Here is a 57671-nt window from a genome sequence, read left to right on the forward strand (position 1 = left end):
CTGCGTCACCATGCCGGTATTGCCAGCAACATCCGTGACGGAGACCGTCACGGTGTGCCCGCCCTCGACGAGAGCCGCGGCCGTCACCGACCAAGTACCACCCGCAACAACGGTGGCGGTCAGCGTTTGACCCGCAACCACCACAGTGATCAACGTACCGACAGGGGCATCCGTCGTACCCGAAATCGTCGGCGTGCCATCCGCGGTCGTCAGCGACGAACCACCGGCGATGGCCACCGTCGGCGCTGTCGTGTCGAGAGTGATGGTCTGGCTCGCCGTTCCGGTCGCGCCGGTGACGGTGATGGTAACGACGGCCGCGTAGGAACCATCGGCACCGAGGTTGGTCACGGGCACCGAGAATGCACCCTCTGTAACGGTCGACGTGGCGGTAACGCCGTCGATCAGCACGGATACCGCGCTTCCGTCGGGCGCATCGGTTGTGCCGGAGATCGTCGGTGTCGAGTCGTTGGTGAGGAGAATGGCCCCGCCGGTGATCATCACGGTCGGGACGCTCACGTCCTCGGTGGAAAAGGACTTTGTAATACGAATATTGCCAACGATCGTGGCGGTGATCGACCAGGAGTAGCTGGCCGAGTCAGTTCGCGTTCCCGCCACCGTTCCGGTGACGGGATCCAGGGAGATCCCGGGTGGTAGTTGGCCCGCTGTCACTGCCCAGGCCACGTCCTCAGCGCCGACCGATCTATTGTCGGACGACACGACCGAGAGACGGTCGGAGTAGGAGACTCCGTCTGTCATAGCTCCGAGGGTCTGATCGAGCCAATTCGTGGTGGCCGTGCCAGAGGGGGCATCGTTGATGATTCGTGCCGCCGCGCTGAGGGTGATCGCTGTTCCCGTCGTGAGCAGCTGACCGTGCAGCACGGAGCCCGCCGAGAGGGTACCGGCCGTGCCGCCGATGACCCGACCGCTGAATTGGGCGTTAGCCGCAATGGTGAAGGCCGCGCCGATGAACCAGTAGACGTTTCCGGCCTGCGCACCGTTGGCCAGAACCACTTCGGCATTCGCTGCGGTGTCGAATGCGCCGTGCGGCACCATGATGAAGATGGCATCGGGGTCGCCGCCCGCGTCAAGAGTGACATTGCCGGTCAGCGTGACATTGCTGTCAGCGGTGTGAATCCCCGGCAGAAGGGTCTTTCCAGCCAACTCTCCCGAAAGAATGTAGTTCCCGATCAAGGCCAGTGCGGCGGTGTGCGCTGTGGTGAGATCAGACTGCGCGCGCTGCGCCGCTGCGTTCCGCAGGTTGATGGCACCCACGCCCGAGAGCGTTCCCGTATTGGTGTAGACCCGGTTGGACTGGACACACCCAGGTCGGAGCCGAAGGTGCCCTGGACGCTCCCCGCGTCGCTGATCGTGACGGCCGAGTTGCCCAGAACGACATACGAGTTCGTACGCCATCCCCCGGTGGAGTTTCTCGGAGAGCAACGAGTCGTCGGACTACCGAAGTTCCAGCCTGACGTACGTGTGGGTATTACCCCGGCGATGGAGCCACCCACTACGAGGGGAGAATACCCGTCTACGCCCCAGCCGGGTGACTCACCACGTATACAAGCCCTCAGAGTCAGGCCCTGGTGCGTCCCAGCCGGCGGTGACAACCCCCGGGACACCGCCGCGGCAGCGATCTATAATTGAAGGCTATGACTATGCACCGGGTTCGATGACTCCCTCAACCGACGACCCCGCCCACGTTCACTGGGCTCAGGAAGGCATTCCGGCCTCAGCACTCTGGCGTTCGGCCAATGGCGCACCAGCCCCCTCGAGCGTCGTGCCCGTTGACGACACCATCACAGCGGATGCCGCGTACCGGCTGGCTTCGCAGGGCGTTGCCATGCTCTGGAGCGGGGACTTTCAGAACGCCCGCCAGATTCTGACGGCGCTGGAGCACCGCACTCGGCCACGTCCCGACAAATCCCAGCGCACGACCGGCGAGTTGTTCTACCGGTATCGGCAGAATCGTTCGCATCGGGCCCGGATCCTCGGCCTGCTCCTCGTTCCGATGCAGGCCGGCAACATCATCGGGTTGCGGCGCGCTCCCGACGTGGTCGCGGCCACGGTCGACGCTTATGGGAGCATCTCGGAGGCATCCGTTGTGTCGCTGCACGAGGTGCTCGGCACAATCGGAGCGCACCAGTGGCGCACCAAGGGCATTCCGGTTGCCGCGCTGAACGCGTCGATCTATCCCCACTACGGCACGTTCTTTCCGGTGCGTAGTGAATACGTCGACCTCGTCGCGACGGCTCCGCTCGCCGCGCCGAACCTCGCCTTCGACATCGGCACCGGAACCGGGGTGCTCGCGGCTGTGCTGGCGACCCGGGGCGTGCCGCGGGTGATCGCGACGGATATCGAGCCGCGAGCCGTCGCATCCGCTCGCGAAACGATGGCGCAACTCGGGCTCTCTAAACGTGTTGAGGTGCAGTTGGGCGATCTCTTTCCCGAGGGGCGTGCCGACCTCATCGTGTGCAACCCACCGTGGATTCCGGCGACCGCGCACTCACTGCTCGACGCGGCGGTCTACGACCCCGGTTCGCGCATGCTCAAGGGTTTTCTGGCCGGTGTGCGTGACCATTTGCAGCCCGGCGGCGAGGTGTGGCTCGTGCTCTCCGATTTTGCCGAACTGGTGGGGCTGCGCTCCCGCGACGATCTGCTCAAGGTCATCGATGCGGCCGGCCTGCGGGTGATCGGGGTACTCGACGCGCCCGCCGTGCACGCCCGCGCGACCGACGCGAGCGATTCGCTGCACGCGGTGCGTGCGAACGAGGTCACCTCGCTCTGGCGACTCTGCGCCAGCTAACCCAGCGCTAGTGTCCTGCGTCGGAAGTGCGTGCGAACCTGAATTCGCACTGACAGCCGCGTTTTACGATTCGCGAGCGGACGCTCGGCCCCCTAGAACAGTGGCCAGGGCACGGCGGTCTGGCCACCGCGCGGGGCGGGAAACCGGGGCTCGGCGATCAAGAGATCGCAGCGTGCGGCGAGCTGCGCGACCTCGGGCCCGGTAATCAACCCGGCGAGCTTCTCGCCGAGCTGGCCCAACAGTTGCGAACGCACCCGTTCAACGCCGGCCAACTCGTCAAGTGTGAGAGCCTCACCCAGCCATCCCCACAAGACCGTCCGCAGTTTGTCGTCGACGTGAAAGGTGAGGCCGTGATCGACGCCGAAGCGATGGCCGTCTGGCATGGCCAAAATGTGGTCGCCCTTGCGATCGGCGTTGTTCACGACGATGTCGAAGACCGCCATGCGGCGCAGGGCCGCCGAATCTTCGTGGATGAGGGTGACCGCGCGGTCCTCCTCGTCCCGTCCGTCGAAAACCCGGCGCCAGCCGGCATCCGGTACAGCGTCGGTCAAGACAAGGTCGACCGCTGCCTGGTCCGGGTCGGAGTCCTGCCAGAGCTGCACCATGCCAACACCGCCGGGGCCGTCGCGCAACCAGGTACGCGGCACCACATTCCAGCCGAGCGCCTCCGAGACCAGGTACGCCGCAGCCTCACGGTGGGCAAGGATTGCGCCCGGAAAGTCCCAGAGCGGCCGTTCACCGGCCATCGGCTTGTAAACAACCACGACATCGTCGATGCGCCCGAGGAAGGTCGCATTGGACGCTGTGCGGATGCGGCCCGTGAGCCCGAGCTCCGCGTTCTTGAGGTCGGGCTGCATGGCTGTCAGCGTTCGCCGGGCAGGGCGCAGACGTGCCCGGCGGCATCGATGGGAGTGCCGCAGAGCGCACAAATGGGGCGACCGGCCCCGACGACCTCGCGGGTACGCATGGCGAAGGCCTGCGCGGAACCCACCGGAATGCGCACGACCAGCATTTCCGCCGCCTCTCGGCTAGCCGCGTCGGGGTCGTCCTCGTCGTCCACGAGCGGAAACGCCTCGATCACCACCTGCGCGGTACTCGGGTCCCAGCCCAGGGTCATGGTGCCGGTGCGAAACTGCTCATCGACCGGTTGCTCGAGCGGGTCGTTGTCGACCAGTTCGATCGGCGTGCTGGCTGGCACGCTGAACGAGTTGCCCTCGTGCGTCGTCAGCTGCTCGAGCAGCTCGTCGATCTTCTCGGCGAGCAGCTCGGATTGCTGTTTCTCGAGGGCGATGCTGACGATTTGGGCTCCCGTGCGCACCTGCAGGTAGAACGTGCGAGATCCGGGCACGCCGACGGTGCCGACGACGACTCGATCGGGCCAGTCAAATTCGTGAACAATTGTGGGCATACGACTATTTTACGAGCGCAATGTCTGTGGCGCATCAGGACCGGCCCCGCCGCCAACCGGCGCGTCGTCCCCGCCTGCAGTCGTACGCAGCCAGGACAGGTCACCGGCGTCGGTATTGGTGGCAATGACATTGGGTCGGCTCAGCCCGTAGCGCACGATCGACACCGAGGCCGGACCGACCGAGATGCGCTGGAACAGGTCCAGGTGCATGCCGAGCGCGTCGGCCAGGATCGACTTGATGATGTCACCGTGGCTGACCGCGACCCACACGGCGTCCGGCCCATGCTGCGTCTCAAAGAACGCGTCCTGGCGTCGGATGGCGGCAACCGACCGGGCCTGCATAGTCGCCATCGACTCGCCCCCGGGAAAAACGGCAGCCGACGGCTGCGTCTGCACAACCGCCCACAGCTTTTCCAGCGCAAGCTCGCTGAGCGAGCGACCCTGCCAGTTTCCGTAGTCGCATTCGGTGATGTCCGCGTCAATCGAGCTGACCGGTGAACCGGCCTGGTGCAGAAGGATCAGGCTCGAGGTCTCCTGGCACCGTTCCAGCGGGCTGGAGACCACGCCGACCAGCGGCACCGCGGCGAGCCGCTCCCCCGCGCGGGCCGCCTGCTCGCGCCCGACCTCGTCGAGGCTAACTCCGAGGGTGCGCCCGGCCAGCATTCCGGTGGCATTGGCGGTGGTGCGGCCGTGCCGCACGAGAATGACTGTGGCCATGACTATGAGCCTATACAGGCTGAAGCACTCCCTTAACCAACGAGCGCCCGGCACCTACACGAGAAGGCAACCGGGCAATTGTGACCCCAGCGGGATTCGAACCCGCGTTACCGCCGTGAGAGGGCGATGTCCTAGGCCGCTAAACGATGGGGCCGTTTTTGCAACTTACCGAGTATGCCACACAGTTGAGCGCACTTCCAAACTGAGTGCGCGCGGCGCGTCGCGACTGCTGCCAGCACCCTTCAGGAAAGCGGATGCTGTTGCGCCACGACTCGAATCGGGGTTAGCTCGGAGCATGAAACTGACCAAGCTGGAGCATGCCGCGCTCATCGTCGAACTCTCGGGCAAAAAGCTCTACATCGACCCCGGTTCGTTCACCACGGCGCTCACCGGCACGGCCGGTGCGGTCGCCGTGGTGATCACCCACGAGCACGCTGACCACTGGACTCCCGAGCAGCTCACCCGCATCATCGAAATGAATCCTGACCTCAGCATTTTCGCTCCGGCCGGTGTCGCTCGGGCCATCGCGGCCTCCAATCTCAGCGACACCCCGGTCACCATCGTCAAGGCCGGCGACGTCATCGAGGTCGAGCCGTTCACCCTGCGCTTCTTCGGCGCCACCCACGCGGTCATCCACGAATCGATCCCGGTCATCGACAACGTCGGGGTACTCGTCAACGAGGAGCTGTATTACGCCGGCGACGCCTTCACAATTCCAGAGGGAGTGGAGATCGGCACGCTCGCCGTGCCGGCCGCGGCCCCCTGGATGAAAATGAGCGAGGCGATGGACTTCATTTTCGCCATCAAGCCCAAGCGCAGCTTCCCCACCCACGAAATGTTGCTGTCCCGAGCCGGAAAAGACCTGTCCAATTCCCGATACGAGAACGTGACGAAACTCGGCGGGGGCGAGTTCTTCCCACTGGAACCGGGCGACAGCCTCGATCTGTAGGCCGAGCCGCACCGAGCATCCGCTCGGAATCGGCCTCCCCTCAGCCAACTTGCAGCAACTGCAAATTATAGTGCAGTTACTGTAATTGTGGCCCGCGTGGGCCACCAGAACCGAGGGAAACCGATGGACAGCCAGTGGGTAATTGATGCGCAAGGCCTGGAGAAATCCTACGGGTCGGGTGCGAGCCGTTTCGACGCTCTGAAAGGGGTGTCCGTTCAGATCGCACCCGGCGAGACCTTGGCGATCGTCGGAAAGAGCGGGTCGGGCAAGTCCACCCTCATGCACCTACTCGCCCTGCTCGACGAACCCGATGAGGGAACACTGCAGGTCGCCGGTCGAGACGCCAAGTCGCTGTCCAAGTGCGCGGTCAACGGGCTGCGCAACAAGGAGTTCGGCTTCGTCTTTCAGCAGTTCTTTCTCACGCCCAACGTGAGTGTGCTCGACAACGTCATCCTGCCGCTGAAGATTGCCGGCATGGGCGGCAAGGAGCGCCGCAAGCGCGGCATGGAAGTGCTCGAACAGCTCGAACTGGCCGACAAGGCCGGCAACAAGGCCACGACCCTCTCGGGTGGTCAGAAGCAGCGCGTCGTGATCGGTCGCGCCCTGGTCAATGCGCCGCGCGTGATCTTCGCCGACGAACCCACCGGAAACCTCGACACCGCCACGGGAGCCGTGGTCGAAGACATTCTGTTCGAACTCAATCGCAGCCAGGGCATCACCCTGGTCATCGTCACTCACGACGAGGACCTCGCCGCCCGTTGTGACCGTCAAATTTACATTCGTGACGGACTCGTCGTGTCGCAGACCACATCGACCCACACCGGTTTGACCCACACCGGGGCCCACGCGCTCGTCACCCCGGAAGCACTCAGCACCGCCGGAGGCGCAGAATGAGAACCAAAGACCTCGTCGCCACCGCGATCTCCAACACCTTTCGCAGCAAACTCCGCACGACCCTGACCGTTCTGGCCATCTTCGTTGGTGCGTTCACGCTCACCCTCACCAACGCAGTCGGCGCCGGCGTCAGCCAGTACGTCGACGCCCAGGTGGGTGCCCTCGGCGCCCCCGACGTATTCATCATCACGCAGGCCAGCGACGCCACCACGGCCGGCGACGGCCCGGTAAAGTACAACGCTGGCAGTTCAGCGTCGGTGTCCAGCCAGCAGGGTCCTCCCGGCACCACGACCAAGGCGCTGACGGACACCGACCTCACCAAAATCGCCGACACCGCCGGCATCGTCTCGGTCGATCCGATTCGATCGGTGCAGCCCGACTACATCGAATACGGCACCGGCACGCAGTACGAGTTCAGCATCAACGCCACCTCCGCCGTCACCACGGCCGACCTCACCGCCGGCGCGCAGCTCGATGGCAGCGCCAGCGAGGCCCAGCTCGTACTGCCCGACACCTTCGTGACTCCGCTCGGGTTCGCCTCGGCGGATGACGCAGTGGGGGCATCCGTTTCGATCGGAATCACCGATATTCTCGGCGAGCAGCACACCGTGAACGCCACCATCGTGGGCGTCTCGCTGGAGAGCCTGCTCGCTGCCGGCGCCGGCGCGAACGATGCGCTCATCGCCGAATTGGCCGACGCGCAGTCCGGCGGCATCGAGACGGCAGTCACGAGCTACGGCGTGGCCGTCGCCCACTTCGACAAGGCGCTGTCAGCGGATGCCGTGACCGCGCTCAAGGCAGACCTCGCCACCGAGGGCTACACCGCGAACACCATCGAAGACCAGCTGGGCGCCGTGCAGACCGTGATCAACGGCATCGTGGGCGTGCTCAACGCCTTCGCCGTGATTGCCCTGATCGCAGCTGCATTCGGCATCATCAACACCCTGCTGATGAGCGTGCAGGAACGCACCCGCGAGATAGGCCTGATGAAGGCCATGGGAATGAGCGGCGGCAAGGTCTACACGCTGTTCAGCCTCGAAGCGATCGTCATCGGCTTCCTCGGCAGCGCCATCGGCGCCGGCGTGGCCATCGGGCTCGGCTCCGCGCTGAGTGCCGTGCTGTCACAGGGCCTGCTGTCGGGACTACCCGGGCTGAACATCCTCTTGTTCGAGCCGACTTCGGTAGCTTTCGTCATCCTGCTGGTCATGTTGATCGCGTTCCTCTCGGGCACCCTGCCGGCCCAGCGCGCGGCAAAGCAGAATCCGATTGAGTCGCTGCGCTACGAGTAGCACCGACCGTTAACACCGATGGACCAGGACGAGGCATGACCGACACCCCGAGACCGCGCACACGCACTCGTGACGACAAGCATCACCAAACGAGCCTGCGCGTGGAGCGGAGCGCGGTCAGCCTCGTTCTGGAACACGGTTTCGACAACGTCACCGTGGACATGATCTGCAGCCAGAGCGGCATCTCACAGCGCACCTTCTTCAACTATTTCAAGACCAAGAAAGCCGCCATTATCGGCGCTGAACCGCCCAGCATCGACGAGAGCCGGGCCCGAGAATTCATCGCAGCCCCCGGCGACGACCTGCTGCCCGATGTGCTCACCCTGATGAGCGCGATCGGCCCCCGGGACGGCATCGAGGAAGAACTGTTCACGGACCGCCTCCGGGTGTTCGGCTTGCATCCCCAGCTCATGCAGGAACAGATGGACCGGATGACCCGGGTAACCTCCGAGGTGACCGAGCTGGTCTACCTGCGCCTCGGACGCGCTGCGATCCCGCAATCGGAGAGCGACGCTGACCGTGTCTTTCGGCGCGGACAAGCGGGGCTGCTTACCCACGCCATGCTCGGCGTGGTGCGTTTCATGGCCCTGCAGTGGATTCCCGACTTTGACCGCCTCTCGCCAACCGACAACGGGTCCATCGCTGCCGAGCGTGTTTTGCCCCCGTCATTGGCGGAATCGCTCGAACGAACGATCATCCTGCTGCGGCGCACGCTGGGCAGTCCGGGCCTCGGCGAGTAGTTCGGCTAACGGTCGGATTCCAGCGGTAACCATTTCAGCAGGGCGCCGCGCAATTTAGCCAAGTGCAGGGGGCGCATGAGGGACTCGTCCATGCCGACCATGCGGGCGTGATCTGCGTCGCCGCGCACTGCGCTCGCGGTCATCGCCAGAATTGGCATGCGCATTCCCGGTGGCTCGGCTGCTCGAATGGCCGATGCGAGCTCGTAGCCGGTCATCTCCGGCATGTGCAGGTCGGTGATCACCAGGTCATAGTCTCCGCTCGCCCACCGCGCGAACGCCAGGGCACCGTTGTCTGTCATGTCCGCCTCGTAGCCCAGCAGGTTCAGCTGCCAAACGATGAGTTTCTGGTTGGTCGGGTTGTCTTCGGCCACGAGGATGCGGGGAGCGCCCGGAGCACGAGGTGTCGCCCGCTCCTGGTGCGCGAGTAAAGCATCCGCTCTCGTCGCGTTGTGCCGTGCCAGCTCGCAGTGCGACTCAATCGACTGCAGAACACTGCGGGTGAGCGAACCAGCCTCGTCCGCGGTGCGTTCGTCGTCGACGCGGGGCATGAGCCAGTTGATTGCGTCTTCGAGCTCCTGATACTGCAGCGGTTTGGTGATGTAGGCATCGCATCCGACCTCGCGTGCCCGCTCCTGGTCTCGGGACATAGCCATCGCGGTCAGCGCGATCACAGGGATCTCGGCGGTGACCGGATTCTTCTTCAATTCGGCGGTGGCGGCGAATCCGTCCATTCCCGGTAACTGGATGTCCATCAGGATCAGGTCCGGTATTTCGCGGTGCGCTAGCAGCAGGCCGCTCTCAGCATCAACGGCCTCGAACGTCACGTGACCCGCCCGGCGAACGAGCAGGGTGGCGAGCTTCATGTTGATGGGGTTGTCTTCGACGATCAGAATCCTGGCCACATCATCACTGACCCAATGAGTCGCCTGAGGCCAACGCGCGCTTCACCTCGGCCATAAAAGCCGTTCGGTTGAAGTTCTCCGTTCCAAGTATCCGCACGGGCTGGGTTGGGTCGCTCTCCACTGCGGCCAGTTCCTGAACGGTGAGCTGCTTGCCGGTCAGTATCAGCACTGGAATGTGTGCCGTGCTCTCGTCGCTCTGCAACGCCAGCACAACCTGATAGCCGCTGAACCCTTCCATCATGAGGTTGAGCAGCACGAGATCGGGATGCAATCGTTGTGCCATTTCAATGGCCTCGTCCTTGGTGAAGGCGCGTTCCACGGCATATTCCGGTCGAGTGAGGAACCGTGCGATAACGTCGACGGTCTCGGGATCGTCGTCGGCCACCAACACCCGGCGGGTGCGCAGGGCATCGGGGCTGAGCCCCAACACGTTCAGCGATTGTTGGAGTGCTGCCCGACTGATCGGTTTTTCGAGCACGGCGGCCGCACCGTGGGTGAGCGCGAGGCTGACGTCTGTATCCCCCGCAATGATCACAATAGGCACAGCGGCAAGGTCAGAGAACTCGTGCAGTCGAATCAGAAACCCCCAGCCGTCCATCCCCGGCAAGCGGATATCGAGTGTGATAAGGCTGAGGTGCTGGTGCGGCGCAATCGCGAGCCCTTCCTCACCGCTCGGGGCAACGATGACGCGAAATCCTTCAGCTTCGAGCAGCAGTCGAAGCACTTCGGCACCTTTAGCGTCGTCTTCGATGACGAGCGCAACGTGCTTCTCGGAGCGCGCCTTGGACTCCTGCTGCGGTTGTGACTTCAGTGCCGCAGCCACGGATTCGGAGGTCGGCTGCCCGGTCGCGGTCGAGTACACTTCCCGGTCGGGCGATACCCCATCCGTTTTCAAGTCGGACGTTGATGACGGTGTGGCGGTAGCGGCCGGTTGGAACGGATGCGGTTTCGGCCGGCACGTACCGGATGTCTGCCCATCGGTCCCCGGGGCCGGATCCCGGCCGGTTTCCGACTTTTCCAACCCCGGCGCCGACCACTCCGGCGCAATCTGGTCGTTCGTGCCGAGCGGCAGCCAGACGGCGAAACTTGCGCCCTCTCCCTCGGCGCTGGCTACGGCCACCGTGCCGCCCTGAATTCCGACCATCTGCTTGACCGTGGCCAGGCCGAGCCCTGTGCCCTCGAACCGTCTGGCCAGGGTACTGTCAATCTGGCTGAACGCCAGGAACAGTTTCGACATGTTCTCCGACGAGATCCCCATCCCCGTATCGACGACGCGAATCTCCAGAAAGTTCATGACACCGCTCTTGGGCAGGGGAAAATCATGAACGGGCCAGGAGCCGTCAATCTTTCCGACGGCGCTGCGCGGTACGCGTTGGGCGATGAGGGTGACCTGACCCTGGTCGGGTGTGAATTTCACCGCGTTCGAGAGCAGGTTGTAGACGATCTGTTTCGTCTTGCGCATGTCAAGCTGCGGAACGCCGAGGTCGTCTGCACCCTCAAATCGAAGCTGGATGCCGTGCGTCGCGGCGCCATCGCGCACGATCAGCAGGCTTTGTTCCAGCAACGAGCGCACGTCAACGGCCTCCAACTCGATGTCCATCATTCCTGCCTCCACCTTGGACAGGTCGAGGATGTCGTTGATGAGGGCGAGTAGGTGATGACCACTGGTGTAAATATCACCGATATAGTCGCGCTGGGACTCACTCATGTCGCCCATGAGACCGTCTTTCAGCGCTTCGGAGAAGCCGATGATGGCGTTCAACGGTGTGCGCAGTTCGTGCGACATGGTGGCCAGAAACTCAGTTTTCATGCGGCTGGCGTGCTCCAGCTCGATGTTGGTTTCCTTGAGCGCCTGCTCAAACCGTTTGCGTTCCGTGACATCGCGAGCGGAGGCGAAAACACCCTGAACGACCCGATCTCGATCGTAGAATGTGGCCGCGTTGTAGGAGACGTCCGTTTCATCACCATTGAGCGCTCGCACCGTCAGCTCGTAGTCGGTGACCCTGTTCTCGGCCAGCGCCCGCCGAATCGCAGTGTCGGCTCGGGCAGGATCAGTGAAGAAGTTACGGCAGGGAGCGCCGATGAGCTCGTCTCTGGTTCGTCCGGTCAGCTCGATCATCTGCTGGTTCACGTCGGAGATGATGCCCATGGTGTCTGTCGTCATCAGTGCGTCGATATTCGACTCGATCAGCGAACGCGTGTAGAACTGCTGGTCGCGCAGCCGCTGGTCGAGCACGGATTGGGCGATCTCCACCTGTTTGCGCGAGGTGTTGTCGGTTCCGATCAGCAGGTAGCCGATAATGGCGGCATCGACGTCACGCAGCGCGGTCACCGAAACGATCGCCGGAAAACGGCTGCCGTCCTTACGCACCACGGTGAGTTCATAGATATCTTCGATGCCACGACTCGCCTTGAAGACGAGAGCCTCAAAACCGGGCTTAATTGTGGTGCCGAACTCCAGGCTGAGCTGGGCTGCTCGCAGAATGATCTCTTCGGGGTCGTGCATTTGGGCAGGGGTGACCTGGTTCACGACCTCTTCAGCGGTGTATCCCAGCATGCGCTGGGCGCCCACGTTGAAGATCTGAATCACGCCTTGCGCATCCGTTGCGATGCTGGAGAAGTTGGCACTGTTGAAGATGGCGTCCTGCAGGCTCACGGTCTGCTCCAGCAGGTTCTTCTCCAGCACGGCAGCCTGGGCGACTGAGCTCTCCGCACCCGGCAGACTCCCTTCGACCACAGCCATGCTGTCGACGGCAGGCGGCCGCTGGGAGCGATTCTTACGGCTGTGGGGGGTCATGATCATCACGCCTTCCGTGATCCATCGATGCGCAGTGAGCGTTTTAGTTCAGTGAAACGCTTCACGGAAAGGCAGAAGAGGCACGCATTCGGCAACTTCGCCTCGCTTGATTGCCGCGAGTCGTCCAGGGGAATTTCCCTCAGCCAAATCTATATCATGAAATACCCTCAGATACCCCCTTATTGGGGTAGTCGCGTATGCCCTCCCCCGACACAAAAAAGGTTCGGGCTCGGCTCGCGCCGAACCCGAACCTTGAGTGCTGTGGTGATGGGTTAGTAGACCTCGGTCACCACGACCTCGCCGTCAACAACGTTGACCTCAGCGTTGACCGTGAGGTAGTTCTCCTCGGATTCATGGCGGATCTCGGAGGAAAATCCGTAGTTGACGTCGTACGCCATGGTCACAACTCCGTAGGTGTCGGTGCTGACCGTCAGACCACCCTCCTCGTAGGACAGGTCCACCGTGAGGTCGGGCGCCGTCACGAGGGTGTAGACCACGTTGGAGTAGTAAGAAGAGATGTACCCCAGGTATGGGCAGTCGTCGGACGCGGCCTCGCCCGCGGCGAGGCAGGTCGTGATGAGCGTGTTGACGGCTTCCAGGGCGGCGGCTTCGTACTCTGCGGTTGGGGTGGCCGTGAACACGTCGTCACTCGATTCGAACTCACCGGAGCCGCCGAGCAGCCCGCTCACGACATAGGTCACGGATGATTCTTCGAAATACTCGGTGGCAGGAACGGCCACTTCGTAGGTGCCGGGGAAAGCCGGAAGGTTCAGCCCGCCGTCCTTTGTCGTCCCGACCGACGTACCGTTCGCCTCGAGGTCAACATCGCCCATTCTGGACGGCAGGTAGACATCGATCTGGCCCGGCTCGGCGTTCAGTATGGACCACTTATCAGCGATCAGCCAGGCGGTGCTCGTGCGGGTGAGCTTCAGCACGGCAGAATCGGCAACTCCGCCCTGTTTGAAGTGCACCTCGATTTCGGCGACATCTCCGACAATGGTGACGTCCGAAATGGCGGCGTCTTTGATGCGATCGGTTGCCAGCCCAAAGATGTCGTTGGAGAGCAGGCCGTCGCCGGCATCCGCTGACGACCCCAGCAGCTTCAGAGCCGTCGTAGCGTTGCCCTTTTCCAATGAATCCAGGTAGGCGGTAGCGACATTCTGCGGGCCGAACACCGAGGAACGCACGATGCCGCCGGCCACACTGCCAGCAATGACGAGCAGCACAGCCGCACCGACGATGATGGCGCCGATCTTGACACGCTTGGCGGTGGCCGGCGACATGGTGGTGGTGGCAAACGGGAGCGGTGCCGCACCCGGCTGGCCGGCCAGGGTGGGATAGGCGCTGGCGGCGGCAGCGCTGGCGGGATCGATGCTGTACGGCATCCCTGCGGCAAGAGGCGCACCGGCTGCAGCGGGCACGAGCGGTGCCGTCGGCACGACGGGCAGCAAACGTTCCTGACCCGAGAGCTTAACCAGGGCGCCAATGGTCCCTGGCGTTGCATAGGCCAGGACAACCGGTGCGACGAAGCGCGTCAGGGCCTCAATGGCAGCACCCCAGATTGCGAAGATCAGAAAGGTCCATGCAGCGGGGCCGAACGTTCCCGAGGCCGAGGCCCTCTCGGGGGCGGTCATCGACGCCGTGAACAATGCGCTGCCGAGGAGCTGGAGAATCAAGCCGAATACCAGGTACGTGGCAATGGTGGCCAGCCACGACGTGGGGGCCGGGAGCACACGGTTGCGACGAACCGCGAGCAGCAGCGAGGCGACAACCGCCAGAATGACGGCGAGCAACACGATGAGCCAGATAAAACCGGTGACTCCCTCGGTGAACACTGAAATGCTCTGCTGAGGCTGCTCGTCGGACGCGCCGCCCAGGCCGGACAGCGCACGCTCCAGGTCGCTCAAGTCTGCGGAGAAGGCGCCAAGCAGACCGATCACGACGGCGTTGATAGCGATGGTGAACAGGAATACGGGGAGCACACCGACGAATTCGTCGGCTTCAGACAGCGGAGTCAGAACGGCCAGCACGACCGCCATGACAGCGATGAACGTGCCGAGGTGCAGGGCCGCAATGCGCACGGTGCCCCAAGGCAGCCAGGTTGCGCGGGCGACCAGGCGTGACCATCCGTCTGTGGCCTGCAAACGAGCCACATACGAAACGGCGAATCCGATGACCAGAGCACCCAGGAAGGAACCGACGGATGCCGCGGAGGTGGAGCCGACAGGAATGTCCAACTGCAGGTCGGGGAACTGCACGGGCAGCACGGCCGCCAGCACTGTTGCACCAATGGCGAGCGTAAGCCCGGACACGGCCGACAGGATGAGGGCCGAGGATGTCTGCCAAACCCCGCGCCCCACGAAACGACTGGACAGATAAATTCCGGCCAGCAGAGCTGCGAGCACTAACAGCGGCAACGCCCCGACGGTGATACTGCCGGAGAAGGCGACGAAGAAGTCAACTTCTGCCGACGCACTCAGCTGGCCAAACGTTGCCATCGCGACCAACTGCACCGGGCCGGATACAAGCCAGCCGGCCGAGAACATCTCCCAGCCGGTGAGAAGCCCGGTCAGAGCAACCGTCAGGAGCGCGACCACGAACGCCGCTCCGTATCCGATTCCAGCGGATGCGATGGCTCCCCGCCACGCGCGCGGCGCGATCGTGGAGAACGCGTTCGGAGCGCTCGGCCCCTGGGCCAGGGGCTGTCCGGCTGGCACGGCGTAAGGGTTTGCCTGTGTCGGCGCTGCCTGAGCAGGAGCTGCCTGGTCAGAAGCGGGCGGAGTCGGCGCGGGCGGAGTCGGCGCGGGCGGAGTCGGCGGCATTGATCCAGGCTGGAACGGATTCGGTGGCGTGGACGGCGGCGTGTTTTCAAGCGACATAAATGTCGTAATCTCCCCAAGATTGATGTGTGTGTGCGGGCACAGGGTGAACATCACCTGTGCATTCCATGAGAAACCCATGGCAGCATTAGCCTATTGCACACAAAAGACGTCGCCGACCGGTGCATTCGAAGCTCGATCAGCCAACTCGCCAGCGAATTCAGCGAAGAACACTCTCCGGCGTTCCGCGCCGCACGACGGCACGAGAAACTTCGCAATTTCCGTGCTCGACGCGAGTAATACATCCACTGGGCAGCTGCTCGTGAACACCATCGGCGCCTACGCCGGCACGACCGAGCACGGCCCGAGGACGTCGTCGTTGCCAACACCTTCGCTGGCGACGGAACATTTCGGGTTGGCACGGATATTCAGCCGGGTACGTACTCGTCGGATGGCGGATCGAGCTGATAGTGGGCGCGACTAAATGCCACCGGCGACGACATAATAGACAACAACATCAGCTCGGGTCCGGCCCTGGTAACCGTGCAGGCCTCGGACGGCCTGATCAAGACCTCTCGCTGCGCTCCGTTCACCAAGTCAGGCTAGGAATGCGCTATCGCTGACGGACGGCGCTGAATCGAAGTCGTGGATCCGCTTAAGCGCCCCAGCCGGCCTGGCTGCCGCCAACGCGCTCGGCGGAAATCTTCGCCTGGTACCCGGATGCGGCATATGCCGTCATCGGGTCGGCCGGGAGACCCCGACTTTCGCGCCAGGCGGCGAGCGAGGGGCGCACATCCGTGTAGAAGGCATCCATCAGAATGCCATTGGCTCCGAGCACATCGCCGGCGTTCTGGGCCAGGGTCAGGGCGCCCTGGTCGACGAGCAGCGCGCGGGCGGTCATCTCCTGCACGTTGAGCACCGAGCGAATTTGCCCGGGGATCTTGTCCTCGACGTTGTGGCATTGATCGAGCATGAATGCCACGGTCGATTCCGGGCCGTAGCCGCCGCCGCGAATGACCTCGTAGAGAATGCGGAACAGCTGGAACGGGTCGGCCGCACCGACTATGAGGTCGTCGTCGGCGTAGAACCGCGAGTTGAAGTCGAAGGAGCCAAGCTTACCGAGGCGAAGCAGCTGGGCGACGATGAATTCAATATTGGTGCCTGGAGCGTGATGGCCGGTGTCGAGGCAGACGCTGGCCTTCTCACCGAGCGCGACCACCTGCGCGTAGCTGGTTCCCCAGTCGGGTACATCAGTGTGGTAGAAAGCGGGCTCGAAGAACTTGTATTCGAGCACCAGTCGGTGGTCGTCGCCGAGGCGGGCGTAGATGGCGGCGAGCGACTCGGCGAGCCGGTCCTGGCGGCCGCGGATATCGCCCTGGCCGGGGTAATTGGTGCCGTCGGCCAGCCATATCTTGAGGTCGGTCGACCCGGTCTGATGCATGATATCGATGCACTCGAAGTGATGGTCGATGGCCTTCTGGCGCGTCGCCGCGTTGGTGTGAGTGAGGCTGCCGAACTTGTAGGCGTCGTCCTGAAAGGTGTTGGAGTTGACGGTGCCGAGGGCGAGTCCTTGGTCGGCGGCGAACGCCCGCAACGCCCCATAGTCATCGACCTTGTCCCACGGAATGTGTAGGGCGATCTTGGGTGCGAGGCCGGTGTACTGGTTAACCGTGGCGGCATCACAGATCTTCTCTTCGATGGTGCGCGGGGTGCCCGGCGTTCCGAACACCTTGAACCGGGTTCCGGAATTACCGAACGCCCAGGAGGGCAGCTCGATGGCCTGCTGCGCAAGAAGCGGCTCGATCGAAGCGAAAGTGGTCATGATGTGATCCTGTTCTCTTGGAGGGTGTTGAGCTTGGTCGTCAAGGTGTCAGCGGCACGTTGTAGCTGAGCAGCGCGGTGCCTTGCGTCGTCCAGGACACCGTCGTGATGCCTACATTGAGCACTGCGGGGAAGACCGCGCGGTAGCGGTCTGCCGGAATCCCCAACGCGCGACAGAGAATGAGGCGCATAAGGGTCGAATGCATGACAACGAGCGCCGTTCCGGCAGGATGCTTCGCGGCGATCGCCTCGAGGGCAGTCCATGCTCGCTCGGCGGCGTCGACCCCCGACTCGGCCCCCGGCAGCGGGGATGTACCTGGATGTTCGACGAATCGGGCGGTTTCTTCGGGAAAGGTTGCCTTCATTTCGGCAGAAGTCAGGCCCTCTCCTCGCCCAAAGTCGACTTCACGCAGCGCTGGAACGACGCTGAGAGGGAGCCCGAGCGCCATGGCCGATGGAGTGGCGGTGGTCACGGCGCGCGACAGGTCGGAAGCGTAGACCGCATCGATCGACTGCCCCTGGGCCCAGCGTGCAAGATCTTCGGCCTGGGCGATACCCAGCTCGGTGAGCGCGACATTTGAGTTTCCGGCGTAGCGATTTTCGGCGTGCCACGTGGTCTCGCCGTGACGCACGAGAAACAGGGTCGTCACGGTGTGATCCAGTTCTTCGAGCCGAGTTCGGCGACGAATCTGTCGTAGCGATCGTTCCAGAGCGCCGCCGGAGCGGAGCGCGGCTCGACGACCCGCCCAACGATCGACATGCGCGAGGCGGTCTCGGGCAGCGAGCTTCCGGCTGTCCCCGCCCACGCGGCCAGGATAGCCATGCCAATCGACCCCTCGGACGATCGCGGAATACTGATCGTGCGTCCGAGCAGATCGGCACGAAGTTGGGTCCACCATTCGTTGTTCGTGCCTCCCCCCGACGAACTCAATGTGCCGTCGACGGCGGCGCCAGCGCGAGCCATCATCTCAAGACTGAGGCGTTCGACGCAGGCGATACCAAGCATGATCGAGGCGAGGAGAAGGTCTGGGTCGAGCAGAGTTACAGCTGCGCTGAGGCTGTAATCAATCCCGTCAACGGTGACGAACCCTGGAGCATCGGGGCGGATCACGGGGAAGCGCTCGCCGGTACCGGCCAGGGGATAACTTGTCGGAATCGATGAGAGCCGGTGCCCCAGGCCGCTCAGGCGGGAGGATGCCCCCGCCAGGTCGATGGAGGGTAGCGTTGCGGTGATCGCTCCGGCACCGACACTCGAGGCACCGCCCGGAAACCACAGTCCATCGTGGGGCGCGCGATGCGAGTAGACCGCTCCGCCGTCGTCGATGATGATGCGGTTGGACACGCCCTTGAGCACCATGGTGGTCCCGATCGTGGTGTGCCAGTCACCCAGGCCAAGAGTGGCGGCGCTGAGCTGCGCGGCACAGCCGTCGGTCATTCCGGCGAAGACGGGAATACCGACGGGCAACCCGGTCACATCGGCCCACCATGCGCCCGATCGGCCGAGCTCGGTGCCGGGAGCGACGACGCTCGGCAGCTGGTCGGGGTCGATGCCGAGTGCGTCGAGGGCACGGACGGGCCATTCCAGTGCCAGCAGGTCGTATCCCGATTTAAGGGAGTGACTCCAGTCAGAGGCGACACGCGTTCCGACGATTGCGGATGCCAGCACGTCGGCTTGGTGGGCGATCCAGCGCTTTTCGGAAAGCATGCCGTTGCGTGCGAGCCAGGCGATCTTCGGCAGGGCCCAGGTCGGCTGAATTTTGTAGCCCAAGCGCGCCCAGCGCACCGGGTCAGACTGGTTGGCTTCCGGTCCGATCGCTTCAGCCCTGGCGTCGTCGTACATGAGGCCAGCCGAACACGGCCGACCCGCGGCATCCACTGTTGTGATGGTGCCCGATGTCGCGCAGATGGATACCCCCGCGATGCGGGCCACGGCCGTGGACGGTAGCGACGCCAGTGCCACGGCCAGCGCTGCACCGGCATGGTTGATCCAATCCTGCGGATCCTGTTCGTGTCGGTCGCCCATTCGCCGACTTACCAGGGGTACAGCGGATGACGCGGCGACAGCCCCTTCATCGTCGACGATGGATACCTTCGCACTCTGAGTGCCAAGATCAATGCCGATCCACAGCGCTGTCATCGCCACTGTGGACCTGTTCCAACGGGCATCAGGCGGTGCCTGCGAGGTTCTTGCGGCGCTCTGCCATGTCCGTGCGCTCGAAGTAGTGTGCCACGGTGTCGTCACCGAGGCCGATCACCCCACCGATCGACAGCGCCTGCACTCGGGTTCGTGCACCCTTGACGGTCATGAGGGTGATCGCCTCCACGGCCTCTGCGCTGCCGCCGATCGCGACAATGCCATGATTGCCCAGCAGTACGACCGATGGCAGCTCGCCACGCGTCGCCACGTAGTCGCGTAGACGCTGAAGGAAGAGCCGGCCCAGCGCGATACCGGGCGCCGCGTACGGCACGAAGAGGGGGGTACCGATGACAAGGGCCTCGTCGGAGTAGACCCACTGCGCGAAGGCGGACTCCGCGTGCACGCTTGCGAGCAGACCGAGCACCGATGTCGGATGGGTGTGCGCGACATAGGCGGTGGGCTGCACCGACTGCACGGCCACGTGCACGAGCGTCTCGATCGACGCGCGCCGCCTCGTGCCGGTATGCTCACCCGCATCGAGCATCTCGGTGAGGTCCTCCTGGGTCGAGGTGGCGTCATCCATCAGGTCGATGAGAGGTTGAACGTCGGTGACGACGAAGTCGTCACGAGTCACAGCAGACATGTAGGCTCCCGATGCCTTCACGACGATTCGACCATCGGCGAGGCGCTGGGAGGTGTTGCCCTCGGCCAGGATCACCAAGTCTTTGGCGGGCTCGCCCAGGGAATGAGTCAGGGCGACGAGATCGTCGGTCACAAGTTCGGGTTGCCAGATGGTAACCATGGGGATCTCCTTATGGGTCAAGAGTGGGCAGCGCTTCAGTTGTCAGAGCGCATCGGGCGTGGGGCCGCGCTCGACGCGCGGGTGACAAGTTCGGGGACCAGCAGTTCGTGGTGGTGCGCATGGGCCTCGCCACGGTCGATCTCGTCGAGGAGCAGGCGCACTGCTTGCCGGCCCATTTCTTCACGCGGCTGACGTACGGTCGTAAGAGGAACAGTGGCTGCTTCCGACCAGGACAGATCGTCAAAACCCACGATCGAGACATCGTCTGGTACGCGGATGCCGCGGTGTGCGAACTCGAGGAGCACGCCGAGCGCGGTGAGGTCGTTGCCGCACATGATCGCGGTCGGCAGTTCGGCGGTGGCCCGTGCGGCGAGCGCTGCGCCTGCCATTCGTCCATCGGTGATTCGCCACGAGTCGGTAGGGACTCGCTCGGGAACAACATCAACTTCAGCGAGCGTCGCGGCGAAGCCGTCGAAGCGACGATTGGCCTGCAGACTGCTGGCGAAGTTGCCGACGAAGGCGACGTTACGGTGGCCGAGCGCAATCAGGTGCTCGGCAGCCAGCCGACCTCCCGCGACATCGTCGGTCTTGACCCAGCAACGCTCGGTCTTCTCGTCTACGCGGTCCACGTTGACGAGGGGGATATCGCGGGCATCGAGGCGCTCGACCGTCGCGTCGAGGGCGCGCACGGGCGCGATCATGATGCCGTGAACGCGCTGCTGCACGAGCAGGTCGAGGTTGTCCTGTTCACGCGCGACATCGTCGCCGTTGTGCACAATGACTACTCCCACGCCGAGTGACTTCGCTTCGGCCTCTGCGCCCAGGGCGACGTCGACGAAAAACGGATTGGCCAGATCGGCCAGGGCGAGCCCCAGGGTGCGCTGGCGACCGGCAGGGTACTTGCGGGCTCTTTGGATGGGGGTGAAACCCAGATCGGCGATTGCCGCCAGAACGCGTTCCCGAGTCTGGGGGGCGACGTAGCCGGGACGGTTGAGGACGTTACTGACGGTGCCCGCCGAGACGCCCGCATATTTTGCGACATCGTGAATGGTCGCCATCGTCTTCCTCCATCCTGCTGGGGACGGGTGGAGCCTGCAACGAAGAACGTTGCAGGCTCCACCCCCTGTGTTGATTCAGCTCGACCCGGGTGGAGTCAGCTGGCAGCTGTGCTTAGAACGAGAAGTCACCGACGTTGGACTTGTCGAACACGAACATCGGGCCGAGGACAACCTCTCCCCCGGCGCCGACAGTGAAGTCTCCGAGCTTTCCAGCGGTGAACTTGTCGCCCTCCTTGCCTGTGATCGTGCCCTGAGTGAGCGCGTCCGCGGCGTAGGTGGCCAGGTACCCCAGGTCCTCAGGATTCCAGAGACCGAACTGCTCGATGACGCCGCTCGTGACGTAAGTCGCCATTTCGCTCGGCAGACCGAGGCCAGTGACCCACACCTTGCCCTGGAACTGCGGGGTGTCAGACAGGTAGTGTGCTGCTTCCTTCACCGACACCGTGTCCGGAGCGATGATGGCCTTGAGATCCGGAATGCTCTGCATGAGTCCCTGAGCTGCTTGGTAGGCCTTCTGGTCAACGTCTTCGCCGTATGCAACCTGGGCGATCGTGATCTCCGGGTGTTCCTTCTCGATGAGAGCAGTCATCGCATCGACCCAGGCGTTGAGGTTTGCGGCGTTGGCACCACCGGAGAGGATTGCGATGGTGCCTCCGGCCGTTCCGAGGTGCTTCGAGGTCAGGTCGACCAGTCCCTGGGCGATGCCATCGACCGTGGCCTGGTTGATGAAGATGTCGCGGCAGTCGGTGTCGGTGTCGAAGGCAACGACCTTGACGCCAGCGTCCTGTGCCGCCTTCAGATCGTTGCAAACGGCAGCCGGGTCGTTCGCCGCGATGGCGATCGCCTTCTGGCCGGTCTGGATCGCCGTCTGGATAAACGGAACCTGATCGGCCGAACCGGTCGAGGTCGGACCGACCTCGGAGAAGTCAAGGCCGAGTTCGTCCGCAGCTGCTTTGGCACCTTTGTCCGAGGCCTCGAAGTACTTGTTACCAAGGCTCTTGGGGATAACGGTCAAGCTTCCGGCGCCAGCGGCGTCGGTCCCGGTGGAGCCGCCCGTGGGTGCGGCGCAGCCGGCCAGCAGCACCGACGCGGCCGCGATGGCCACGGCGATGGATGCAGCGCGCCTGTGCGCCGACTTACTGAATGTGAAATTCACTGTTTTGCCTTTCTAGTGGTTGCTTGGTACAGATTTCGGATTTGGGATTGCCCGGTGCTTTTCAACGCCTGCCGCGATTACGGAGGCCTTCGACCGCCGCCGCCGCGAGATGAATCCCGCAATACCGGCGACAACGACGGAGAAGATTAGGGTGGCGCCAGTGACGATGCTGATCGTGTCGGAGCCGATACCGGCGAGCTGCAGCGTCTTGTTCAGTGTTGCGATCAGCACGCCGCCGGCCAGTGCCCCGAGTATTGAACCGCGGCCGCCCCAAATCGAGACGCCGCCCAGCACAATGGCTGTCACGACCTGCAACTCAAAGCCAAGGCCGTTCGTTCCAATCGCATTGCTGTACTGCAGCGTGTAGTACACACCGGTCGCCGACGCGACCAGCCCGCTGAGAACGAACAGAATGAGCCGTGTGCGATTGACCCGAACGCCCGAGAACGCGGCCGTCTCGGAGCTCAACCCGATGGCGAATACACCGCGTCCGAACGGAGTGAGGTGCAATACCACCGCGAAACCGATCGCGACGACGATGATCGCCACGGTCACCATCGGAACTGGAGCACCGACGAAAAGCGGAGCGCCGATGAACTGCGTGACCTCACTCGGAAAACCCGTGATCGCCGTGGTGCCAAGCAGCCCGACGGCGATGCCGCGAAACAGCGCCAAAGTGCCGATGGTGACCGCCAGGCTCGGCAATCCGACGACCGTCACGAGCACGCCGTTGAGTAGGCCCACCAAGCCACCGCCAACGACCGCGACCCCGGCGGCCAGTGGAAGGGGAATTCCAGCGTGAAAGCTCAACCCGAATATGGCACTTGAGAAGCCGACCACACTGCCGACCGACAGATCGATGTCGCCGGTGATAATGATCAGGGTCACCGGCAACAGCATGAGCAGGATCGGCGCGGAGTTCAGGATCATCGTTAGGTAGGTATACGGCTGAGCAAAATACGGCACCGTGGTGATGGCAAAGATGATCAGCAGGATGATGGCCAGGACGATTGCCGTCTCTGTCCGCAGCAGCATCCGGCGCCACAGCGTGCGGCTATGCCTGCGGTACTGTGCGGCAGCACGACCTACGGCGTTGGTCGTGATCGTTGCGGTGTCGGCGCTCATGTCGCAGTCCCCTTTCTCTTCGCCCGGCGAATGCGGGTGATGAATACAATGCGGTCGAGCAGGATGGCGCCGACGATCAACACACCGACGATGGACTGCTGCCAGAGGCTCGGCACTCCGAGAACGGGAAGCGCGTTGCTGATAGTGGCGAGAAAAAACGCGCCCAGTGCGACGCCCCAGATCGTGCCGGATCCGCCGACGATGGCGACTCCGCCCACCACGGCTGCCGCTACAGCCTGCAGCTCATATCCGGTACCGACCTGCGCATCACCGGTCGCGAAGATCGCGAGGTAAACGAGCCCGCCGAGACCGGCAAGGGCGCCGCTCGCGACGAAGGCTGTGACCGTCAGACGACGCTCGCCGAGCCCGAACAGCGTGGCTGCCTCGGGGTTGGAACCGAGCGCGTACAGGTCGCGGCCCACCCGCCGACTCGTCATGAACCATCCAATCAGCAAGACGATGATCGCGACAACGATCAGCAATACCGGAATGCCCAGGAACTGCAGGGTACCGAAGGAGCGGTACTCGTCAGGCAACCAGCTGGATCGAATAAAGTGCGGGCCGATCCAGAGGATCGCGATCCCCCGGTAGGTGTACAGCGTGCCCAGAGTGATAACCAGCGATGGCACTCTGAGGAAGGCGACCAGCAGGCCGTTAACGAGTCCCAGGAAGGCCCCGAGGAGGATGCCGCTCAGGATGACCAGAGGTATCGGGATACCCGGAAAGTTGGAGAACAAGCTCCCGGCCGCGTACGCCGAGAGGCACAGGATCGAGCCGACCGACAAATCGATGTTGCGGGTGATGATCACGATCGCCTCGCCGAGAGCGATGAGGATCAGAATCGTTGGCTGCCGAAGCAGCTCACGCCATCCGCCGTCGCTGAAGAGGAACCCGGGTTGCGTCACACTGGTCAGCGCCACGAGCGCGAAGATCATCACGATCAGGCCGACCTCGCGGGCGCGGAGGATCCTGCCTAAGAATGAACGCCGTCCTTGGCTCACCGGGACGGTGTGCGTCACGCTCATGCGGCCACCTCCGGTGCGTGCGTCGCGGCGTACATCACATTCTGGGGAGTTGCCGTCGCGCGCGGCAGTTCCGCCGTAATCCGACCTTCACGCACCACGAGCACACGGTCCGCCATACCCATGACCTCCGGCAGTTCGGACGAAATCATCAGCAACGCGACGCCGGTTCCGGCCAGCTCGGACAGCAGGCGGTGCACCTCGGCCTTTGTGCCCACATCGATGCCACGGGTCGGCTCGTCCACGATCAGCAACTTCGGTTTTGTGGCCAGCCACTTCCCGAGTACGACCTTTTGTTGATTTCCGCCGGAAAGCATTTGTGCCTCGGTGTCGAGGGCATACATTTTGACCTGCAAGCGCGCCGCCCAGGTACGAGCGCTCGGCTCTTCGAGCGGTGCGATGATGAATCCGAATCGGGCCAGCTTGTGGCGGATCGCGAGAGTGATGTTGCTCTGTATGCCCGCCGTCATCGCCAGGCCCTGCTTGCGCCGGTCCTCGGGAACGAAGCCAATGCCGAGTCGCATCGCCGCCGCGGGGCTCGTCCGGGGCACGCTGATACCGCCCATTCGAACCGATCCAGAGTCGTAGGGGTCCACGCCGAACACTGCACGGGCGATCTCACTTCGACCGGCACCGACGAGGCCGGCCAGGCAGACGATCTCACCCGAACGCACGGTGAAACTGACGTCCTGGAAAACTCCGGCGCTGGTCAGGTGCTCCACCTCGAGTACGGGTTCGCCGATCAGTGCTTCCTGCTTGGGGTACAGGTTGTCGACGCTTCGACCAACCATTTGATGGATGATCTCGTCTTCGGTCGTGACGGTCGTCAAGTTCGTGGCGACGTAACTGCCGTCCCTCATGACGGTGATGACATCGCAGAGGGCGAACACCTCGTCAAACCGATGGGAGATGAAGATGAGGCCCTTTCCCTCGTCGCGGAGCTGGCGTGCGATGCCCATTAGACGCTCGACCTCGATTCCCGACAGCGCCGCAGTCGGCTCGTCCATGACGATGACCTTGGCGCCGACCGAGATTGACTTGGCGATTTCGACGACCTGCTGGTCTGCGATCGACAGTCCTCGCGCCTCGCGGTCGGGATCGATCGGCACGCCAAGCCTTTGCGTGAGCTCGCGAGTCTCGCGGCGCATTTTCGCGCGGTCCAGCGCGCCAAATCGGGTGTACGGCTGACGGCCAACGAAGAGGTTCTCGGCGACCGAAAGGTCGGGGAACAGCGTTGGCTCCTGGTAGATGACAGCGATGCCCGCGGCTTTTGCCTCGCGCGTATTGTGAAAGTCGACGCTTTCCCCATCCAGCAGAAATGTGCCAGCGTCGCGGCGGTACAAACCGCCGATGATCTTGACGAGCGTCGACTTGCCCGCGCCGTTCTCGCCGATGACGGCATGGATAGAGCCGGCCTTGAGGACCAGCTCTGCGTTGACCAGCGCGGCCACCGCGCCGAAAGTCTTGGTAACGCCATGGAGTTCCAACAGTGCGGTGTCATTCATGCTGCGCTCACGTCGATTTCGATCACATAGGTACGGCTCTCGCCCGGCTCCAGTCGGGGCAACGTGCCGTTGGCGCGTGCAGCGGCGCGGCCCTGGATTTCGGGGGTGTTTGCAGGTTCGAGACCCAGCACATAGTGCTTTGTGGCGGTCAGTTTCCATTGAAAGATCGCCGGTAGCGTCTCGGAGTAACGGAGGGTGAATGTCAATCCCCGGGCCGCGTTGGTCACCCGGGCGACGCGCTCATCGCCAGCGGTGTGGATATAGACCTGCTCGCGCGTGCCGGCCTTGGGCTCACCAATTTCAGCCCGCTGGTTGAAACCAGTGGCCGCGTCGGGGTCACGGGACGTTACGGAGGCGGCGGGGATGTCGATGACGGTCCCAGCGTCGAGCAGCGGCCACCCGAGGTTGACGTGGTAGAGCACCATGTGCGGGCTCATGCTCTCGCCCTCGTTCGTCACGGTGTCCTCGATCGTGAAGGAGGTGGACCCGACACGCGAGGTGATGCGGCGGCGCAGCACGAGATTCTCCTGGAATACGCCCGTCTGGCGTACCTCGCCGGCCACGGTGATCAGCGCGGGCGTCACTGTGACCTCCGTCACCCGCGCCGGCACGGCCCCGATGCGGCCGTGCATGCCGGACACGCCATCCTCATCGTCGGCGGGCGGGCCGAAGGTGTCGAGTCCACAGGTCGTCACGAGGCCACCGCCAAAGGTGCGCAGCCACCCTCGCCCGGCAGGCTCGTATGCGTCGGAACGCGTGATGCCAGTCGATGAGAGCCAGGCAAGCGGGATCCCATTAATGGTCGCGGCACCAATATCGAGGGCGCGGTCGGGATGAACGTCGAACTCGAACCCGCCGCCGTTCACCACTCGGAATCGGCGAGCCCCACGTGCCGGACCATCATCCTCAACGAAGCGATCGACGCGCGCGACCTGATCAAGCGATCCGACCCGGAGGAGGGCCTGGCCGACCGGGGTTCCGAAGATTTCAGACAACGCCCAGCTCCAGATTTCCGGGACCGAAATGCTTCAGGATGACGATGTCATCGGTTGCGCTGCGGTTGGTGATCGTGACGCCAGCACGGGCCGCCGATTCGGAGACGAAGAACTCGTCCTGGCTGAGTTGCCCGAAACGGATGAGCGTCGCTGCCTGCGCGTCATGCACTCCGAAAGTGCCGCCGCCCTGAACAAAGAGGGCGCCGTAAGCATCCTGGTCCCTGATCGTTACCGTTTGGCCTGGGCGTACCGTGAGCTCTTTGGCGCTAAATGAGGTGGAGCGGAAGACGATCCAGTTCTCGACATAGCTTGAACCGCCGTCGGCCGCTGACGTGGAGGTGCTGTACGGACGCATGAACCGGTTGGGTACAAAATCGACGTCAAGATTCTTTTTCCAGTCCAAAAGGTCGAGAAGAAACTCATAGTCGCCGTGGTGCGTTGGGGGCACGTCCTTCCAGAGCAACTCCTCGGGGACCTCCTTGTTGTTACTCCACGATTCGCACATTGCGAACACGTCGCTGGCGGATTGCGGCTCATAGGTGCAGATGCTCGCCGGAGCGTGCAGAACACCCGCCGGAATGTCCCATCCCGTTCCAAGTTGAGTTCGGTATCCGAGCGACAGATCGGTGATGCGATTGTCGCCACCATCGGCGAAGCGCATGAGACGCTCCTTGACCTGGTCGCGGGTAGTGCCCGGCTGAAATCCGAAAAAGGAGATGGGTTGCAGGCCCAGGTTGTCGTTCATATGGGGCGAGTAGTAGTACGCCTCTGGCTTTCCTACCTTGTCGACGAGTGCGGCCTTCTCGTCAGAGTGGTGCACGTGGAAGGGCAGGGGCATCAGGTTGTCGTAGAACTTGGAGTACATCGTCCAGCCTCCGAAGCGGTCCCACAATCGCGACCCGATCACGTCGGCCTTATGGTGCTCGACAAAATCATCGAAGGGCAGGAGGCCGCCGTCGGGGTCGACGACGAGGCTGAGGCCTTCGTGGGCCCCGGTGAGTGGACCGTTGTCAGCGCGAATCGACGAGGCAAGCCAGCGCTCGTCAATGCCGCCGCGCCCCTGGCCGAGCGGGAAATAGTCATCCGGGTGCAGTCGGATGCGCTTGCCAGGAGTGCAAAAAGCACGGGGAACCCAGGTGGGTGCAAACCGAACAATTCCCTTGCCGGCGTCCAACGCACGATCGTGCGCGGTTGCCGATGTGACGATATTTTCGTAGGCCTCAGAGGTCATCGGTGACACTCATCTTTCAGTTCGTGCATCACCCAGGAGGCAACGCTGCCAACAGGACCGGTTCAATGAACCGTCTTTTGGGACAGTAACACCACACTCGTTGTGCGTCAATATATTTATTCAACACACATTCGCTCCCACAAACTCAAGCAGATAAGTGTATTAGTGTTAGATAACGCGAAAAGTTAACATACAAGTTACAAAGAATCGAGACCGTGGTGGCCACAACCGGAAGTACCGAATCCGAAGAGCGACGCCGGCAATTGCTGGCCTCGCTTGAGCACGAGAACGTCATTCGACTGACCGAGGCCGCAGGGACTCTCGGTGTCTCAGCCATGACCATCCGTCGTGATCTGGCCGATCTCGAGGCGGAAGGACTGCTGCGCCGCGTGCGTGGCGGAGCGATCTCGGTCATCGGCCCACGCCCCTTCGAAGAGCGGCGTTCCGTGCGCTCGCGGGCGAAAGAACTCATCGCAGACAAAGCTCTGGCTCTGGTTCCACGTTTCGGTTCTATCGCTTTCGATGCGTCGACGACCGTTGGAACCATGGCGAGCAGGCTGGGTCCGAGGTCCGGTCTCATCGTGAGTACGAATTCCTATCCGACCTACGCGAGTCTCAAAGGAACCCTCGGAGTGAACCCCATTCTCATCGGTGGCGAGACGGAAGAATCAACGGACACGTTCGTGGGCCCACTGGCGGTACAGGCCGCCCAATCGTTGCGCTACGTCAGGTTCTTCGCATCGGCCAGTGCCGTGGACGCCACGTTCGGGACCACTGAGGTTTCGCTGGCCGAAGCGCAGATGAAGCAGGCCTTCGCTCGGGTGTCCAAGGAGATCGTGCTCTGCATCGACTCGTCGAAGCTGCACCAGCAGGCCACGGCGGCGTCCCTGGAATTGTCGAAGATTGCAGTTCTCATCACCGAGCTCGACCCGGGCGACAGCCAGCTCGATGAGTTTCGAGATCGCGTCGAGTTGCGCTGAAGCAGCCACGAACGAGTCGTGACCTTTCGTGTGCTTATTTGTTATGTTTCACAACTGCGCACATTTAGCGTATGGTCATCCAGCAGACCACCTTCACCGACGCAGGAGCAGGAGCCAGAACGATGACGAACCGAACCGCGGCCGAACTGGTCGCTCGCAGCAACAGGCTGGGCAGCGATCCCAAGGTTACAAACTTCGCTGGTGGAAACACCTCCGCCAAGGGCACCGACACCGACCCCGTCACGGGCGAGCCGGTCGAATTGATCTGGATCAAGGGTTCCGGCGGCGACCTCGGCACGCTGGCCGCCTCCGGTCTTGCCGTGCTGCGCGTCGACCGGTTTCGCGCCCTGCAACACGTGTACCCGGGGGTGGAGCGCGAGGACGAGATGGTGGGAGCATTCGACTACTGCCTACATGGCACCAATGGTGCGACACCGTCGATCGATACCTCGATGCATGCATTAGTCGATGCCCAGCACGTCGACCATCTGCACCCCGACTCGGGCATCGCGATCGCAACCGCCACCGACGGCGAAGCGCTGACCAAGAAGATTTTCGGCTCCAAGGTGCTTTGGGTACCGTGGCGCCGACCCGGATTCCAACTCGGACTCGACATCGCTGTGCTCCAGAAGCAAAATCCGGATGCCATTGGGTGCATCCTCGGCGGACACGGCATCACGGCGTGGGGCGAGACATCGACTACATGCGAGGCGAACAGCCGCTGGATTATCGACACCGCCCAGGCCTACATCGATGCGATGGGTTCGAAGACACCGTTCGGTGCTGCAGTCGCCGAGAATACCGCGCTGCCACAGCACGAACGCCGAGCCAAAGCCGCCGCTCTCGTTGCCACGATTCGAGGCATCGCCTCGCAGGACAAGCCGATGGTCGGCCACTTCACCGACGACCCCCGCGTGCTGGAATTTCTCGGTAGTGCCAATGCAGCCAAACTTGCTGCTCTCGGCACAAGCTGCCCAGACCATTTTCTGCGGACCAAGGTCAAGCCGATGTTGCTCGACTTGCCGGCCGGAGCATCCGTCGCAGCGTCTATCGAGCGACTGAAGACACTCCATGAGGCCTACCGCGTCGACTACACCGCCTATTACGACAAGCATGCAGCCTCAGACAGCCCCGCCATGCGCGGCGCAGATCCGGCCATCGTTTTGGTTCCTGGGGTCGGAATGTTCAGTTACGGTGCCACGAAACAGGTCGCTCGCGTGGCCGGGGAATTCTATCTCAACGCCATCAATGTCATGCGGGGCGCCGAGGCGCTCTCCACCTATGGCCCGATCTCCGACGCAGAGAAATTCCGCATTGAATATTGGGCACTCGAGGAGGCGAAGCTGCAGCGGATACCGAAACCCAAGAGCCACCAAGGCCGGATCGCCCTCGTCACCGGAGCGGCATCGGGCATTGGCAAAGCCATCGCCATACGGCTCGCGGCTGATGGCGCCTGCGTCGTCGTCGCGGACCTCGACCTGGAGAAGGCGCAGGCGGCGGCAGCGGAATTAGGTTCCGTCGATGTGGCCATCGGCGTCGCTGTCGACGTCTCCGACGCCGACGCCGTGAAAGCCGCGGTCGATGCAACGCTGATGGCATTCGGCGGTCTGGATCTTGTCGTGAACAACGCCGGGCTGTCCATTGCGCGCTCATTGCTGGAGACCACTGAGACCGAATGGGATCTGCTCCACAACGTCATGTCCAAGGGATCGTTCCTGGTCTCGCGCGCCGCAGCGAGCGCCCTCATCGAGCAGGGAATGGGCGGCGATATCGTCTATATCTCCTCGAAGAACTCGATCTTCGCTGGCCCGGATAACATCGCATATTCGGCGGCAAAGGCCGACCAGTCACACCAGGTTCGGTTGCTCGCTGCTGAGCTGGGCGGGTATGGAATCCGCGTCAACGGCATCAACCCTGACGGTGTCGTGCGGGGTTCTGGCATCTTCGCGTCGGGCTGGGGCGCTAATCGGGCCAAGACCTACGGCGTCAGTGAAGAGAACCTGGGCCAGTTCTACGCTGACCGAACTATATTGAAACGGGAGGTCATTCCCGAGAACGTCGCTGACGCGGTGTGGGTGCTCACCGGCCCCGCATTGAGCCGGACGACGGGTGTGCATATCCCGGTCGACTCCGGCGTCGCCGCCGCGTTCCTGCGATGACCCGATGACCCGCGCAGCTGTCGCCGCAATCGATCTCGGCGCGACCAGTGGACGTGTCGTGGTCGGTCGCTTCGACGCTGACACTGTGCGCCTCGACGTAGTCGAGCGATTCTTGAACAACCCCGTGCGCTGCTGGGAGGGAACAACAGACGGGCTGCACTGGAACGTGCTCGAACTGTTTCGTTCAGCCCTGATCGGCCTCCGCAAAGCAGTGATTGAGGAGCCTGATCTGCGCAGCATCGGAATTGATGCCTGGGGGCTCGACTATGGGTTGTTGCGTGGCGGTGCGCTGCTCGGTAATCCCTACTCGCACCGCGACGAGCGCACACTCGAGGGCGTGCGGGCGACCCATGAGCTCGTCTCGCAGAAGGAGCTGTATGCCGCCAGCGGTATGCAGTTCATGCCGATAAACACCGTCTATCAGTTCACCGCCGACCGGCTTGCCGGACGGGTGCAAGCTGGCGATACAGCCCTGTTGATACCCGATCTCATGGGGTACTGGCTGACTGGCGTGCCTGTCGCCGAGCACACCAACGCCTCGACGACGGGTTTGCTGGACATACACACGCGAGGTTGGTCGACCAAGCTGGCGAACAGCCTCGGGTTCACAGCGAGCCTGTTCCCGCAGTTGGTCGAACCTGGAACGACGCTCGGCCCACTGCTGCCGACCGTGCGAGCCGAGGTTGGCGGGCAGATCCCCGTTGTCACCGTGGGGTCGCACGACACGGCCTCAGCCGTGGTCGGAGTGCCTGCCCGGGGCGATGAATTCGCCTACGTCTCGTGCGGTACCTGGGCGCTCGCCGGGGTCGAACTGGAAATGCCCGTGCTCAGCGAGGCGGCCCGCGTCGCCAATTTCACTAACGAGAGCGGGCTGGACGGTCGCATCCGCTTTCTGCAGAACATCACGGGACTCTGGCTGCAGTCGGAGAGCATCCGCACGTGGGAGCGGGCGGGACTTCAGATCGACCTTCCTGCACTCATCCGTGAGGCCGCGGCCCTACCGCGCGGTTCGGTGTTCGATGCCAACGATCCGCGCCTGCTCACGCCTGGCGACATGCCCGCGCGCATTGCGCAGTGCTGCCTCGAGGCCAATCAGCCTGTGCCGCACACTCTGGCGGAGGTCACGCGCGCAATTAGCGAGAGCCTGGCCGAGGCGTTTGCACACACCGTTCGCACCGCTTCGGAGCTGTCGGGCAAGACCGTGAGGGCCATCCACATCGTTGGCGGCGGATCGCAAAACGCCCTCCTGTGCCAGTTGACCGCCGACCGCAGTGGACTGCCCGTGATCGCTGGTCCGGTCGAGGCAACCGCCTTCGGAAACGTGCTCGTGCAGGCGCGCACCGGGCGGCTCATCTCGGGCAGCCTCGAGGCGATGCGGGCCGTCATAACCCGGTCGGTGACGCTGCAGCATTACGCGCCGCGCGGGTGACATCGCGCCGGAATACGCCCGCACGGGAGGGGGTTGATCAAGCGTTTCTGGTGCACCGGCATATTCCGTCTGTCAGACTCGGCGTTAATCGCACGACGCGACCACCGAACTGAATGGATTCCATGAGCAAGCACCTTGTTGTCGGAGCCGGCCTCATCGGCCGCCCCCTGGCCGAACGCCTCGCGGCCCGCGGCGACACCGTGACCATTGCCACCCGCTCGGGCTCGGCCGCCGCAGGCGCGACTGCTCTGGTACTGGATGCGAGTGATCCGGCAGCTTTTACGCACGCCGCAGCTAATGCTTCCACCATCCTTCTCTGCACGAATCCGCCCTATACCGATTGGGCTGCACAATGGCCGCCCATCTACGAGGCGGTGATTGCCGCCGCATCCGCTACCGGTGCCAGGATCGTCGTGATGGGTAACCTGTATTCCTATGGGTCACCGACCGGCGCCATGACCGAACACTCGAGCGAAACGACCACCGAAGCCAAGGGACTCATTCGCCGCGAAGGTTGGGCAAAGTTGCGCGCCGCGCATGACGCCGGCCACATTCGTGCTGTCGAGGTGCGGGCCAGTGACTACTTCGGGCCTGGGGCCACCGGCACCGCGCACCTGGGCGAAGCGTTTTTCACCGCTGTTCTTCGCTCAAAGACGGCTCATGTCGTGGGTAAGCCGCACCTCGCGCACAGCTGGAGCTACCTGCCCGACATCGTGACCACGCTCATCGCCGCGGCAGACTACACCGGCGACTGGGGCCGAATCTGGCACGTTCCGAGCGGTACCGTCAGCCGTGTCGACATCGTTGGGCAACTCAATGCGCACTACGGCACACGGGGAAAAGTCACCGGCTATCCGCAGCTGTTGCTGCGGTCCCTCGGGGTGGCCAATCCGATGATGCACGAAGTGTGGGCGTCGAGTTACCAGTTCGTGGTGCCGTTCGTGATTGATGCGACCGAGACCGAGCGTGAACTCGGTGTCGCCGCCACGTCGTGGAACGAGGCACTCATCGCCACCGCAGAGAGCTACCGCAGCCAGATCTGATCGAGGCGCTTCTGCAGCCGGTGCCTCAGCTCACGTGTACGTGCGGGCGCCGTTTGGCGTTCGGCTCCGACTCACGCAACACTTCGCGGGTCACCGGTGCGATCTCGCCCTGGCCGGTGACGAGGAACTTGAACATATTCGAGATGGGGTTGTTCTGGGTCCACTCAAAATAGATTTCCGGGATGATGCCGGTCTGGTCACGAATCTCCAGAAGCACGGCCGCAATCGTGTTCGGCACATTGCCGCTGGTCACCTGGAGAACCCGGTAACCGTGTTTGGCCACGCCGCTCACGACGAGATCTTCCTCAAAGTCCGACGAGTCTGAGGGGAGCACTTCGAGAAAGATGATCGGTGAGCCGGTCGGTATATTGCCGAATCGGCGTTCGTCGCGGCTCTTATCACGGTACTCGGTTTCGGTGTCTTCGTCGGGCTCGTGGGAGATGATTCGCACGACGTCGTAGTCCTCGGCGTCGCCCGTGACGAAATCGAGGGCCGAGGAATCCAAAGTGATCGACGTCGCCCTGAGTTGGAACGACCGACGCACGCGCGAGACGAGGGAAGTCACCATGATGCCCACGATGAACAGGGCGGCGATGCGCACGCCGTCGGGGCGTTCGACGATGTTCGCGATGGTCGTGTACGCCATGATCGCGGCGATTATGCCGAAACCAATGGTCGGCCAGCGTTGCCGTCTTTTGCGGGCGGACAGGGTGACCGCGACGGATGCCGACGTCATCAGCACGAGCACGCCCGTTGCGTAGGCACCGCCCTGGGCGTCGACGCTGGCCTGGAAAGCAATCGTGATCACGAAGGCGATCCCGATGAAAACCAGTACGAGCGGGCGCACGGCCCGGGCCCATTGCGGTGCCATGCCGTACCGCGGCAAGTACCGAGGCACGAGGTTAAGCAGACCGGCCATAGCGGATGCCCCAGCAAACCAAAGGATGCAGATGGTGCTGATGTCGTAGACGGTGCCGAATGCGTTACCGAGGTATTCGTGGGCGAGGTAGGCCAGGGCGCGACCGTTGGCGGGGCCGCCGGGCTGGAAGGCGGCCTGCGGGATCAGAAACGTGGTGACCAGGCTCGACGTGATCAGGAAACCGCTCATGATCAGTGCCGCTGTGGTGAGCAGCCGTTTAGTGCCGCGTATCCGGCCGACGGGATTGTCGTCGCTGTCGGTCGGGCTTCCCGTAACCTGCGGCATCACGGCCACACCGGTCTCGAAGCCGGACAGGCCCAAGGCCAACTTGGGAAACACGAGCAGTGCGATCCCCACCATGACGAGCGGATTACCGTGCTGCACGGTGAGCGCCGCCCACCAATCCGTGATGACCACGCTATTCGTCGCCACGTGCTCAATCGCAACCATGATGACGATCAGGTTGAGAATGAGGTAGACCGCAACAAGAACCACGGCGATGCTGATTGCTTCCCGAAAGCCGCGAAGGAAGACAATTCCAAGCAGGGCGATGATGAACAACGTGATCGGTACTTCCTGACCGTGAAACCAGGTTGGCGTGAACGGATTCTCGACTGCGTGAGCCGTGGCATCCGCTGCCGACAAAGTAATCGTGATCATGAAGTCCGTTGCCGCGAACCCGAGCAGAACCAGCACGAAGAGCTTGCCCGACCACCACGGCAACAGCTTCTCCAACATATGGATGGAACCGGATCCCCGAAAACTCTCGGCAGCCACTCGCCGATACACCGGCAGGGCACCGAGCAGCGTCAGGGCGACGAGCACGATGGTCGCGATCGGCGACAACAGCCCCGCAGCGAGTGCCGCGATCGCCGGCTGATAGCCCAGCGTCGAGAAATAGTCGACACCGGTCAGGCACATCACACGCCACCATGGCTGCGTCTTTTCGGCCGTGGCCGCGTGCGGTCCCACCCGCGATCCCTGACGGTCCCCAGTGTCTTGCAATAGCCACGCTTTGACACTTTTGGCCGAAGCCCGCGATATGGTCACGAGCACACCCTACGCCCTCGCAAACTACCGCAAGAATTGCTTTCACTTTCATTTACTGCACGCTTCTCGCTGCGGCCGAACAAGGGGGCAAGCCGCCATCTGGTGACCCCTACTCGACCTGTACGCGACGTTTGCGGTTGCGTGGTTGTGAGCGCGAGAGAGGACCACCGCAAAGATCAGGAAGACGGCTGTGCTCAGCCATCCGCTTATCTCTCCCAGCTGCGGAATTACGAGCAGCCCGCTCACTCCCAGCAGAATCAGCACCCCGGCCAAAACTGCGAACAACCGCATGCCATAAAGCAAGATGAAGACGAGGTAGTGCCCGCCAACGAAGAAGAGCTCAGCCGGAAAGAAGGGTACGGGCTCATAGCTCCCGAGGGCGACGGCAATCAGCAAGCCGAGGGGCACGGTAAACGCGCACTGCATCGCCAATGCCGCCGAAGAAGAGCGCAGCCATACCGCCAGCAACGGAGCCCCAAGTGAACACCGCGCTCGCCGCCGCCCAGATGACCGCGGACACCAATGGTCCAGGGAAGCCGGCACGATAGATTCGTCGAACATCGGCCTGTGCTTGTGAAATGTCCATGACATCCACCGTGATCGAGCCGAAGAGCGAGTCGCACACTCGTCAGAGCCCACTTCGATCATGGCGCACCAGTCGCGACAGGACCAATCAGAGCCGCGTTGCGACGCTGTGTCAGGGCGCGCGAGTAGCTTCAGCAGCAGTCTTCGTGCTCGACGTCGCGTTCCCCGGTGAGCGCAGCCACGGGCACTTTGCAGGCGTCGCCACGCCAGGCCTCGAAGCCTTCCCGAACGGCGAAGACCACGATCACGAGGGCTGCAACCGAGTCCGCCCACGCCCAACCAAAGAGCGTGTTCAAAAGTAGCCCGACCAGCAGGGCTGCGGAAAGATAGGAGCAGATCAGGGTTTGTTTCGAGTCAGCGACCGCCGAAGCAGAGCCCAACTCATGGCCGGCGCGACGCTCGGCGAAGCTCAGAAAGGGCATCACCAGTAGGCTGACCGCTGCCAGCACAATGCCGACCGTGCTGTGCTCCGCTTCGCGAACGCCGAAGAGGGACAGGCCGGCATCCACAATCACATACGCGGCGAGAGCGAAGAACGCCCACGCGATGACTCGCAGCGCGGTCTTTTCTCGCTTCTCCGGATCAGGCGCTGCGAACTGCCAGGCGACAGCGGCAGCGGAGAGGACCTCCACGATGGAGTCCAGGCCAAACCCGATGAGGGCGGCTGACGATGCCACGCTGCCGGCCGCGATCGCAATGATGGCTTCGATGACGTTGTAGCCAATGGTCGCCGCGACGATCCACCGAATCCGGCGGCGGAGAACCTGCGTTCGGTCAGGCTGGATCGCAACAACTCGGTCATTGCTGGAGAGGCTCATGCGTCGTTCCCGCAGCACAGCGGTACGTCGCAGTCCTCATCGACGCAGCCGACACCGTCATCGATAGCGAGCACCACATCCATCAGGGCGATTAGCGCCCTGGTCACGTGAGGATCCGCGATCTCATAGCGAGTCGAGCGTCCCTCCGGAACGACGGCCACGATTCCGCAGCCTCTGAGGCACGCCAGGTGGTTGGATACGTTCGACCGCGACAACTGCAGCTCGCGCGCCAACGCACCCGGAAACCCCGGGCGTTCGAGCAAGGAGAACAGGATTCGAGACCTGGTGGGATCGGCCATCGCTCGACCCAACCGGTTCATCACGTCAACCCGCGAGGCAATAGTCAGCATCCACTGACATTACAGCAGGGGCTGACCAATCACCACGGTCCTGCCAACGCAGTGTCAATTAGTACTGATCGTGCCCGATTGGATCGGCCCGGAGGCGGAGCGCGACCCACAGTCCACATCGGCGGCAGATGTAGGCATTGTCGCTGAGGGCGTGCAGCCTGCGGCGCGGATAGCTGCGACCGCAGCAGGAACAGGTGAGTTCTGGGGTGTTATCCATGAGCCGCGAGCGCTGCCTCAATCTGTTCTTGGGTGGGAGCTCCGGCCATTCCGTTCGGCGTTACATAAATCCGGCAGGCGAGATCGCTGGTGCGGCCATCCGTCGGGAAGAGATCAACACCGTCGACGAGGATCGTTGGCGACCCAGCAAATAGGACTTGCCCGGCTGTCTCGGCGGAATCGATCAGTGTGGATGTGATCACTGTGTTCGAGTGCATCGTGTTGTCGACGGCGCGCTGCAGGCGGATGAGGGCCTGTACCGAGTTCGGACAGCCTGCAATGTAGAGCAGCTCGATTGTTGTCATGGATTCTTTTCCTTTTGAGGGGGCCATCCATATCATCCAACGGATGCGTCGCCTCGCGATACCGCGGATGGACAGAAATCAACGTGGGTACCCAGTATTTTCCGCAGGACAGTCTTTCAGGTCGATGCGAGCTAGTTGTAAATCTCGATGAGGCTCGGGTCGGTCAGCTCAATCTGAGCGACACCTTCGTACAGTGTGATTTGGCCGGAGGTGCACAGGGTCACGCCGCCGTCAATCGGCTCAAGGTCGCCGACGTCCCAAACCACGATCTGAAAACGTTCCGGGTCGGGGTAGTCGCGACCGAGGTTGAGGAACACGTCGTCTTCCGAGTTGCCGCCGCCGGCGAGTGGCCCGCAGACGCGCTGCGTCGAACCGGCGTAGTCCACAGCATGGTTCCAGGGGATCCCGCCGCCAGGCTGCTCTTCCGCGGCCGCGGCAAATGGGAGCGGGGTTGGAGCGCCAGGAGCCGGATCTGCCTGGTAAACCCAGTTTCCGTTGCGGTCCTCGACGCAGCTAAGCTCTACGGCCTTCCGCTGAGCCAGACCGGCCGGTGCCGCGACGAGCGCAGCGCAGGCGGTGGCAGGATCGACCGGCGATGACTCTTCGGTCAACAGTTCAGCCGCGTTGGGCTCGTCATAGGAATAGGAGCCCGAGCTGCAGGCGGTGAGCAGAAGCATCGAAGACAGGGCCGCAGCAGCTGTCAGAGCGGCGATTGGAGCGCGAGGCGATCGGGGCATGGGCAAAGACTAGGGCATCGCCGACGGACGTGTGTGTCCCAGTCCGAATGGGCGTCCAGCGGGCAGCATGCCCCCTTCGGCCGAACACGTCACGAGAAAATCGCGGCCGCTGAACGACTAATACGCGGAGACTCGAACCAAGAACATCACATTCCGAGTCATCTTCATCAAGACTTCGAAGTCGCACAGATTCGGAACTCCCCCGACAACCGGCACGAAAGGGGCACCACGGGCTCACGAGCCTGGGCTAACCTAGCGGGATTCGGACATGACTTCATCGCGACCGCAACTGCCAAAACCCCCCAATTGACCGGAGATTTTTTACAAAGCTGGGGTACCTGGACTCGAACCAAGAACAAATGATAGCCGTCGGGGTGGCCGTGCGCACCTGCATACGGGGCAGACTTCCGCGGAATTCCGCGGTTCTCATGGGGTTTAGTGTACGCGCTGTACGGTGAAATACGGCCTGAATCTGGTCAGATTTTGGGGTTTATGGTTAGTTTCTGGTCATGGGCCGTACCTTTACGTGACCGGGCGCACGTTGGCGTCAGGCTCGCCAACAATGTCGCGCGCGTATCCGGTATTGCCCGGAACCCCTGGGAAGGCCTCGACCCCGCAACTCTGACCGCTTAGAGCGATCACTTCGATAACAGGCGAAGGCCCGTTACCTTGCCACTTCCCTATCCAAGCCGCGACACGACCGCCTTGATCAGTGGCCAGACACGCTCCACGGACTTGTGATTCACCCTTTCCGCGGAGGAATGCAGGGCCTGAAGCTCGGTGCCGATCGAGATGATATCGGAGACGGGCACCCGCCGACTAAACATGCCGAGCTCGAGAGAACACTGGGACACCTCGACGTTTGGCTCTGTGCCGAGCACGTCACGGTAGGCCTCCGATGCCGTCCGAAGGAGTTCCGATTGCGGACGATACGGGAACTCCGGAGCGTCGAGGCCGTAGAGTTCGCACACGACACCACCACCGGCGAGCGCCACGAGCGCCTGTACTCGCTCGATCAACTCGTGTTTCCGCGAGGTGAGGGCCGACGTCACCGTCGACATCACACGTGCACCTTCGGGAGTCGGCCGCAACGTTCCCACGTTGTTGGACGTCTCTACACGACCGGGCACGTGCAGATTCCAGCTGACCACCCCGTGAGGAATCAGCCGCAAAACAGACATGAGACGAAGCCCCGCGGCGTGTGAAAACGCGATGTCGGGACGGTGGGCATCTTTCAGCTCGACGCGAATCGCCGGGTCGGAAATCTGGTACTCACTCTTGAGAGCTGCATCCAGCTCGGCGATGAGCGCCTCGATCGAATCCAGGTGTATGTCCTCGAAAACGATGACAGCGGATGCATCGGCCGGGATGGCACTATTCTGAGCACCTCCGAAGGGGGTGGCGATGCGCAGGTCGTACGTGGCGGCCAACCGGTGCACCGCGCGGGCCAGCACCTGCAGAGCGTTCGCGCGCTCCAGCTGAATGTCGAATTCGCAGTGACCGCCATTGAGCCCACGCACCTCCAGCGACCGCGCAGTGGTCAAGGCATCCGGTGTTCGTTCAAACTCGCCCGGAACATCAACCGTGAACGTCACGTCCCCGCTGCACCCCGCCAGAATCTCTTCATCGGTAATCCAGTTGAAGTCGATCATGCGGCGCCCAGTGAGTTGCGCAACGTCGAACTGTCCGGCACCCACCTTCCCCTTCTCTTCCATGGCGGTGAGGACCGCTTCCAGCGGCGGATGAGGAATGTCCTTCGATTCCAGCAGCGCGAGAATGTAGGACACTCCTATTCCGTTGTCCGCCCCCAAGGACGTTCCTGCCGCCGAGATGTACTCGCCGTCCACGACGAGGCTCAGTGGTTGGTTCACAAAGTCGAATTCGACACCTTCGGCTTTTTCGCAGACCATATCCAGGTGGCCGTGCAGGATCAGGGGCTCGGCATTTTCAAGGCCACCCTGACCGGGCTTGCGCACGAGAACGCAGTGCAGGTCATCCTTGAATGCCTCCAGTCCACAGGAGCGCGCAAAATCCACGACCCACGTGGCGACCTGTTCCTCGTTCCCCGATCCTCTCGGGATGCTGGTGAGCACTTCAAAGAATCGTAAGACCTCGCGGGGTTCGAGGTCGTCGAGCACTCCAGAGTTGGTGGTTTCCATAATGTCCGCGGCAGGCATGTTTCCCTCTCTTGTACTACTTGACAATGCTTGATTTGTTGCGCGACATGGTGAGGGCAACCACTGCGATGATGACCGCGCCGTAGACCAAGCTCTGTGCTTGGGCGTCAATACCGACCGCAGTCGTCGCGATGGGAACGAGGGCAACGGTCAGCGCTCCGAAGATCACCGTGAGCGGATTCACTACGCCCCCGGAAATCGACGTCCCTCCGATCAGCGCTGCGGCGATGGCGGGAAGCAGCAGGTCGCTTCCTAGGCCGGTGGGCGACGCGGATCCCGCCTGCGCGATGATCGCGATGCCGGCGAGTCCAGCCGCGAACCCCGAGAGAGCGAAGGCCAGCACCTTGAGCGAGCGCGTTCGAACGGCCGAGAAGATCGCGGCGGACTCGTTCTTTCCGATGGCCGTCATTCCTCGGCCGATGCGGGTGTAGCGCAGGAGTACCCAAAGAGCGACCGCCAGTAGCACGCCCATCCAGAACGTCATCGGCACATTTGCGATTCCGCTTTCGTACAACGAACGAACGCTCTCCCCGTTGCTAGAGACATAGACGGTCGTGCGGCCGCTGGCTACGAGCGCGATGGCTTGAAAAATTCCCAGCGTGCCGAGTGTAAGCGCAAAGGACGGCACCTGCGCGTAGGCGAGGATTAGGCCGTTCACGGCTCCGAAGGCGGTGGTGGCAAGGAGAACGATCAGTGGCGATAGACCCGCTACGGGCCCGAGCGTGAGAGCAAGCAAGATTGCACCCAGCAGGCCAATCGCGGCATTCGACAAGTCGATCGACCCGACATTGAGCACCATTGCCTGCCCGAGTGCTAGCAAAAGGATGGGGGCCGACGACGACGCGATTATTGCTAATCCTCCTCCCCCGATGAAAGCTGGCGTGAGGATCGCAACGACGACGAGAATCGCAAGAAAGATGACGATCGGGCCAATCGCATGCCAGCCTCCGAGGCGCTTCACGGACGGCAACTTACCGCGGGCGGGGATGAGGACGGGTACGGCAATCTTCGTTGCCTCGTTATCAATCTTGGACATCAGAGCATCCTTTCGAGCAGGTCCAGAGTCGCGGGATTATCGTGACCGAGGTCGAAGACCCCCGAGATCCGACCGTCCCGCATCACCACGATGTCATCGGCGATATCTAACGCCTCATCGATCGTGTCGGGTATGAGAATAATTGCGGTGCCGCCATCGCACACCGACCGGATCTGCGCGTTGACTGTCTCCGCCGCACCCGGGTCGAGGCCTCGGAGCGGGTGGTCTAGCACGAGTGCCTTCAAATTTGAAGAGTTCAGCCACTTGGCGAGGACGACCTTCTGCTGGTTGCCGCCTGAAAAGTCTTGCAACATGTGCAGGGGCTCCCGAGGCCGAATGTCCAGCTTCTCAAACCACATCCGTGCCAAAGACAGCCTGCGTCGGGGAAGCTCGAACGGCCCAACGGCCGCGGAGCCGGGATGCGTGAGCGTGATGTTTTGATCCGCTGGCATTTCCCCCACCATTCCCTCAGTCTTGCGCTCCGCAGGCACGTAGCCGACCCCCAGGTCGACGGCACGTTTGATGGACAGCTGGTGCCCGGAGTATCCCGCGATCGAGACCGATCCGGAGTCAAAGCCTTCGGCCCCGAAGACCGCTCGCACCACGGACTCGCGGCCTGAGCCGCTGGTACCCAGAATGGCCAGGACTCGGCCGGGGTAGGCATCGATCGATACATCCGCATAGGATCCTGCCCGGGTGAGGTCGTGGATCGAGATGATTGGGCTGCTCGTCGCCTCAATACTCCGCCGGTTTCGAACAGCAGCGTGGGTCTCCCGACCAACCATGAGGCGAAAGAGTTCCTCTTCGGTAACGTCATCGACGGGGCGGTCGGCGATCAATTCACCATCGCGCATGACGACCACCCTGTCGCAGATGCGCATGACCTCGTCGAGTCGGTGCGAGACGAAGATAACCGAGCCGATGTCGCGAAGCTTGGAGATTTCCCTCTCCAAGATCGCGGTCTCCGTCCTTTCTAGGATTGCAGTTGGTTCATCGAGGATCACGAGAGGCGTCGTGTGGCTGGCGGCACTTACCCGGATCGCCCGCGCAATCTCGACCATCTGGCGATCAACGAACGACAGGTCGCTTACTCGTGTCTTCGGATTCAAGTGCGATCCGATGAGGTCGAGAGCCTGTGCTGCGTCCGCGTACAAGCGTCGCCAGTTGTACAGCCCTAGCCGATTGACACCGCCCCGGCCCATTGGTGTGTTGACCTCGATGTTTTCGGCGATTGTGAGGTTTGTGAAGAGAGATTGCTCCTGGTGAACGACCCCGATCCCCGCGCGCAGGGCATCAGCTGGTCCGCGGAACTGAACTTCCCGTCCGTTTACGGCGATTGTTCCTTCGTCGTGGCGATAGTTGCCCGAGAGCATCTTCAGCAGCGTTGACTTGCCCGCGCCATTCTCTCCAATGAGGCCGATGACCTCACCCGATTGAATATTAAGCGACACTTTGCGAACGGCACGATTCGATCCGAAGCTCTTGGAGACGCTGTCGAGGCGAAGCACTGCGGGAGTTGTGGTCACGTCGTTCACTTTGCCACCTGCAATCTGTCGCGCTGCGACCACGCGGCGAACACGATAGCGGCGACCAGGATCGCGCCGGTAACTGCCGACTGATAACTCGACTCAACGCCGGAGAGTATGAGTCCGTTGTTCAGGATCGTCAGCAGGAATACGCCCAATACGGTGCGCAGGATCCCCCCTTTTCCACCGCCGAGATGCGTGCCTCCGATGACAACCGCAGGAATGACGATGAAGAGCACTCCGGAGCCGACGGTCGGTGACCCGATGTCGAGTTGAACAGTGGCCAGGATGCCGCCGAGACCGCTCAGAAGCGCGGCAATGGCGAAGACGGCAACCTTTACGCGGAAAGCCGGAAGGCCCGCCGAGCGCACGATCGTTTCGCTGTTTCCAATGGCGAGGGTCACCCGGCCGATCCGGGTACTGCGTAGAACGAATATGCCGAGGCCGATGACGAGCAGCGCCACCCAGAAGGAGTTCGGAAGCCCGAAACTAATTCGCGAGGTCCAGCCCTTCAACCCCTCATCTTCAAGACGAGGGAGAAGGTCGGTTCCATAGAGCATGGTGGCGATTCCGAGGCCGACATACCACATTCCCAGAGTAACGATGAATGAGGGAACCTTCAGCGCGGTGAAGATGAGGCCGCTGGCGACACCGATCACAAGAGCTACGCCGAGCGCTATGACCCAAGCCCATGGCCCCAAGTCCGCTCCCCCCCGCGAGTTGGCGCTGAGAAGGATCCAAGTCATTCCGGTGGCCCCCATGACTCCCTCCACGGACAAGTCGATGGATCCAAGGAGGATGACCAGGGTCGCTCCCACGGCAACGATCAAGGGGATAGCGGACTGGGTAAGCACATTCTGAAGGTTGGAGGCAGTCAGAAAGCGTTCGTTGAGCAAAGAAAACACACCGATAAGAACGGCCAGAGCTACGAGTAAACTCAGCGGTTCGGCGAGACCGCGGAACCGAGCACGGCGCTCGATGCCGGATTCGCGGATCCTGATCGCAGTGGTGCTTATGCCCCCCGCGACCTGTTCCGCTACAACTTTGTGAACCATGAAAATTCTCCTCGCATATACAGATCTCGTACTGGTGATGCGGCTGTTCCCGGCCGTCGTCTGGTGACGAGGGCCGGGAACAGGCCGGCCGCAATGCGCTACGACTTGGGCAAAACCTCGGGGCCACCGCCGCCGACGAGGGTCGCCGGCTCGGTGTCCCACGGGCCAGTCTCGACAAGATTGTCAACGAAATCAGCTGCAGCCGTGTCAGTGTCGTACTTCGCGTAGTCGCCAAGCGTCTCGGGGGTTACGCACTTGATGTCAAAGAAGCTATCCCGCTTGTCCTTGGGCAGTTCGGACGGAACGATCTCGCCGATCGCGGCCTGGTAGGCCGTGTACAGACCGATGGCGGAGGCCATGTAGCCGCGGTGGAAGGTTTCCCCGACAATGGCATTGTTGCCGTAGCCCTCTTTCATCAGTTTTACCGTGTCGGGGTACAGACCGTCAGAGGCGAACTTCACCGAGTTCAGCAAACCGGCGTCATCGAAGGCTTGGAGCGCACCGAGCTGCATACCGTCATCGGCACTCCAGACACCATTGATCTGGTCGCCGTACTTAGCGATCAGGTCCTTTGAATTCTGGTTGGCCAGCTGCGGGTCCCAGTTCGAAGCCTGCTTCTCGAGAATTTTGATGTCAGGGTAGTTTTCACGCATCTCAGCCTCGAAGCCGGCGACACGCGTCGCGCTGGTCGTGCTGTCTTCCACGCCGGGGAACATGATTACGTTGCCCTTGCCCCCAAGTGCATCACCGATTGCCTTGGCATTGCAGCGGCCTGAGTCCACACCAGCGTGCTTCTGGAAGGCCACGAAGTTATCCCCCGCGTCCCAGGGCTCGAAGTTATCGGGTTTGTTCCACCAGATCGATACGTAGCCACCGGCACGCTTCACAGCGTCCACGATGGTCGGGGTGTCCGAGCTCGCTACCGTGTTGACGAACATCACGACCTTCTTGCCCTGCGCCAAGATCGCCTGAATCTTCGAGATTTCAGTCTGCGACGAACCCTGCGAGTCGATGATCTCGAGAGGAATGTCAAGTTTTTTGGAGAGGGCCTTAGCTCCCTCAATGTTGGCGATGAAGTAAGGGTTTGTGGTGTTGATGACGGATGCGACGAGGACGAGATCCTCTTTGGCGATCGGCCCCGAGGAACCGGTGGCGGTTCCACCCGCGGTCGACGTGCACCCGGCGAGAGCGAGCGCAGCAACAGCCGCGAAGGCGGCGAGGCGGAGCGCGCCGCGTTTGTTTCTGAGAGACATCTTTGACTCCTTTGTCGTGGGTAAGGCTTGATTTCAAGTCGTTTGCATTTTTATTCAGCAAATAAATTTTGATTCACTGTGAGGATATGGGTACTCGCGCGTGCACGCAAGAGAATTTCGCCGGACGGCCCACACGTGACCGATTCGTTACGATTTGGAACGAGAAAATCGTGCGTCAGCGCAGAGTTCGGAAGAAATCCCGAACGTCGTTCACGTAGATTTCCGGTTCTTCCAAGGGAGCGAAGTGACCGCCGGTGCTGTGGACGCGGTACTGCTGGAGGTTGAAGTACTTCTCCGTCCACGTTTTCGGCGGCTTGTAGATCTCGCCCGGGTAGATCGAGACCGCGGTCGGCACTCCCACGACCGGGAACCGGTTGTGGCTCGGCGTCCACGGGTTACCCCGGCACTCCCAGTAGTACCGGGACGAGGTCCCACCCGTTCCCGTCAGAAAGTACACCGCGGCGGTCGTGATCAGGTCTTCCTTTGGCCACACACGCTCGAATGACTCTGTGCCGCTGCCACGTTCCGCGAGGCCCCAGAAATAGCGCTTCTCGGTAATCCAGGCCAGCTGGGCCGCAGGCGAGTCGGTGACGAGCGCCGCGAGCGTCTGTGGCTTCGTCAACTGGATCTCACCGTAGCCACTCTCATTCTCGACGAACAACTTGCCACGTTCGAACCAGCCGGATTCGTCGGCGGAGTACTCGCTCGCCGCCGGCAGTCCCAAAAAGGTGTCATACTCGACGCCGTCGGGCTGGTCGGGATGATCCGGAAGATAGTGCGACATCTGCGCGGGAAAATGTGTGTACACCCCGATGACGTCAGATTCGTACTTGTGCCCGTGCTGCTGGGCGATGAGCGCGCCCCAGTCCCCCCCTGCGGTGGCGTAGCGGTCGTACCCCAGAATCTGCTTCATAAGAACGTTCTCGAGATCGGCGGTCTTCCAGAAATTCCACCCTGTCTCCGTCAGCGGAGACGAAAACCCATAGCCAGGCAGGGAGATCAGAACGACATCGAAGGAATCAGACTCCAAACCGCCGAACCTTACCGGATCCGTCAGAGGCTCAATAATTTTTCGTACGTCCCAGAAAGTCCAGGGCCAGCCATGGTGGAGAAGCAGCGGCTTCGGGTTCGGCCCCTTGCCGCGCACATGGATGAAGTGCAGGGGCACGCCCATCACGTCCACCTTGAAGTGTGGGAGTTCGTTCATCTGGCGCTCCACAGCACGCCAATCGTACTCGTTGATCCAATAGTCAATGAGGGTGCGGTGGTAGTCGGTATTGTAGCCGTAGCGCCAGTCTTCGTTCCCAAAATCCTGCGGGAATCGTGTGCGTTTCAGCCTCTCCATCATGTCGTCCAGATCCGCGTCGGGGATGCGGATCTCGTACGGCTGGACATCAAACGAATTCGACAACCTAGAACCTCCTCGTTCTGCGTCGCACGCGTGAAGTATGTTTTTATTCATCGACTGCGTGTATATTCACTCTATATCCCAACCGGGATATATCTGTCAACGAATCGTGCTCGGTCAGAAGAATCAGCGTGTTGCGGCTGCTGGTGGAATCGGTTGGAATCACTGCCGATGACGCCGATCGAGGCCAGCGCGAACGGAAATGTCCGCGGAAGCGCCCCATCAGCGACGTCGCTGCAGTCGAGCTAACGCTCGCGAATCGGAACCAAAAAAATCGTTGTCCGGCTTTTGCCGCACGCCATCGCTGCAGGTGCAATCATCTCGAGAAAGAGAAGTGGACCATGGGCACTGCCCTCGACAAATATGCGGACATGAAGCCCAATTGGGACTACCCGGTCATTATCGAGTCCCACATCAATGGGATCCGTACGAAAGAGATGAACCCCAACACGCCAATTTCCTATGACGAGATTGCGGAAGACGCGATTCGTTGCTGGGAAGCCGGCGCCGGCGCGATCCACGCCCACAACACTAGCTTCGATCTCATGGGCGCAGACGCATACAAGGACTACATGCGCACCTGGGACATGGTGTTGCAAAAACACCCTGACATCACCTGGTACCCGACGACCTGCAATAACCTTCGCCTCAAGGGAGACGAGAACGGGCTTCAACACGTCCCTCTACTGATTGAAAAGGCAAATGTTCGCATTGCCTGCGTCGATACAGGGCTCACCCTGTTCGCTACAGAAACGGATGCCGAGGGCTACCTCGCCGGGCCGGAATTCGGGTTCAACTACGAGCGGGTGGGCAGCCAAATCAAAATGCTGCGCGAGCACGGCACCCCCATGGTCTTCGGCGTCTACGAACCAGGCCACCTTCGCCACGCCATGCACTACGTGAACAAGGGGCTCTCCACACCCGGCTCTATGTGGGATTTCTATCTCATTGGCGATTACGGTCTGACTGCCACAGAACCCATCGGAACGAACGGCATGAAGCCGAGCCTTGAAAGCCTGTACTACTACCTCTGGATGATCGAGGAAGCCAAGGTCAAGCATCCGTGGTACATCTCGATCTGGGGTCAGGGTGCGCTCGACGACACCTCAATCCTCCGGAGGGCGATCGAGCTGGGGGGCCACATCAAAACTGGACTGGAGCTGTTCTATGATCCGGCCCGCAACCCGACAAACCTGGAACTGCTGCAGCAGGCGCAAGAGATCGCTCGGGAGGTCGGCCGACCCATCGCGACCGCGGACGAGGCGAGAGCCCTGTACAACATCCGATGATGCGCAAATGACGAAAATATTTCGCGGAGTCCTCTTCGTTCAAATGTGAGACTAGTTACGTACGCGTTTCGACAATTTGGCTTGCCTGCGGGCGTGCCCATGCCGAGTGTCGTTGTTGGAGCCCGGTCACGAGCTCGTTCACTATTTCATCGAGTGTTCCTCGTACACCCTCATCACGCAGGCTTCCCAGGCTTGCGGGCGACCACTCAAGGTTCATTGCACCGTAGACCGCATCCACGACTGGTCGCAGTCCCTCGGGCTTGTCAAGAACAATGCAGGCGGTGAGGAGCCTGGCCCGGCGCATGGCGCGCTGAGCGATACCTACAACTTTCACTCGCCCTCGGGCATTGACGCTATGGTCACCCGCGCAGTACTCCCCGACGACGGGACCGACTCGAGCGTCGAGGCCGAGGTCGCCCAGCACATCTCGAAAGCAATCGGCGCCCACCTCAAAGGCGGCTATGTGATTACCGTAGAACTCCAAGGGGGCCATGAGATCGATAATCAGGCAGGTCTGATCGTAAGCCACCGCTCGTCCCCCCGCGAGGCGGATCACCGGGTCAAAGCCGAACCTGCGAGCGGCCGCTGAGGCTGCGGCGAATTCGGGCATCAAACTCTCGCGTCGGCTGAATGCCACCGTTGGAATCGGGCGATATGCCCTGATCCGAGCATGAGCATTAACGTCCTGTTGCATCTCGCGGAGCACGCGCAAGGATTCGTCGATGTCGTCTTGTGCCGTGCTGCCGACCCGGCCCAGTGATAATTTCGGAATGCGAGTGTGCAACTGCCGGTTCGCCGTGGTCACGTCGCGCAAGACCATAATTTTGAATCTAGGAACAGGAGATAAATCAATTGTCTGATCAGCTGGCGGATATGCAAGTGCACCATGAGGTGCGTTCTACCACGACCGACCTGGAGGGGCTTGTTTGGGATATTCGATCCGACGAGGTCGTGTACGGGGAGACCATCTTGACGCGGCAGTATCTCTCTCATCGCGGCGCGGTTGCGATCGTTGCCCTGGATGAGGACGATCGTGTTTTGCTGATACGGCAGTATCGCCATCCAATACGTGCACGAGAGTGGGAGCTTCCGGCAGGCATTCTCGACGCTGCCAATGAAAGTCCCATTTCGGCCGCCCGACGAGAATTGTTGGAAGAAACCGGACTTGCAGCCGCGAATTGGGAGCTGCTGCTGGATTTCTTCCCCACCCCAGGTGGCAGCAACGAAGCAGTCCGCGTCTTTCTCGCACGTGGCCTGGAGACAAAAGCGACCGACTTTCGCCCCACTGGAGAAGAAGTGAATATCGAACTTCGCTGGGTTCCGCTCGACGATGCTGTCACGGCAATTCTTGACCGTAAGACGCAGAACGGAACCCTTGCGGTCGCAGTATTGGCGGCTTTCGCTGCCAAGGTGCGGGGCCGGACGAACGCGACAAGTGCGGACGCTCCGTGGGATCGCCATCCGTCGGCCTCCTTGCACCACTGATTCCCGAAACACTAATCAGTCCAGCCTAGGGAGTTTTGGATATTCTTGCAATCGACGAATGTTGATACACTTGCGTATCTTAGTGAAAGGAAGAGTCATGTCTGCTGATCCGGAACCGCGCCGCTTCATGACCAAGGTTGCGCGTATGTATTACACGCACGGCATCCGGCAGATCGATATCGCGTCGAGCTTGGGCATATCGCAAGCGCGCGTGTCCCGACTGTTACAGGCCGCAGAGCAGGCGAAAATTGTCCGAACGGTTGTTGTCGTCCCCGAGGGCCTGCACGCGGAGATCGAAGAAGATCTGCAAGGGCGTTACGGGTTGTCCCAAGTTCACGTCGTTGAAGCGCTGGATCTGGACGACGAGGGTGGGATCAATCGCGACCTCGGCGAAGCCGCCGCACTCATCCTCTCGGCAATGCAGTTATCGGGCAAAACTATCGGCTTTACTTCGTGGAGCCGGTCACTGCGTTCACTCGTGACCACCCTCGAACCGTCGAAAAAGAGGTCCGACGCCACTCGCATCGTCGAGATGCTCGGGGACGTCGGCCCACCACAGCTGCAGCATGATTCCACCCGTTCCACGCAACGCTTTGCTGACCTAATCGGCGGGACGCCACTGTTCATCCGCGCCCCCGGAGTTCTGTCTTCGGCGGAAGTGCGTGAGGCAATGATTAGCTCCGACGCACACACCCGCGAGGCGATCGCGGCGTTGGATGAATTGGACGTTGCTCTCGTCGGTATCGGTACCTGCAATATCGACGCGCCGCTGGAACCGGGCGGCAACTTTTTCACCGTAGAACAGTTCGAAATGGCCAAATCCCTCGGCGCCGTCGGACAAATCAACCTGAGATTCATCGATGCGGAGGGAATCCCGATCGAGAGTGAGCTTGATTCCCTGGTGATTGGCGTGACCCTGGCCCAGCTTCCCGGCACGGGCGGCCGCTTTGCCGTCGCTGGTGGAAGGTCGAAATACGAGGCAGTGCGGGCAGCGCTTCGCGGTCATTGGATCGACACTCTGGTCACGGATATGGAAACGGCAGAGCGGCTGCTGCAGGAGTGAAGATAGGTGAGCGGCGGCCCGCACCGCGAGCCGCCGCCATCGAATACACGTTGTTACAGCGGCGCTTCCAGTTTCGTCTTCAATGCTCCGAGAAACTCGGCCGCAACCGCTCCATCCAGGGCGCGGTGATCCGAGGTGAGGGTCAGTTCGGCGATGGGACGCCAACTTCCGCCATCCTCAGTCCAAACATGACGGCGGATGGTGGCGCCGACGGCCAGGATGGCAGCCTGGGGCGCGTTGACGATGGCATCGAAGCGGGTCACCCCGAGCATGCCAAGATTCGAAATCGTGAACGTCCCTCCCGTGATGTCGTCGCGCCCCAGCCCGCCGGAACGTGCACGGCCGACGATGTCGCGCCGGCGCTGAGCGATCTCTTCAAGATTCAACTGATCGGCGTTGTGAATAATCGGTACTGTCAGACCCTTGTCCGTGGCGACAGCTATACCCACGTGGGCTCGGGGGAAAGATACGACCGCCTCGCCGTCCACGTGCACGTTCACCGCCGGAACAAAGATCAGAGCGTGCGCGGTCGCACGAACAAGCACATCGGTCACGGTCGCCCCCGGCACGACGATCTTGGCACGCGACGCCTCCGTCATATCAACCTCGACCGTGAGGTGGAAGACGGGCGCTTCCCACGCCGTGACCATGCGCCGCGCCGCGGTGCGACGCATGCCCTTCAGCTCGGTACGCTGGCCCTCGTCGAGATCTAGTGGTTGCGTCATCACGCCCGCGCTTCGGTCAGAACGGCGGTTGTCGAGGCACCGGCACACCCGTACTCGCGCATCTTTGCGATCGTCGCTTCGATCATCTGGCGCTTTCCTTCGGACATGGCGTCTTCGAGCTGGCGGTCACCCTGCGCCCAGGTCTCTTCGATACCGCGGCGAAAGGCATGGCGGAGATCAGTATCGGCGTTCAGCTTGTGCACGCCAGCCGCGATCGCGGCGCTGATATCCGACTCCGGTACTCCCGATGCTCCATGCAGAACGAGGGGAACGCCCGTGACATCCCGAATGCGCTGGATTCGTTCGATGTCCAGGGGCAGTGGGTCACCAGAGGTGATGCCGTGCATCACACCTGCCGAAATCGCTAGGAAATCGACACCGGTTTCCGCGACGAATCTTTCGGCTTCGTCGACGTTGGTGTAGTGCGCTGACCAGTCGATTCCGTTGGATGCATCGGGAATGCTGCCCAGTTCCGCTTCTACTGGAACGCCGAATGAATGTGCAACCTGAACGACGTAGCGCGTAGTTTTCAAGTTCTCTTCGAACGGCAAGTGCGAGCCGTCAAACATGATCGAGTCAAATCCAAGACGCAGGGCTTCGAAGACCTCGTCGTACGTACCGTGATCGAGGTGGATGACCGCATCCGCGCCTGTACCGTCGAGTTCACGACGGGTCATGCGGTACGCAGCCTCAAGACCCATGTGAGGAACAATCGCCCGCCCAACTTGCAGGAACACTGGGGATTGAGCGCGAATTGACGCTTCGATCAGCGCTTGCGTGGTCTCAGGGTTGTGCATATTGAAACCACCTACTGCATAGCCACCTGCTCGGGCGCGGGCAACATAGTTTTCGGCTGTCTTCGTGGTCATCATGATCCTCTCGATTGGTTCAGTTGTTAGACCAGCACGTCAGTGTGCGGCCAGTACCGGGACGGAATCTGGGACCGTCCCGTTGGTTGGGTAAGGCGGTGCCGGCGGCATCATGCGCGCGGATCGCACGGCGGACTGCCAACCGCCGTAGAGCTGGTCGCGTCGGTCGCTGCTCATGCGGGGCTCGAACACGCGCTCCACGCGCCACGTGTCGCGCACGAGATCTTGTGCGTTCCACAGACCCACCTCTGCTCCGGCAATATATGCGACTCCGAGAGCGGTGCGTTCGAGGCCCTCCGGCCGAACGACCGGCATGCCAAGGATGTCGGCTTGGAACTGGCACAGAAAGTTGTTGCAAACCGCTTTTCCGTCTACCTTCAGCGACGTCACGCTCATACCGCCGGCACGCAAGGCATCAAGGTTGTCGCGCGTCTGGTACGCCATGGCTTCGAGCGCCGCGCGAACAATCTGGTCGATGCCCGTGTCAAGAGTCAATCCAAAAATTGAGGCTCGGACGTCCTTGTCCCAGTAAGGGTCGCAGAGGCCGGCGAACGCGGGAACAAAGTAGACGCCCTGGGTGTCTGTGACCCGTTCTGCGATGCGCTCCATCTCCGCTACGGATCCAACAGCCCGCATCTTGTCACGCAGCCAATGAAGCGTCTGCCCGCTGTGGAATACCACCCCTTCGACTTCGTAGCTGGTGAGCTCGGGAATGTTCATCGCCACGCTGGTAGTCATTCCGGGGAGAAGGAGTGGGCTGCTCCCGACGTTGGCGACGAGCACGCCAGCGGTTCCAAACGTGTTCTTGACTGAGCCCTCGTCGAAACATCCCTGCCCAAAAAGTCCAGCCTGCTGATCAGCGATGATTGCTTGGATGGGTATGTGATGGCCGATGCCGCCGGGCAGAATGCTGGGGTCAAGGTATCCGAAGTGCGAATTGGAAGATCGCACCTCGGGGAGTAGCTCCTGCGGGATTCCGTACACGTCGCAAAGTCGGTCGTCCCACACAAGTTCATTAATGTTGAGCAATGCCGTGCGCGACGCCGATGTCGCATCGGTGACGTGCTCACGCCCGCCGGTGAGGTTCCAGACAAGCCAGGTGTCGACTGTTCCGGCAGCGTAGTCGCCCGTGCCTGCAAGCGCTTTGAGTCCCGGGATATTCTCGATGAACCAGGCCAGTTTAGGGGCGGAAAAAAACGAGTCGTTCCTAAGCCCGGTGAGCGTGCGGATTTCGGCGTCGAGCCCCATGTCGGACCAGCGCTGCACGATCTCATCGGTCTGATGTGAAGACCACATGATCGCATTGTGCACGGGGATGGAGGTGGATCGATTCCAGATCAAACAGGTTTCCCGGTGAGTGGTCACCCCGACCGTTGCAATATCGCGCGCCGTCAGCCCCGACCGATCCATAACCTCGTCGATCGCTGCCCGCATCGCAGTCCACAGCTGGGCCGGGTCAAGCTCGACCCAGCCGTGGTTGGGGAAAAGGGGCGTGAGCGAATTTGATGCCTCCGCGACGATCCGCCCGTCTGTATCAACGAGTACCGCCCTCGCGCTGCTCGACCCTTCATCGAGCGCGAGGACATAGCGGCCCGTCATAGGTCTGCCCGGCCGCCCTGGAGGCCGACATCACCGACGGTCAACCCACTTTGCCGTTCACCGGATGTCGCGCGACCCGGAATTTGCGCTGTGGGTCGGCCGGGGACGGCTAGGTGGCCGAGCCACTCAACGTAGCCGTCGATCTCTTCCTGGATACGGTTTTCATCCCAGCCGTTGATCGCCGCCATGATCTCCGCGATCCGCTCGACGCTCTGGATGCCGTGATCGGGTTCAAACGCCAGCAGAAGACGTCGTGCCATAACGTCTGTGAGAGTTCGGGCGAATTCTTCATGGATGGCGAAAACCACTTCAGCGGCCAGAGCCCCCGACTTTTTGTCGACGATTTCAGCGAGACTGGCATCGTCACTCACCAGAGCCACGATGTTCGCTGCCCGCACTCCGTACAGAGCGAGGAGGCGCTTCGCCACTAGTGGCGGCACAGCGCCGTTCGCAATGAACGCCTTCGAGAAGGCCTCATAGTTTGCTACTCGAGCACCAGGAAGGGGACTCGTCAGCGTAATTGTTTTGATCTTCTTAGCACCGAGGCTGCGAAGCGCTAAGTCAACGGCGTCCTCAGAGAGCTGTCGGAACGTCGTGAGCTTTCCGCCGATGACGGAGAAGAGGCCTTCGACGCCGTCTTTAGCGTGGTCGTGGATGATGTGACTCCGCGGAATCTTCCATTCGGGCACACCAGGCGCGTAGGGCAGTGGTCGCACTCCGCTATACGTGTAAAGAACATCGTCGGTGGTGAGTTTCGCGCCCGGCACGAGGGTGTTGACCTCGTTGAGAAGGTAGTCAATCTCCGACTGTTCTGCGCGAGCAGAGTCCGGTTCCTCGTTGTAGAGGTTGTCGGTGCAGCCGATGAGGTATCTATCCATCCACGGTATGACGAGGACCAGACGGCCATCCGCCTGCGACTCGTAGTACACGACGTCGCGAGGCGCCCCCGGGAACGGGGCTACGACAATATGGCTGCCCTTCGAGCCGCCGATGAATCGGGGTGAATTGACTCCCCCAAAGTCGGCCAGCAGGCGGTCGACCCACGGGCCTGCAGCGTTCATGACCACGCGTCCGCGCACGGAATGACGTTCTCCCGTGATGGAATCGGTGTACTCAACGCCGGTCACTCGAGCATCGGACTTCAACAGCCCATCGACGCGGGAGTGGGTGACGATGTCGGCCCCGTCACTCTTTGCTGCTACCGCGAGTTCAACACAGAGGCGCTCAGCGTATTCAACCTGCCCGTCGATAAATACCGCGGAACCTGTGAGTCCGGCAGGCTCCATCCCGGTGAAGCGGGACAGCACCGCGCCCTTCGTCAGAATACTGTGATTGGGTTGCTTCTTGTCCCACGAGAGGGCGTCGTAAGCGATCATGCCGAGACGGATCAACCACGACGGCCGCTTGTTGCGGGCGTAGAAAGGCATGAGAAGCGGCACAGGCTTCACGAGGTGCGGAGCGAGCTTGAAGAGACGCTCGCGCTCCTTCAGGGATTCACGAACCAGGGCGAAGTCCTTATGCTCCAGGTATCGAAGACCACCGTGAATGAGTCGCCCCGACCACGCGGACACACCGCTGCATATGTCTTCCTGGTCGATGACAATGGTTCGCAAGCCTCGCGCAGCCGCATCGCGCGCTATGCCGAGTCCATTGATACCGGCCCCTACGACGACGAGGTCATACGGTGCGCGGGTATCGCCGGCGTTCACTAAAGATGAGCTCATGGCTCCTCCTGCTTCGTTGTTTTCGTTGAGGCTCGCGTTTAGTCGGTTTCGATCACGGCAAGAATGGTGCGGACCTCGACTGAGGCACCCTCCTCGACCAAGATCTCAACCAGGGTTCCCGTGGCAGGTGACTCGAGGGTTTCCTCAACCTTCTCCGCCTCAACCTCCGCCAACGGTTCGTCTTCATCGACGTGGTCGCCCACCTTCTTGAGCCACTCGACGATTGCCCCTTCACTCATTCCCATTCCCCACTGGGGAAGCAACACATCTATACGCGCCATTTGATTCCTCTTTCGTTATTAAACTGCGGCTGCGACCGGCTGAAGCGCCGGCAGATCGACGACGCGCCGGATGGCGGCCGCAATGGTGGCCTTCGTCGGGTACATCTGCTTTTCGAGCGAGGGGCTAAAGGGAATTTGCATGTCCGGTGCCGTAACACGAACGATCGGGGCTTTAAGCGAATCAAAGATTTCTTCCGCGACGAGCGCACTGATCTCTGCCGCTGCACCGCAGGTACGGTGCGCCGGCTCGGCTACGACCAGGCGACCTGTCTTTGCCACCGACCGCAAAATGGCATCACGGTCAAGTGGAACGAGCGTTCGTGGATCAATGACCTCAACGGACACTCCTTCCTTTGCGAGTTCTTCCGCTGCAGCCACTGCCTCCGGCACGGAGCTCGAGATAGCGACGACGGTGACATCCGTTCCTACTCGCGCCGTGCGTGCGACGCCAAGCGGAACCCAAAACTCGTTCTCGTCTACATCCTCTTTCGAGCTCCACAGGAGGCAGGCCTCGAAGCTGAGGATCGGGTCGTCGGAATCGACCGCGGAGCGGAGCAGCCCTTTTGCGTCTGCGGGCGTGGCGGGGGCAATGATCTTCAGGCCGGGGACGTTCATGAACATCGGATACGGACGGTCCGAGTGGTGCGCGCCGGTGTTCAGTCCATAGAACATGGCGGAGCGGAAGACCACGGGCATCGAGGCCTGGCCGCCGAACATGTACCGGTTTTTCGCCACTTGGTTCACGAACTGGTCCATGGCCATGTAGAGAAAGCTCGAGTAGGAGAGGTCGACTATCGGGCGTAGCCCGGTCATCGCAGCACCAGCGGCCGCGCCGACTATGCCCTCCTCGGAGATCGGGGTGTTGCGAATGCGGTTCTTGCCGTACCGCTGAAGAAAATCACCCTTGTCACTGCGGGATTTGCCGCCACCGGTAGTGCCATAAACATTGGCTTCGACGTCTTCGCCGATGATAATGACACGCTCGTCGGCGTCCATGGCCTCGCGCTGGGCTGCGCCGATGGCACCCAAATAGCTCATCACAGTCATGCTGCGGACTCCTTGTCGGTGTAGAGGTCGTCGAAGGCGACCGAAAGATCGGGGTAAGGACTCGCGTCCGAGAATGCGACAGCCGCATCAACCTCGGCGAGCGCAGTGGCTTCGAGGCCATCGAGGTCATCGTCAGAGAATCCCTGCGACGCCAGATAGTGGCGAAAGAGCATGATCGGATCTTTTTTCAGCCAGGCCTCGCGCTCATCGGCGTTCCGGTAGTCCGTGCCGAGTCTCAGCCCTTCGGAGTGTTCGTTGTACCGGTAGGTCATGACCTCCACCAGTGTGGGGCCGTCCCCGGCGCGCGCCCGTGCCACCGCTTCGGAGACCGCGTCGTAGACAGCCAGAACGTCTTGTCCTTCTTCAACTC

Annotated in this window: 49 protein-coding genes and 1 tRNA gene (1 of these 50 running past the window's edge); 12 read left to right on the plus strand and 38 right to left on the minus strand. The window is 62.0% G+C overall.

Annotated elements, in window-relative coordinates; all coding sequences use genetic code 11:
• On the minus strand, positions 1–1413 hold a 1413-nt coding region (locus CXY77_RS01470; RefSeq protein WP_140425439.1), incomplete at its 3' end, for an ice-binding family protein.
• Positions 1414–1672: 259 nt separating this feature from the next.
• Here CXY77_RS01470 and CXY77_RS01475 point away from each other — a divergent pair.
• Positions 1673–2806 carry a class I SAM-dependent methyltransferase gene (locus CXY77_RS01475; protein WP_104088287.1) on the plus strand — a complete coding sequence of 378 codons (1134 nt, stop codon included), beginning with the start codon at positions 1673–1675 and terminating at the stop codon, positions 2804–2806.
• A 92-nt stretch (positions 2807–2898) separates the two neighbouring features.
• Here CXY77_RS01475 and CXY77_RS01480 read toward each other — a convergent pair whose 3' ends face one another.
• The 4 genes from CXY77_RS01480 to CXY77_RS01495 all read right to left on the minus strand — a co-directional run bounded on the left by CXY77_RS01480 (position 2899) and on the right by CXY77_RS01495 (position 5085).
• Positions 2899–3663 carry an SCO1664 family protein gene (locus tag CXY77_RS01480; protein WP_092341240.1) on the minus strand — a complete coding sequence of 255 codons (765 nt, stop codon included), beginning with the start codon at positions 3661–3663 and terminating at the stop codon, positions 2899–2901.
• A gap of 5 nt (positions 3664–3668) precedes the next feature.
• A complete protein-coding gene (locus CXY77_RS01485) occupies positions 3669–4214 on the minus strand; it encodes a DUF3090 domain-containing protein (RefSeq protein WP_092341241.1) in 546 nt (181 codons plus the stop codon).
• 9 nt (positions 4215–4223) lie between these two features.
• Positions 4224–4931 (minus strand): histidine phosphatase family protein, encoded by a 708-nt coding sequence (locus CXY77_RS01490; RefSeq protein WP_092341242.1) that lies wholly within the window; start codon positions 4929–4931, stop codon positions 4224–4226.
• A gap of 81 nt (positions 4932–5012) precedes the next feature.
• Positions 5013–5085, minus strand: a tRNA-Glu gene (locus CXY77_RS01495).
• A gap of 141 nt (positions 5086–5226) precedes the next feature.
• Here CXY77_RS01495 and CXY77_RS01500 point away from each other — a divergent pair.
• From CXY77_RS01500 to CXY77_RS01515, 4 genes are all read left to right on the plus strand, one after another.
• Positions 5227–5880, plus strand: a complete 654-nt coding sequence (locus CXY77_RS01500; RefSeq protein WP_092341243.1) for an MBL fold metallo-hydrolase — start codon at positions 5227–5229, stop codon at positions 5878–5880.
• Between the two features lie 123 nt (positions 5881–6003).
• Complete coding sequence (locus CXY77_RS01505; RefSeq protein WP_092341244.1) at positions 6004–6774, plus strand: ABC transporter ATP-binding protein; 771 nt, start codon at positions 6004–6006, stop codon at positions 6772–6774.
• Entirely contained in the window at positions 6771–8063 is a 1293-nt protein-coding gene (locus CXY77_RS01510) for an ABC transporter permease (RefSeq protein ID WP_092341245.1), read from the plus strand. Before CXY77_RS01505 ends, CXY77_RS01510 begins: the two co-directional genes overlap by 4 nt.
• A 35-nt stretch (positions 8064–8098) precedes the next feature.
• Positions 8099–8803, plus strand: coding sequence for a TetR family transcriptional regulator (locus tag CXY77_RS01515; RefSeq protein WP_092341246.1), 705 nt, complete (start codon positions 8099–8101; stop codon positions 8801–8803).
• Between the two features lie 5 nt (positions 8804–8808).
• Here the strand turns inward: CXY77_RS01515 and CXY77_RS01520 are convergent, their stop codons facing one another.
• The 14 genes from CXY77_RS01520 to CXY77_RS01585 all read right to left on the minus strand — a co-directional run bounded on the left by CXY77_RS01520 (position 8809) and on the right by CXY77_RS01585 (position 28173).
• Positions 8809–9705, minus strand: coding sequence for a response regulator (locus CXY77_RS01520; RefSeq protein WP_104088289.1), 897 nt, complete (start codon positions 9703–9705; stop codon positions 8809–8811).
• Between the two features lie 4 nt (positions 9706–9709).
• Positions 9710–12502, minus strand: coding sequence for a response regulator (locus CXY77_RS01525; protein ID WP_140425440.1), 2793 nt, complete (start codon positions 12500–12502; stop codon positions 9710–9712).
• A gap of 272 nt (positions 12503–12774) precedes the next feature.
• The gene (locus tag CXY77_RS01530; RefSeq protein WP_092341249.1) at positions 12775–15219 is read right to left on the minus strand and encodes a hypothetical protein; all 2445 of its coding nucleotides are present in this window, start codon (positions 15217–15219) and stop codon (positions 12775–12777) included.
• 757 nt (positions 15220–15976) lie between these two features.
• Positions 15977–17143, minus strand: coding sequence for an L-rhamnose isomerase (gene rhaI / locus CXY77_RS01535; protein ID WP_104088293.1), 1167 nt, complete (start codon positions 17141–17143; stop codon positions 15977–15979).
• 40 nt (positions 17144–17183) lie between these two features.
• The gene (locus CXY77_RS01540; RefSeq protein ID WP_104088294.1) at positions 17184–17792 is read right to left on the minus strand and encodes a histidine phosphatase family protein; all 609 of its coding nucleotides are present in this window, start codon (positions 17790–17792) and stop codon (positions 17184–17186) included.
• Entirely contained in the window at positions 17789–19279 is a 1491-nt protein-coding gene (locus CXY77_RS01545) for an FGGY-family carbohydrate kinase (protein ID WP_104088296.1), read from the minus strand. Before CXY77_RS01545 ends, CXY77_RS01540 begins: the two co-directional genes overlap by 4 nt.
• Before the next feature lie 28 nt (positions 19280–19307).
• Entirely contained in the window at positions 19308–20081 is a 774-nt protein-coding gene (locus CXY77_RS01550) for a class II aldolase/adducin family protein (protein WP_104088298.1), read from the minus strand.
• 35 nt (positions 20082–20116) lie between these two features.
• A complete protein-coding gene (locus CXY77_RS01555; protein WP_104088299.1) occupies positions 20117–21139 on the minus strand; it encodes a LacI family DNA-binding transcriptional regulator in 1023 nt (340 codons plus the stop codon).
• A gap of 112 nt (positions 21140–21251) precedes the next feature.
• Complete coding sequence (locus tag CXY77_RS01560; RefSeq protein ID WP_092341255.1) at positions 21252–22295, minus strand: rhamnose ABC transporter substrate-binding protein; 1044 nt, start codon at positions 22293–22295, stop codon at positions 21252–21254.
• 12 nt (positions 22296–22307) lie between these two features.
• On the minus strand, positions 22308–23420 hold the full coding sequence (locus CXY77_RS01565) for an ABC transporter permease (protein ID WP_104088301.1): 1113 nt from the start codon (positions 23418–23420) through the stop codon (positions 22308–22310).
• Positions 23417–24445 carry an ABC transporter permease gene (locus tag CXY77_RS01570; RefSeq protein WP_092341257.1) on the minus strand — a complete coding sequence of 343 codons (1029 nt, stop codon included), beginning with the start codon at positions 24443–24445 and terminating at the stop codon, positions 23417–23419. Before CXY77_RS01570 ends, CXY77_RS01565 begins: the two co-directional genes overlap by 4 nt.
• Positions 24442–25947, minus strand: coding sequence for a sugar ABC transporter ATP-binding protein (locus CXY77_RS01575; protein WP_104088303.1), 1506 nt, complete (start codon positions 25945–25947; stop codon positions 24442–24444). Before CXY77_RS01575 ends, CXY77_RS01570 begins: the two co-directional genes overlap by 4 nt.
• Complete coding sequence (locus CXY77_RS01580; protein WP_104088305.1) at positions 25944–26942, minus strand: aldose 1-epimerase family protein; 999 nt, start codon at positions 26940–26942, stop codon at positions 25944–25946. Before CXY77_RS01580 ends, CXY77_RS01575 begins: the two co-directional genes overlap by 4 nt.
• Positions 26935–28173 (minus strand): hypothetical protein, encoded by a 1239-nt coding sequence (locus CXY77_RS01585; protein ID WP_092341260.1) that lies wholly within the window; start codon positions 28171–28173, stop codon positions 26935–26937. Before CXY77_RS01585 ends, CXY77_RS01580 begins: the two co-directional genes overlap by 8 nt.
• A gap of 215 nt (positions 28174–28388) precedes the next feature.
• Here CXY77_RS01585 and CXY77_RS01590 point away from each other — a divergent pair, with 215 nt between their 5' ends.
• The 4 genes from CXY77_RS01590 (at position 28389) to CXY77_RS01605 (ending at position 33784) form a co-directional block, all read left to right on the plus strand.
• Positions 28389–29153 carry a DeoR/GlpR family DNA-binding transcription regulator gene (locus CXY77_RS01590; protein ID WP_233197162.1) on the plus strand — a complete coding sequence of 255 codons (765 nt, stop codon included), beginning with the start codon at positions 28389–28391 and terminating at the stop codon, positions 29151–29153.
• A gap of 122 nt (positions 29154–29275) precedes the next feature.
• Positions 29276–31312, plus strand: a complete 2037-nt coding sequence (locus CXY77_RS01595; protein WP_104088429.1) for a bifunctional aldolase/short-chain dehydrogenase — start codon at positions 29276–29278, stop codon at positions 31310–31312.
• Between the two features lie 4 nt (positions 31313–31316).
• The gene (locus CXY77_RS01600; protein ID WP_104088306.1) at positions 31317–32741 is read left to right on the plus strand and encodes a rhamnulokinase family protein; all 1425 of its coding nucleotides are present in this window, start codon (positions 31317–31319) and stop codon (positions 32739–32741) included.
• A gap of 122 nt (positions 32742–32863) precedes the next feature.
• Positions 32864–33784 carry an NAD-dependent epimerase/dehydratase family protein gene (locus CXY77_RS01605; RefSeq protein WP_158252736.1) on the plus strand — a complete coding sequence of 307 codons (921 nt, stop codon included), beginning with the start codon at positions 32864–32866 and terminating at the stop codon, positions 33782–33784.
• A gap of 25 nt (positions 33785–33809) precedes the next feature.
• Here CXY77_RS01605 and CXY77_RS01610 read toward each other — a convergent pair whose 3' ends face one another.
• From CXY77_RS01610 to CXY77_RS01665, 11 genes are all read right to left on the minus strand, one after another.
• The gene (locus CXY77_RS01610) at positions 33810–35624 is read right to left on the minus strand and encodes an amino acid transporter (RefSeq protein ID WP_233197167.1); all 1815 of its coding nucleotides are present in this window, start codon (positions 35622–35624) and stop codon (positions 33810–33812) included.
• A gap of 845 nt (positions 35625–36469) precedes the next feature.
• Positions 36470–37156: a cation transporter gene (locus CXY77_RS01620; protein WP_092341265.1), complete on the minus strand. Its 687-nt coding sequence runs from the start codon at positions 37154–37156 to the stop codon at positions 36470–36472.
• Positions 37153–37506 (minus strand): helix-turn-helix transcriptional regulator, encoded by a 354-nt coding sequence (locus tag CXY77_RS01625; protein WP_092341266.1) that lies wholly within the window; start codon positions 37504–37506, stop codon positions 37153–37155. The genes CXY77_RS01620 and CXY77_RS01625 overlap by 4 nt, the downstream gene beginning before the upstream one ends.
• Positions 37507–37715: 209 nt before the next feature.
• Positions 37716–38027: a thioredoxin family protein gene (locus CXY77_RS01630; protein WP_092341267.1), complete on the minus strand. Its 312-nt coding sequence runs from the start codon at positions 38025–38027 to the stop codon at positions 37716–37718.
• Between the two features lie 131 nt (positions 38028–38158).
• Positions 38159–38764, minus strand: a complete 606-nt coding sequence (locus tag CXY77_RS01635) for a hypothetical protein (RefSeq protein ID WP_140425441.1) — start codon at positions 38762–38764, stop codon at positions 38159–38161.
• A gap of 680 nt (positions 38765–39444) precedes the next feature.
• Positions 39445–40902, minus strand: coding sequence for a beta-Ala-His dipeptidase (pepD, locus tag CXY77_RS01640; protein WP_158252737.1), 1458 nt, complete (start codon positions 40900–40902; stop codon positions 39445–39447).
• 55 nt (positions 40903–40957) lie between these two features.
• Positions 40958–41977: an ABC transporter permease gene (locus tag CXY77_RS01645; RefSeq protein WP_092341270.1), complete on the minus strand. Its 1020-nt coding sequence runs from the start codon at positions 41975–41977 to the stop codon at positions 40958–40960.
• Positions 41977–43512, minus strand: coding sequence for a sugar ABC transporter ATP-binding protein (locus CXY77_RS01650; RefSeq protein WP_158252738.1), 1536 nt, complete (start codon positions 43510–43512; stop codon positions 41977–41979). The genes CXY77_RS01645 and CXY77_RS01650 overlap by 1 nt, the downstream gene beginning before the upstream one ends.
• Positions 43509–44558, minus strand: coding sequence for an ABC transporter permease (locus CXY77_RS01655; protein WP_104088313.1), 1050 nt, complete (start codon positions 44556–44558; stop codon positions 43509–43511). Before CXY77_RS01655 ends, CXY77_RS01650 begins: the two co-directional genes overlap by 4 nt.
• Before the next feature lie 98 nt (positions 44559–44656).
• Positions 44657–45811 (minus strand): sugar ABC transporter substrate-binding protein, encoded by a 1155-nt coding sequence (locus CXY77_RS01660; RefSeq protein WP_092341273.1) that lies wholly within the window; start codon positions 45809–45811, stop codon positions 44657–44659.
• Positions 45812–45986: 175 nt separating this feature from the next.
• On the minus strand, positions 45987–47222 hold the full coding sequence (locus tag CXY77_RS01665; RefSeq protein WP_158252739.1) for an epoxide hydrolase family protein: 1236 nt from the start codon (positions 47220–47222) through the stop codon (positions 45987–45989).
• Between the two features lie 128 nt (positions 47223–47350).
• Here CXY77_RS01665 and CXY77_RS01670 point away from each other — a divergent pair, with 128 nt between their 5' ends.
• Positions 47351–48508, plus strand: coding sequence for a 3-keto-5-aminohexanoate cleavage protein (locus CXY77_RS01670; protein ID WP_134505131.1), 1158 nt, complete (start codon positions 47351–47353; stop codon positions 48506–48508).
• A 55-nt stretch (positions 48509–48563) separates the two neighbouring features.
• Here CXY77_RS01670 and CXY77_RS01675 read toward each other — a convergent pair whose 3' ends face one another.
• On the minus strand, positions 48564–49322 hold the full coding sequence (locus tag CXY77_RS01675; RefSeq protein WP_140425659.1) for a lipoate--protein ligase family protein: 759 nt from the start codon (positions 49320–49322) through the stop codon (positions 48564–48566).
• A gap of 38 nt (positions 49323–49360) precedes the next feature.
• Between CXY77_RS01675 and CXY77_RS01680 the strand changes: the two genes are divergently transcribed.
• Positions 49361–49993, plus strand: a complete 633-nt coding sequence (locus CXY77_RS01680; RefSeq protein WP_233197163.1) for an NUDIX hydrolase — start codon at positions 49361–49363, stop codon at positions 49991–49993.
• A gap of 97 nt (positions 49994–50090) precedes the next feature.
• Positions 50091–51056, plus strand: coding sequence for a sugar-binding transcriptional regulator (locus tag CXY77_RS01685; protein WP_158252740.1), 966 nt, complete (start codon positions 50091–50093; stop codon positions 51054–51056).
• A gap of 53 nt (positions 51057–51109) precedes the next feature.
• Here CXY77_RS01685 and CXY77_RS01690 read toward each other — a convergent pair whose 3' ends face one another.
• The 7 genes in view from CXY77_RS01690 to CXY77_RS01720 are tightly spaced (at most 39 nt apart) and all read right to left on the minus strand, a layout consistent with a single transcriptional unit that may run on beyond the window.
• Positions 51110–51781 (minus strand): 2-oxo acid dehydrogenase subunit E2, encoded by a 672-nt coding sequence (locus CXY77_RS01690; protein ID WP_092341279.1) that lies wholly within the window; start codon positions 51779–51781, stop codon positions 51110–51112.
• On the minus strand, positions 51781–52650 hold the full coding sequence (locus CXY77_RS01695) for a class II fructose-bisphosphate aldolase (protein WP_092341316.1): 870 nt from the start codon (positions 52648–52650) through the stop codon (positions 51781–51783). The genes CXY77_RS01690 and CXY77_RS01695 overlap by 1 nt, the downstream gene beginning before the upstream one ends.
• Before the next feature lie 39 nt (positions 52651–52689).
• On the minus strand, positions 52690–54249 hold the full coding sequence (locus tag CXY77_RS01700) for a glycerol kinase GlpK (protein ID WP_092341280.1): 1560 nt from the start codon (positions 54247–54249) through the stop codon (positions 52690–52692).
• Positions 54246–55973, minus strand: coding sequence for a glycerol-3-phosphate dehydrogenase (gene glpD, locus CXY77_RS01705; RefSeq protein ID WP_092341281.1), 1728 nt, complete (start codon positions 55971–55973; stop codon positions 54246–54248). Before glpD ends, CXY77_RS01700 begins: the two co-directional genes overlap by 4 nt.
• Before the next feature lie 38 nt (positions 55974–56011).
• The gene (locus CXY77_RS01710) at positions 56012–56254 is read right to left on the minus strand and encodes a biotin/lipoyl-containing protein (RefSeq protein ID WP_092341282.1); all 243 of its coding nucleotides are present in this window, start codon (positions 56252–56254) and stop codon (positions 56012–56014) included.
• An 18-nt stretch (positions 56255–56272) separates the two neighbouring features.
• Complete coding sequence (locus tag CXY77_RS01715; RefSeq protein ID WP_092341283.1) at positions 56273–57301, minus strand: alpha-ketoacid dehydrogenase subunit beta; 1029 nt, start codon at positions 57299–57301, stop codon at positions 56273–56275.
• On the minus strand, positions 57298–57671 hold the end of the coding sequence (locus CXY77_RS01720; RefSeq protein ID WP_199181838.1) for a thiamine pyrophosphate-dependent dehydrogenase E1 component subunit alpha. The gene runs 610 nt beyond the window's last position; the window shows 374 of its 984 coding nt (coding positions 611–984); the start codon falls outside the window, past its right edge — the gene reads right to left on this strand; its stop codon occupies positions 57298–57300. The genes CXY77_RS01715 and CXY77_RS01720 overlap by 4 nt, the downstream gene beginning before the upstream one ends.

The organism is Cryobacterium sp. N21, from assembly GCF_002929575.1.
Lineage (GTDB): Bacteria > Actinomycetota > Actinomycetes > Actinomycetales > Microbacteriaceae > Cryobacterium > Cryobacterium flavum.

Bases quoted from the DNA above. Each gene is read 5' to 3' on its own strand.
- CXY77_RS01625 (WP_092341266.1), bottom strand. From the start codon at position 37,506: ATGCTGACTATTGCCTCGCGGGTTGACGTGATGAACCGGTTGGGTCGA.
- CXY77_RS01620 (WP_092341265.1), bottom strand. From the start codon at position 37,156: ATGAGCCTCTCCAGCAATGACCGAGTTGTTGCGATCCAGCCTGACCGA.
- CXY77_RS01570 (WP_092341257.1), bottom strand. From the start codon at position 24,445: ATGAGCGTGACGCACACCGTCCCGGTGAGCCAAGGACGGCGTTCATTC.
- CXY77_RS01475 (WP_104088287.1), top strand. From the start codon at position 1,673: ATGACTCCCTCAACCGACGACCCCGCCCACGTTCACTGGGCTCAGGAA.
- CXY77_RS01660 (WP_092341273.1), bottom strand. From the start codon at position 45,811: ATGTCTCTCAGAAACAAACGCGGCGCGCTCCGCCTCGCCGCCTTCGCG.
- CXY77_RS01655 (WP_104088313.1), bottom strand. From the start codon at position 44,558: ATGGTTCACAAAGTTGTAGCGGAACAGGTCGCGGGGGGCATAAGCACC.
- CXY77_RS01630 (WP_092341267.1), bottom strand. From the start codon at position 38,027: ATGACAACAATCGAGCTGCTCTACATTGCAGGCTGTCCGAACTCGGTA.
- CXY77_RS01600 (WP_104088306.1), top strand. From the start codon at position 31,317: ATGACCCGCGCAGCTGTCGCCGCAATCGATCTCGGCGCGACCAGTGGA.
- rhaI (WP_104088293.1), bottom strand. From the start codon at position 17,143: ATGACCACTTTCGCTTCGATCGAGCCGCTTCTTGCGCAGCAGGCCATC.
- CXY77_RS01595 (WP_104088429.1), top strand. From the start codon at position 29,276: ATGACGAACCGAACCGCGGCCGAACTGGTCGCTCGCAGCAACAGGCTG.
- CXY77_RS01635 (WP_140425441.1), bottom strand. From the start codon at position 38,764: ATGCCCCGATCGCCTCGCGCTCCAATCGCCGCTCTGACAGCTGCTGCG.
- CXY77_RS01700 (WP_092341280.1), bottom strand. From the start codon at position 54,249: ATGACGGGCCGCTATGTCCTCGCGCTCGATGAAGGGTCGAGCAGCGCG.
- CXY77_RS01505 (WP_092341244.1), top strand. From the start codon at position 6,004: ATGGACAGCCAGTGGGTAATTGATGCGCAAGGCCTGGAGAAATCCTAC.
- CXY77_RS01690 (WP_092341279.1), bottom strand. From the start codon at position 51,781: ATGACGCAACCACTAGATCTCGACGAGGGCCAGCGTACCGAGCTGAAG.
- CXY77_RS01575 (WP_104088303.1), bottom strand. From the start codon at position 25,947: ATGAATGACACCGCACTGTTGGAACTCCATGGCGTTACCAAGACTTTC.
- CXY77_RS01565 (WP_104088301.1), bottom strand. From the start codon at position 23,420: ATGAGCGCCGACACCGCAACGATCACGACCAACGCCGTAGGTCGTGCT.
- glpD (WP_092341281.1), bottom strand. From the start codon at position 55,973: ATGAGCTCATCTTTAGTGAACGCCGGCGATACCCGCGCACCGTATGAC.
- CXY77_RS01585 (WP_092341260.1), bottom strand. From the start codon at position 28,173: ATGACCTCTGAGGCCTACGAAAATATCGTCACATCGGCAACCGCGCAC.
- CXY77_RS01710 (WP_092341282.1), bottom strand. From the start codon at position 56,254: ATGGCGCGTATAGATGTGTTGCTTCCCCAGTGGGGAATGGGAATGAGT.
- CXY77_RS01490 (WP_092341242.1), bottom strand. From the start codon at position 4,931: ATGGCCACAGTCATTCTCGTGCGGCACGGCCGCACCACCGCCAATGCC.
- CXY77_RS01480 (WP_092341240.1), bottom strand. From the start codon at position 3,663: ATGCAGCCCGACCTCAAGAACGCGGAGCTCGGGCTCACGGGCCGCATC.
- CXY77_RS01645 (WP_092341270.1), bottom strand. From the start codon at position 41,977: ATGTCCAAGATTGATAACGAGGCAACGAAGATTGCCGTACCCGTCCTC.
- CXY77_RS01715 (WP_092341283.1), bottom strand. From the start codon at position 57,301: ATGACTGTGATGAGCTATTTGGGTGCCATCGGCGCAGCCCAGCGCGAG.
- CXY77_RS01510 (WP_092341245.1), top strand. From the start codon at position 6,771: ATGAGAACCAAAGACCTCGTCGCCACCGCGATCTCCAACACCTTTCGC.
- CXY77_RS01605 (WP_158252736.1), top strand. From the start codon at position 32,864: ATGAGCAAGCACCTTGTTGTCGGAGCCGGCCTCATCGGCCGCCCCCTG.
- CXY77_RS01695 (WP_092341316.1), bottom strand. From the start codon at position 52,650: ATGACCACGAAGACAGCCGAAAACTATGTTGCCCGCGCCCGAGCAGGT.
- CXY77_RS01525 (WP_140425440.1), bottom strand. From the start codon at position 12,502: ATGACCCCCCACAGCCGTAAGAATCGCTCCCAGCGGCCGCCTGCCGTC.
- CXY77_RS01610 (WP_233197167.1), bottom strand. From the start codon at position 35,624: ATGTGCCTGACCGGTGTCGACTATTTCTCGACGCTGGGCTATCAGCCG.
- CXY77_RS01555 (WP_104088299.1), bottom strand. From the start codon at position 21,139: ATGGCGACCATTCACGATGTCGCAAAATATGCGGGCGTCTCGGCGGGC.
- CXY77_RS01550 (WP_104088298.1), bottom strand. From the start codon at position 20,081: ATGGTTACCATCTGGCAACCCGAACTTGTGACCGACGATCTCGTCGCC.
- CXY77_RS01545 (WP_104088296.1), bottom strand. From the start codon at position 19,279: ATGACAGCGCTGTGGATCGGCATTGATCTTGGCACTCAGAGTGCGAAG.
- CXY77_RS01685 (WP_158252740.1), top strand. From the start codon at position 50,091: ATGTCTGCTGATCCGGAACCGCGCCGCTTCATGACCAAGGTTGCGCGT.
- CXY77_RS01515 (WP_092341246.1), top strand. From the start codon at position 8,099: ATGACCGACACCCCGAGACCGCGCACACGCACTCGTGACGACAAGCAT.
- CXY77_RS01485 (WP_092341241.1), bottom strand. From the start codon at position 4,214: ATGCCCACAATTGTTCACGAATTTGACTGGCCCGATCGAGTCGTCGTC.
- CXY77_RS01500 (WP_092341243.1), top strand. From the start codon at position 5,227: ATGAAACTGACCAAGCTGGAGCATGCCGCGCTCATCGTCGAACTCTCG.